At 30.0% G+C, this 57,671-nt stretch carries 51 protein-coding genes, 1 pseudogene and 2 other annotated features (1 of these 54 running past the window's edge); of the genes and pseudogenes, 13 read left to right on the top strand and 39 right to left on the bottom strand.

Annotated elements, in window-relative coordinates:
- The 5 genes from WY13_RS10005 to WY13_RS09985 form a co-directional block, all read right to left on the bottom strand.
- Positions 1–612, bottom strand: partial view of a cyanophycinase gene (locus WY13_RS10005; RefSeq protein ID WP_063555534.1) — the 5' portion only. The gene continues 195 nt to the left of window position 1, outside the view; only the first 612 of its 807 coding nucleotides appear in the window; its start codon is at positions 610–612; its stop codon lies off the left edge, out of view.
- Positions 613–1,069: 457 nt separating this feature from the next.
- Positions 1,070–2,623, bottom strand: a complete 1,554-nt coding sequence (locus WY13_RS10000) for a DUF3794 and LysM peptidoglycan-binding domain-containing protein (protein WP_063555533.1) — start codon at positions 2,621–2,623, stop codon at positions 1,070–1,072.
- A gap of 394 nt (positions 2,624–3,017) precedes the next feature.
- The gene (locus WY13_RS09995) at positions 3,018–3,254 is read right to left on the bottom strand and encodes a Veg family protein (RefSeq protein ID WP_029170030.1); all 237 of its coding nucleotides are present in this window, start codon (positions 3,252–3,254) and stop codon (positions 3,018–3,020) included.
- Between the two features lie 208 nt (positions 3,255–3,462).
- Positions 3,463–4,332 (bottom strand): sporulation peptidase YabG, encoded by an 870-nt coding sequence (gene yabG / locus WY13_RS09990; protein WP_063555532.1) that lies wholly within the window; start codon positions 4,330–4,332, stop codon positions 3,463–3,465.
- Positions 4,333–4,464: 132 nt separating this feature from the next.
- On the bottom strand, positions 4,465–5,466 hold the full coding sequence (locus tag WY13_RS09985) for a CotS family spore coat protein (RefSeq protein WP_063555531.1): 1,002 nt from the start codon (positions 5,464–5,466) through the stop codon (positions 4,465–4,467).
- A 113-nt stretch (positions 5,467–5,579) separates the two neighbouring features.
- On the opposite strand from WY13_RS09985, the gene WY13_RS09980 reads away from it, so the two are divergent.
- Complete coding sequence (locus tag WY13_RS09980) at positions 5,580–6,704, top strand: glycosyltransferase family 4 protein (protein WP_063555530.1); 1,125 nt, start codon at positions 5,580–5,582, stop codon at positions 6,702–6,704.
- A 109-nt stretch (positions 6,705–6,813) separates the two neighbouring features.
- Here WY13_RS09980 and WY13_RS09975 read toward each other — a convergent pair whose 3' ends face one another.
- The 4 genes from WY13_RS09975 to WY13_RS09960 are packed head-to-tail and all read right to left on the bottom strand — an operon-like array spanning position 6,814 to position 9,902.
- Positions 6,814–7,836, bottom strand: coding sequence for a CotS family spore coat protein (locus WY13_RS09975; RefSeq protein ID WP_063555529.1), 1,023 nt, complete (start codon positions 7,834–7,836; stop codon positions 6,814–6,816).
- A 20-nt stretch (positions 7,837–7,856) separates the two neighbouring features.
- Entirely contained in the window at positions 7,857–8,624 is a 768-nt protein-coding gene (locus WY13_RS09970; protein ID WP_063555528.1) for a hypothetical protein, read from the bottom strand.
- Positions 8,625–8,661: 37 nt separating this feature from the next.
- On the bottom strand, positions 8,662–8,871 hold the full coding sequence (locus tag WY13_RS09965) for a hypothetical protein (protein ID WP_063555527.1): 210 nt from the start codon (positions 8,869–8,871) through the stop codon (positions 8,662–8,664).
- Between the two features lie 23 nt (positions 8,872–8,894).
- Positions 8,895–9,902, bottom strand: coding sequence for a CotS family spore coat protein (locus WY13_RS09960; protein WP_063555526.1), 1,008 nt, complete (start codon positions 9,900–9,902; stop codon positions 8,895–8,897).
- A gap of 187 nt (positions 9,903–10,089) precedes the next feature.
- On the opposite strand from WY13_RS09960, the gene WY13_RS09955 reads away from it, so the two are divergent.
- A complete protein-coding gene (locus WY13_RS09955) occupies positions 10,090–11,208 on the top strand; it encodes a glycosyltransferase family 4 protein (protein WP_063555525.1) in 1,119 nt (372 codons plus the stop codon).
- Between the two features lie 148 nt (positions 11,209–11,356).
- On the opposite strand, the gene WY13_RS09950 is transcribed toward WY13_RS09955, so the two are convergent.
- From WY13_RS09950 to larC, 3 genes are all read right to left on the bottom strand, one after another.
- Complete coding sequence (locus WY13_RS09950; RefSeq protein ID WP_063555524.1) at positions 11,357–12,622, bottom strand: ABC transporter substrate-binding protein; 1,266 nt, start codon at positions 12,620–12,622, stop codon at positions 11,357–11,359.
- Between the two features lie 139 nt (positions 12,623–12,761).
- Positions 12,762–14,144, bottom strand: coding sequence for a radical SAM protein (locus tag WY13_RS09945; RefSeq protein WP_063555523.1), 1,383 nt, complete (start codon positions 14,142–14,144; stop codon positions 12,762–12,764).
- A gap of 314 nt (positions 14,145–14,458) precedes the next feature.
- On the bottom strand, positions 14,459–15,736 hold the full coding sequence (gene larC / locus WY13_RS09940) for a nickel pincer cofactor biosynthesis protein LarC (RefSeq protein ID WP_063555522.1): 1,278 nt from the start codon (positions 15,734–15,736) through the stop codon (positions 14,459–14,461).
- Between the two features lie 111 nt (positions 15,737–15,847).
- Between larC and WY13_RS09935 the strand changes: the two genes are divergently transcribed.
- Positions 15,848–16,462, top strand: coding sequence for a DNA-3-methyladenine glycosylase (locus WY13_RS09935; protein WP_063555521.1), 615 nt, complete (start codon positions 15,848–15,850; stop codon positions 16,460–16,462).
- Between the two features lie 21 nt (positions 16,463–16,483).
- A complete protein-coding gene (locus WY13_RS09930; protein ID WP_063555520.1) occupies positions 16,484–16,735 on the top strand; it encodes a GIY-YIG nuclease family protein in 252 nt (83 codons plus the stop codon).
- A gap of 73 nt (positions 16,736–16,808) precedes the next feature.
- On the opposite strand, the gene WY13_RS09925 is transcribed toward WY13_RS09930, so the two are convergent.
- The 6 genes from WY13_RS09925 to WY13_RS09900 form a co-directional block, all read right to left on the bottom strand.
- Positions 16,809–17,876, bottom strand: a complete 1,068-nt coding sequence (locus WY13_RS09925) for a mannose-1-phosphate guanylyltransferase (RefSeq protein ID WP_063555519.1) — start codon at positions 17,874–17,876, stop codon at positions 16,809–16,811.
- 138 nt (positions 17,877–18,014) lie between these two features.
- Positions 18,015–22,100: an AAA domain-containing protein gene (locus WY13_RS09920; protein ID WP_063555518.1), complete on the bottom strand. Its 4,086-nt coding sequence runs from the start codon at positions 22,098–22,100 to the stop codon at positions 18,015–18,017.
- A gap of 220 nt (positions 22,101–22,320) precedes the next feature.
- Positions 22,321–22,929 (bottom strand): DedA family protein, encoded by a 609-nt coding sequence (locus tag WY13_RS09915; protein WP_063555517.1) that lies wholly within the window; start codon positions 22,927–22,929, stop codon positions 22,321–22,323.
- A 285-nt stretch (positions 22,930–23,214) separates the two neighbouring features.
- On the bottom strand, positions 23,215–24,213 hold the full coding sequence (locus WY13_RS09910; RefSeq protein ID WP_063555516.1) for a LacI family DNA-binding transcriptional regulator: 999 nt from the start codon (positions 24,211–24,213) through the stop codon (positions 23,215–23,217).
- Positions 24,214–24,370: 157 nt separating this feature from the next.
- The gene (gene ileS, locus WY13_RS09905; RefSeq protein ID WP_063555515.1) at positions 24,371–27,478 is read right to left on the bottom strand and encodes an isoleucine--tRNA ligase; all 3,108 of its coding nucleotides are present in this window, start codon (positions 27,476–27,478) and stop codon (positions 24,371–24,373) included.
- 105 nt (positions 27,479–27,583) lie between these two features.
- Positions 27,584–27,818: a binding site (T-box leader), on the bottom strand.
- A gap of 77 nt (positions 27,819–27,895) precedes the next feature.
- Positions 27,896–29,707, bottom strand: a complete 1,812-nt coding sequence (locus tag WY13_RS09900; RefSeq protein ID WP_063555514.1) for an N-acetylmuramoyl-L-alanine amidase — start codon at positions 29,705–29,707, stop codon at positions 27,896–27,898.
- Between the two features lie 153 nt (positions 29,708–29,860).
- Between WY13_RS09900 and WY13_RS09895 the strand changes: the two genes are divergently transcribed.
- Positions 29,861–30,493, top strand: coding sequence for an MBL fold metallo-hydrolase (locus tag WY13_RS09895; RefSeq protein ID WP_063555513.1), 633 nt, complete (start codon positions 29,861–29,863; stop codon positions 30,491–30,493).
- Positions 30,494–30,868: 375 nt separating this feature from the next.
- Here WY13_RS09895 and WY13_RS09890 read toward each other — a convergent pair whose 3' ends face one another.
- From WY13_RS09890 to WY13_RS09880, 3 genes are read right to left on the bottom strand one after another with little or no spacing between them, the layout of a single operon-like run.
- Positions 30,869–31,234 carry an ArsR/SmtB family transcription factor gene (locus WY13_RS09890; protein ID WP_063555512.1) on the bottom strand — a complete coding sequence of 122 codons (366 nt, stop codon included), beginning with the start codon at positions 31,232–31,234 and terminating at the stop codon, positions 30,869–30,871.
- Positions 31,235–31,284: 50 nt separating this feature from the next.
- Entirely contained in the window at positions 31,285–31,794 is a 510-nt protein-coding gene (gene nrdG, locus WY13_RS09885; protein WP_063555511.1) for an anaerobic ribonucleoside-triphosphate reductase activating protein, read from the bottom strand.
- Between the two features lie 46 nt (positions 31,795–31,840).
- A complete protein-coding gene (locus WY13_RS09880) occupies positions 31,841–33,946 on the bottom strand; it encodes an anaerobic ribonucleoside triphosphate reductase (RefSeq protein WP_063555510.1) in 2,106 nt (701 codons plus the stop codon).
- A 235-nt stretch (positions 33,947–34,181) separates the two neighbouring features.
- On the opposite strand from WY13_RS09880, the gene WY13_RS09875 reads away from it, so the two are divergent.
- Positions 34,182–34,367, top strand: a complete 186-nt coding sequence (locus WY13_RS09875; protein WP_063555509.1) for a hypothetical protein — start codon at positions 34,182–34,184, stop codon at positions 34,365–34,367.
- A 101-nt stretch (positions 34,368–34,468) separates the two neighbouring features.
- Here WY13_RS09875 and WY13_RS09870 read toward each other — a convergent pair whose 3' ends face one another.
- The 13 genes and pseudogenes from WY13_RS09870 to WY13_RS09810 form a co-directional block, all read right to left on the bottom strand.
- Positions 34,469–34,657 carry a ferredoxin gene (locus WY13_RS09870; RefSeq protein ID WP_063555508.1) on the bottom strand — a complete coding sequence of 63 codons (189 nt, stop codon included), beginning with the start codon at positions 34,655–34,657 and terminating at the stop codon, positions 34,469–34,471.
- A 106-nt stretch (positions 34,658–34,763) separates the two neighbouring features.
- Positions 34,764–35,612, bottom strand: coding sequence for an Mrp/NBP35 family ATP-binding protein (locus WY13_RS09865; protein WP_063555507.1), 849 nt, complete (start codon positions 35,610–35,612; stop codon positions 34,764–34,766).
- 63 nt (positions 35,613–35,675) lie between these two features.
- Positions 35,676–36,533 carry a hypothetical protein gene (locus tag WY13_RS09860; protein WP_242866457.1) on the bottom strand — a complete coding sequence of 286 codons (858 nt, stop codon included), beginning with the start codon at positions 36,531–36,533 and terminating at the stop codon, positions 35,676–35,678.
- Between the two features lie 180 nt (positions 36,534–36,713).
- Complete coding sequence (locus WY13_RS09855; protein ID WP_242866436.1) at positions 36,714–37,286, bottom strand: hypothetical protein; 573 nt, start codon at positions 37,284–37,286, stop codon at positions 36,714–36,716.
- Positions 37,287–37,313: 27 nt separating this feature from the next.
- Entirely contained in the window at positions 37,314–38,627 is a 1,314-nt protein-coding gene (locus tag WY13_RS09850; RefSeq protein WP_063555504.1) for a hypothetical protein, read from the bottom strand.
- 98 nt (positions 38,628–38,725) lie between these two features.
- On the bottom strand, positions 38,726–39,568 hold the full coding sequence (gene rsmA, locus WY13_RS09845; protein ID WP_063555503.1) for a 16S rRNA (adenine(1518)-N(6)/adenine(1519)-N(6))-dimethyltransferase RsmA: 843 nt from the start codon (positions 39,566–39,568) through the stop codon (positions 38,726–38,728).
- The gene (gene rnmV, locus WY13_RS09840) at positions 39,561–40,124 is read right to left on the bottom strand and encodes a ribonuclease M5 (RefSeq protein ID WP_063555502.1); all 564 of its coding nucleotides are present in this window, start codon (positions 40,122–40,124) and stop codon (positions 39,561–39,563) included. The genes rsmA and rnmV overlap by 8 nt, the downstream gene beginning before the upstream one ends.
- 108 nt (positions 40,125–40,232) lie before the next feature.
- Positions 40,233–41,273, bottom strand: coding sequence for a 3D domain-containing protein (locus tag WY13_RS09835; RefSeq protein WP_063555501.1), 1,041 nt, complete (start codon positions 41,271–41,273; stop codon positions 40,233–40,235).
- A gap of 325 nt (positions 41,274–41,598) precedes the next feature.
- On the bottom strand, positions 41,599–42,375 hold the full coding sequence (locus WY13_RS09830; RefSeq protein WP_013236864.1) for a TatD family hydrolase: 777 nt from the start codon (positions 42,373–42,375) through the stop codon (positions 41,599–41,601).
- A 344-nt stretch (positions 42,376–42,719) separates the two neighbouring features.
- A pseudogene (gene metG / locus WY13_RS09825) lies at positions 42,720–44,657 on the bottom strand (methionine--tRNA ligase); the annotation flags it as partial.
- 85 nt (positions 44,658–44,742) lie between these two features.
- Positions 44,743–44,981: a binding site (T-box leader), on the bottom strand.
- 22 nt (positions 44,982–45,003) lie between these two features.
- Positions 45,004–45,582, bottom strand: coding sequence for a uracil-DNA glycosylase (locus WY13_RS09820; RefSeq protein WP_063555499.1), 579 nt, complete (start codon positions 45,580–45,582; stop codon positions 45,004–45,006).
- A gap of 93 nt (positions 45,583–45,675) precedes the next feature.
- Positions 45,676–46,194, bottom strand: a complete 519-nt coding sequence (locus WY13_RS09815; protein WP_063555498.1) for a spore maturation protein — start codon at positions 46,192–46,194, stop codon at positions 45,676–45,678.
- A 26-nt stretch (positions 46,195–46,220) separates the two neighbouring features.
- Positions 46,221–46,796: a nucleoside recognition domain-containing protein gene (locus WY13_RS09810; protein ID WP_063555497.1), complete on the bottom strand. Its 576-nt coding sequence runs from the start codon at positions 46,794–46,796 to the stop codon at positions 46,221–46,223.
- Between the two features lie 180 nt (positions 46,797–46,976).
- Between WY13_RS09810 and WY13_RS09805 the strand changes: the two genes are divergently transcribed.
- Both WY13_RS09805 and WY13_RS09800 read left to right on the top strand, forming a co-directional pair.
- On the top strand, positions 46,977–47,219 hold the full coding sequence (locus WY13_RS09805; protein WP_063555496.1) for a hypothetical protein: 243 nt from the start codon (positions 46,977–46,979) through the stop codon (positions 47,217–47,219).
- A 12-nt stretch (positions 47,220–47,231) separates the two neighbouring features.
- Positions 47,232–47,417, top strand: a complete 186-nt coding sequence (locus WY13_RS09800; protein WP_063555495.1) for a hypothetical protein — start codon at positions 47,232–47,234, stop codon at positions 47,415–47,417.
- A gap of 54 nt (positions 47,418–47,471) precedes the next feature.
- Here the strand turns inward: WY13_RS09800 and WY13_RS09795 are convergent, their stop codons facing one another.
- From WY13_RS09795 to WY13_RS09785, 3 genes are all read right to left on the bottom strand, one after another.
- Complete coding sequence (locus WY13_RS09795; protein ID WP_063555494.1) at positions 47,472–48,968, bottom strand: glucosaminidase domain-containing protein; 1,497 nt, start codon at positions 48,966–48,968, stop codon at positions 47,472–47,474.
- Between the two features lie 70 nt (positions 48,969–49,038).
- A complete protein-coding gene (locus tag WY13_RS09790; RefSeq protein WP_063555493.1) occupies positions 49,039–49,941 on the bottom strand; it encodes a polysaccharide deacetylase family protein in 903 nt (300 codons plus the stop codon).
- A gap of 170 nt (positions 49,942–50,111) precedes the next feature.
- Positions 50,112–51,065 (bottom strand): polysaccharide deacetylase family protein, encoded by a 954-nt coding sequence (locus tag WY13_RS09785; RefSeq protein WP_063555492.1) that lies wholly within the window; start codon positions 51,063–51,065, stop codon positions 50,112–50,114.
- A gap of 910 nt (positions 51,066–51,975) precedes the next feature.
- Between WY13_RS09785 and WY13_RS20980 the strand changes: the two genes are divergently transcribed.
- Both WY13_RS20980 and ispF read left to right on the top strand, forming a co-directional pair.
- A complete protein-coding gene (locus tag WY13_RS20980; protein WP_156499015.1) occupies positions 51,976–52,152 on the top strand; it encodes a hypothetical protein in 177 nt (58 codons plus the stop codon).
- A gap of 69 nt (positions 52,153–52,221) precedes the next feature.
- On the top strand, positions 52,222–52,701 hold the full coding sequence (gene ispF, locus WY13_RS09780) for a 2-C-methyl-D-erythritol 2,4-cyclodiphosphate synthase (protein WP_063555491.1): 480 nt from the start codon (positions 52,222–52,224) through the stop codon (positions 52,699–52,701).
- An 89-nt stretch (positions 52,702–52,790) separates the two neighbouring features.
- Here ispF and WY13_RS09775 read toward each other — a convergent pair whose 3' ends face one another.
- Complete coding sequence (locus WY13_RS09775; RefSeq protein ID WP_063555490.1) at positions 52,791–53,384, bottom strand: DUF1836 domain-containing protein; 594 nt, start codon at positions 53,382–53,384, stop codon at positions 52,791–52,793.
- 315 nt (positions 53,385–53,699) lie between these two features.
- On the opposite strand from WY13_RS09775, the gene WY13_RS09770 reads away from it, so the two are divergent.
- From WY13_RS09770 to WY13_RS09760, 3 genes are read left to right on the top strand one after another with little or no spacing between them, the layout of a single operon-like run.
- Positions 53,700–54,290: a hypothetical protein gene (locus tag WY13_RS09770; RefSeq protein WP_063555489.1), complete on the top strand. Its 591-nt coding sequence runs from the start codon at positions 53,700–53,702 to the stop codon at positions 54,288–54,290.
- Positions 54,291–54,305: 15 nt separating this feature from the next.
- Positions 54,306–54,956 (top strand): PspA/IM30 family protein, encoded by a 651-nt coding sequence (locus WY13_RS09765; RefSeq protein WP_063555488.1) that lies wholly within the window; start codon positions 54,306–54,308, stop codon positions 54,954–54,956.
- An 8-nt stretch (positions 54,957–54,964) separates the two neighbouring features.
- Positions 54,965–55,618 (top strand): hypothetical protein, encoded by a 654-nt coding sequence (locus tag WY13_RS09760; RefSeq protein WP_063555487.1) that lies wholly within the window; start codon positions 54,965–54,967, stop codon positions 55,616–55,618.
- Between the two features lie 199 nt (positions 55,619–55,817).
- On the opposite strand, the gene WY13_RS09755 is transcribed toward WY13_RS09760, so the two are convergent.
- Positions 55,818–57,209, bottom strand: a complete 1,392-nt coding sequence (locus tag WY13_RS09755) for an HDIG domain-containing metalloprotein (RefSeq protein WP_063555486.1) — start codon at positions 57,207–57,209, stop codon at positions 55,818–55,820.
- Between the last annotated feature and the right edge of the window lie 462 nt (positions 57,210–57,671).

Here is a 57,671-nt window from a genome sequence, read left to right as displayed (position 1 = left end):
AATAGCTGTGTCCTCATCAATTCCTATGCCTAAACTTTGAGGATTTTCTGCTATTCCTACAAGCAATCTCCCTATCCTGCCTCTCTGTGCAAAATGTTGGTCTATGATAACCCCCTTTATAAATCCAAGTCCTGGGGCCATTTTTAGAGTACACTTTTTAGGTGACTCCTCATCAGGACCTGTTACTATCATAGTATCACTCATAACAGAAGCACCTGCAGAAGTTCCCACAAAAGTACATCCGTTTTTATATAGCTCTTGGATTTTAGAATACAGTGGTGTTCCTCCTATTAAACTGGTTATTCTAAGCTGGTCACCTCCAGTAAAAAATATCATAGAAGCATCTTCTATTACAGTTATATTGCTTATATTAAATGCATCCTTTCTATCTTTAATATTTAATATTCTTATATTCTTTATACCTAATTCTTCGAATATTTTCTGGTACTCGTATCCTAATTCCTCTGGAATTTCAGAAGCAATAGTTGCAATTACAAGTATATCTTTACTTTTTTCCAACATTCCAGAAACTTCTTTTAATATTTTTTTATCACCTTTTTTATCCTCTGCCCCTCCTATTATTATCAACTTTTCCTCTACTTTTTCTTTCAAACTTATACACCTTCTCCTGTGGATATTTTATATCTTTTCCATATTTTTAATTATTATGCGTAAGACAAAAAACTTCAGTACTTTACTACTGAAGCATGTATATTAAAACATTTATTTTTAGCCCAACTTTGACACATACGAAACTTTGACTTAATACAAAAATAATGCGAAGCAACTTTTTTTGAGAGGACAGAGGCCAATAAAGGAGGATTTTTCTCCGCTACACTACGAAAAATTTTTAATTTAAAAGAAACTCACATTTTTTATTTCTAAGAAGTACTTTTTGAGCAAATAATTATCTGAAAATCACAGATTTTAGAGCCTGTTTAAGCGATGTTTTACATTAGCAGAACAAGCTTAAAAATAAATTAGTTTTCTGACGTAAGGAGGAAAACTCACCTTCATTGTCCTCTGTCAATTATCAACTCGAAAAACTTTGCTTCGCAAAGTTTTTAAATTATATAACAGCTCTTCCTGGTATAATAAGCTTTTCTCCAGATTTTATAACATCGGGATCTTCTATGCTGTTTAGTTTAACTAAGTTTTCCACTGTAGTATAATACTTTTTAGCTATCTTCCACAGGGTGTCCCCTTGCTGGACTACATATATTGTTAGGCTGGATTTTTTATCCGGGAACTCTCCTTCTAGGGTATCTATATTTACTAAAAATTCCTTATGCGTAATATAGTTTACCCGAGCATAAACCTCTATAACTGCTTTTATCGCTATGGTGTCTACCTCTATTTCTCCCTCTATACTTTCCAAAGATACCTTTGCTATACACTGCATATCAATTTTACTTTCAGGTATATCCACACTGCAGCTAAAAGGTATTTCCTCATTAGATTTTTCTATTTGATTTTCTGAATTCTTATATAGTATCTTGGCATTTAAAACTCCTTCTACAATAACCTTATCTTCTACTATTTTCTTATCAGTTATGCAAACATCTCCATAACTCATAATTACTTCTGTAGGTTTAATTCCTTCATTTATTTCTATATTGGATTTAACCATACTTTGAGTAGTATTTTGTCCATGCATAACATTCAATTCGTAATCTTCTTTTTCCATTTGCATAAGGGAAGATGGAGAATATGCATCTTCTATTATATCCATGTCTTCTTTATACATAACCTTAGTATTGGATTTAACAAGTACTTCTATCTCAACTATTCTGTTTTCCCCTAAATCATCTTCTCGCATAGTATGTTCTACTTCATCAATGTTAAAATCAGTATGGCTTTCCATAGAAGGATTAACTCCCTGCATTGGAAGTTCCTTATTTACAAACACATCTTTTTCTATGCATACAATATCTCTTGTATCCTTTCCTCTATAGAGCATTCTAATAAGTACATAAGCTTCTACAGATATTTTATCTTCTAACACCTTTATATCTTTTTTATGAATATTTATATTATATTCTAGTACACTTCCAACCTGCGGTTTGTCCACAGATATCTGAATTTCAGTTTTAGCAACTAAATCTCCTGAAACTGTACCCACTATTTTATCTACAGTAGCAGGATTTTTTAACATCTGTATATCCTCAGATCCAGTTACATCTTTTATAACCTCAAATTCATATTTTTTATACACTTCTGCCTTTAATTTTATAATTCCCTCAATAACTATTTTTCTCTCATTTGCTATAGTACAATTCATATGTTCCACATAACAATCTGAATCACATAACATCATATGTTCTGTGCCGGGTACCTCCACATAATTGGAAAATGATCCTGTATAATTGACACTGTAAATGCCCATGTTTTCACTTTCTTCTGCTAAATAAAGCAAAGTATATTCTATTTTACCTTCTACAAATACTTTATCCTGCATCACTTCTTTATTAGTTATACTTGGCTTTGCATTAAGAATTAAAATTTCTTTAACATCTGGGTTTGTATCAGGTATTACATATTCTGCTTTTATAACAGTATCCGAAAAATTTTCGGCTAGCAACTGTTCACATTCTATATTTTCTTTAATAAAATCTATGCTCATATTTATTACCTCCTCCATAAAAACCTACTATTTATTTATATAAATTTGAGATAAAAAATATGCTACTATTGTAAAGATTTTTATGCTGTCTATTAATATTGACATTTAAAGAATTTTGACGTAATATTAAATTGGTTGTTAACCATATAACCTCTCATAAATTCTCAATACCCTTTTATACCATAGTTGAAAGATGGAATTAGCCATCTTTCTTCTTACCCTATAGAATTAAAAATAGTATATAGAATGATAATTATTTAAAATTATTATTCTATATACTATCCTTAATTCTACTAATTACCACTTAGAAAAGAGCAAAGGCAGTGGTTCCTGTAATTTGATTTGATTAATATTGCAAAAATAAATCGGTTATTTAATACCAATTTACGCCGTTTTATACTGGGAAAACTAACTGAACTGTCTTAGTTAAAACATCTGAATAGCTATATGTCACTTTCCTTTGGGTGTCACTTTCTAATCTAATCACAAATATACTAGGATAAGCTTTTTCTATCGTTCCCTTATTAACAAAAACTTTTCTCCTACCTCCATTTGCTTTTAGAGTTACCTTATCTCCCACATGATTTTCAATATTTTTTCTTATAGAAGCTAATACATTAGATCCTTCCATCATTCCAAACACCCTCTTTCAACATTTTATATTATACTCCCTATACGCTATTATGTCAATTAAACTTTTTAGTATATCAGTTAATAAATCGCTTTGTCAATATTAATTTTTTGTAAACAGGACCAGGATAGTTCTATTTATAGCATTTTACATTGCTATTTCTTTAAGTCACTCATATATACAATAATATTTACTATTTTTATGATTTTTATACATAGAGTGATTTTGGAAATCCTTCTCTATACTTTCCTCTTGTTTGTAATCCTCCAATGCCATTAGTTCTTGTTATAGTATTTTCTAATGCCTCTTGAATGGATACAACTTTTTCTATATTGGTATACGCTATTTTTTCGCACAAAAATACTGGGTCCAAACAATGAATAAGTACTCTACTAGGTGAGCTTGCAAAATTGGCTCCTGAATCTAAAATTTTCTCGTAGCAGGACTGGCATGCCCCTGCAAATATTACTAAATCATCATAGTTAGATTTGTAATTTCTGAGCTCAGATACTGTTTTTACAAAATACTTGGAATTTTTGTAGTTGTTTAAATCTGTATAGTCCTTAGTACCTTTAACTATAGCATCATGTCCTGTAATCACAACTATATCAGGCTTAATTTCCTTTGCTAACTCCACTACCTGACTAGGTTGATCTTTCTCCGGTATATTTTTTCCAACTACATCTAATAAAAGCTGCTTATATACTTTAAGACATACATCTAAATATTCCGAATCTCCATCTATATGAAGTATCTTTCCTGGTCTTCCAAAAGTCAATTCTTTACCTGATTTATGGGATAAAAATTTTGTTATATTATATTCTTGCCTGAATCCTCCCCTGCTTGCTAAAATATCTTTAATAGATCTATTAACTTGTCTACTAAATATCTTTTCACTTTCTGTAAGAGAATCTTCAGATACAGGTTCTAAATCATCTTCAGCTGAATCTGCAATTATTCTCAAATTTATTCCCTTTAGAATATATAGTTTTCCTTCTGCTTCTTCCCTCACATCTATTATTTTAAAAGTTATATCTCTATCGTAAGATTTCCTTACCACTACATCTCCTATTTCCATATTTTCATACATCCCCATATAAAAAGTCATGGTATATATTATGAATACAATGCCTTTTAAGTGCAAAAAATAAGGACTATACCGGATTTAATTTAAAATTCCAGGTATAGCTCCTAACCTTCTTTGATAATTTTACTTCTGGTTATATATTTTTTTAAATTTCTCAATAAAATCAATATATTTACCCTGCTCAGAAATTAATTCCTGAAGTTTATTATTATACGTATTTAAAGGCCAATTGACTTCGTTATAGTAGTATCTATTAGCCAATCTCCAAAATCGTTGAGGAAATAGCAAAAAAGCAAATATTACCCTGTATTCTTCTTCTTTAATAGGGCTAACTTCATTATATGAATTAATTATAAGCTCTGCATTAGCTACATCCCAATTAGATCTTTTTAGAACCTTACCCATAAAAGATGAAATATCATAAGCTCTAACTTCCCTTTTACAATAGTCGAAGTCTATTACATTTACTTTATTATTATTGTCAATTACTATATTGTGATAGGTAAAATCGTGATGACAAAAACTTTCTTCATTTTCTGTAATATTACATAACTCATCATATCTAGAATCATTCAATACCTCTATGGCCTTTCTTCCAAAATCTTTATAAAACTGAACTTCCTTAGTATAATTTAAGTCAAAATCTCCCTTGTTGCTTTTTTTTCTACCCATATCTCTCATTTTATCAAGAGCTTTAACTCTTTTTTCCATAAGGTGATGCCACCTACCAAGATCTGTCTTCAACTTGCTGTTTTCCGGCGGCTCATATCCTTTGGAAGCCGCATGTAAATTTGCCAGGCACTTAGAGGCATTTATGACATCATCTCTATTTTTAAAATCACATTCCCTGCCGCTAATCCATTCGGAAAGAGTATATATATCTTCATTTACAAGTGCATATGGATTTCCATCTACATTATTGCAATACTTATCTACATATGGGAACCCATTTTTTATAAGATGTTCCTTTGCTCCATAAACAAACAGAAGTTTTTGAGTCCCATAGTTTACCTTTTTTAAGCACTTCATTCCTTGGTCTGTTTTTAGAAGATATACTCCTTTGCTTGGTTTTATATTTTCAATTTTTACATCAAATTGTCTTTCTATTTCAAATTCTCGCATCATGTTAATCACCCCTATATATTTATATGAGGTCCTAAATTAATTTAGAAGAATATTAACATTTTCAGCTTTATTTTAATATAATGAAATATACTAATTTAGAGAGGAATAACTTTATGAAAATAGGCATTGATGGACGTGCCGCAAAATGGTATAGAGGTACTGGTATCGGTACTTATACTTACCAACTACTAAATTGTTTAAATAACATTGATAGTATAAATAATTATTTACTTTTCATGCCGGAGGGATTTAAAGACAATATAAATTTTAAAAAAAATTTTAGACTAGACACGCTCCCTCAAGACAATAATCACAACTTTTGGCAAGAAGTCAATGTACCGAATACAATAAAAGATACTAATATACAATTGTATCATGTTCCTCAAAATGGAGTTGGACTTCCCATTCATAAAAATTGTAAATTTGTGATAACACTTCACGATGTAATTCCCTATAGAATGCCTTCAACCGTAAGTGATAGATATCTCAAGGTTTTTTCAGATTATATACCTAAAGCAATCCCCCAATGTGATGGGATTATTACGGTTTCAAATTTTTCTAAAAAAGACATCATGAAGGCCTTTGATTTTCCAGAGGACAAAATATATGTTACCCCTCTAGCCAGTGAAGAGATATATAAACCTCTTGATAAAAGAATAAGCAAATATGTTGCTAAAAGATATTACTCTATAAGAGGAGATTATATACTATACGTAGGTGGATTTAGTCCAAGGAAAAATATACTTGGGCTTATAGAAAGCTTCAGTAAATTAGTGTCTTCATATAAAAGTCCCTTAAACTTGGTTATCGCCGGTAACAAAGGAATATCCTACAGCATATATAAAAATCGTGCTGAAGAATTAAATGTATCGGACAAAGTTATATTCCCAGGTTTTATATCTATGGATCATCTTCCATATATATACAATGGGGCTGAATTATTTGTATATCCTTCTTTTTACGAAGGATTTGGTCTTCCTCCAATAGAGGCTATGGCCTGTGGAATACCTGTAATAGTATCAAATACAACTTCCCTTCCTGAAGTAGTTGAAAATGGTGCTCTTCTCGTAGACCCTACAGACCAAACTAATTTATATGAATCCATGTTAACCGTGCTTTCAGATAATGACCTTAGAAATAAATTAATATCCTCAGGTATAAAAAGAGCTTCTGAACTAAGTTGGGGGAAAACTACCCAAAATACCTTGGATGCATATAACAGAATTCTAAGAAAATAACCAATTCAAAATTGTAAGAAACCGCATATATCTTTGAAATACGTAGATTCTAAGGATATATGCGGTTTCTTACATACTTTATTTATTTTTTTCTAAATATATTATTCACCTAATGTAGGATTTTATCTCTAAATTCCTGTAAAAATTCTTTTCTATCTTCTTTATATCTAGTTTTTCTCTTCAATCTATCTAAAAATACTTCTTCTTCCCACTCCTTACGCTTACTATAATAATCTCTTGCTATAGTGTAAAAATCATTCGGGAAATCTAGCATAGCATATAATACTTCAAGCTCCCTACGACTTAAAGTATTTTTATTGCAATAACTATTTATTATAGAATTAGTTTTATCTATATCAAAGGCAAAATTTTTAATAACTTTGTTTATAAAGTTACAAAGATCATGAATTTTAAGGTCTATGATAGCATAATCAAAATCTATAAAATACGCTTGATTTTCATTTATTAATATATTATGGTACGCTAAATCATGATGGCATACTACTACTTTATCCTCTTCACTACACAATTTATAATAATAAGATTGTTGAAGTAATATTATGCTCTTTTCTATTTCCTCTATATAGTAATTCCAATTTTTTATAAATATTTCGTCAAACTCTGTCTTTTTCTCATGAATATTTGCTATATTTCTAAAAAAATCCATTTCTTGAATTCTTCTCTTAAAAGTATCAATCAATTTTCCATTATTCCTCTTGTTATATATACCTGTTTTAAATCCTTCAGAAGCAAGATGAAATTCGCCTAAGCCTTCTGCTGCAATTTTCAGCTCTATAGGATTGCTAAAGTTACATTCTGTTCCATTTACTGTATCCATTATACAGTACATATCTCCATCCCAAATAGTATATATTTCTCCTGCTTTATTCTTCACAAAATTTATTATTCTAGGAAATTTTGTTCTCACATAATTTAAAACATTATATATAAACTTCAGCTCATCTAAAGTATAATCTACTTTTTTTAAAATTTTTTCTCCTTTGTCTGTAGAAATCATATATACACTTCTAACCGGTACAACATCATATACTTTTAAATCAAATCTATCAAAAAGCTTTGTACACAAATCATACTTGGTTAAATATTTTTTTTCACCATATCTGTCTACCAATTCTGCCTCCCCCTTACCATCTAAAATTTAATTAGACTCTCTCCATCTTCACTCATGGCTTTATTTAGTTTAAGTACATATTCTTCTTCTGTCCAATTTTTTGTACCATATATATATTTGCTGCAGCATTTCATAACCTCATTAGGATAAGAAATCATTGACAAAATAAACTGCACACTACTACTTTTTAAATGTTCGTACTTACAAAATTCCATTATAATTTCATAAAAATCTGCATTTATACCTTTCCTTTTTATTCTGTTTAAAAAATATACTGCATCCATCTCTACCATGTTATAACAGCATCCTTCTATATCTATAACCTCTATATTCCTTTTTTTTCTGAGATTGTTAAAATATGTGTTTGTGAGGCACATTTCCACCCTTTTCATGCTTCTAATTATTAAATCCGTATAACCGTTCTTATCCAGGTTATGCATACAGCTTTCTGCTCTTATTAAATACTTTTTTCCTATTTGATTTAGTTTTTCCTGAAATATAGTCTTGTTTTGTAACTTCCCTACTCTATCTAAATATTTTTTCAATTTCTTCGTATAAACCTTGTACTGTTCTACTTCTTTTCCTATATTGTTATATAGTCGTTTATTCATAATACCACTGTATTTTAAAGTTCTTCTATGAAATTCACTAATTATAAACAGTTGTTCTTTTATGTTATCTAAAGATATATTCTTGTACTTTATTGTATTATCAAATTCTTTTACTTTAAATATTTTTTTCGATTCTAAATAATTAACAAAGCATGATTCAACATCCTCAAAGTACACTTTCAAACCACCTCTTTGTTTTGCCTGTGAGACTGCCCTATCTATGCATTTTTTTCATTTCCTTTAACATCTTTTTCCTCTTTTTTTCTAATTTCATAACTTCCTTTTTTCTTTTGTTCATTTTTTCTAGCTGCTTTACAGTCTTCTTTAAACTATCCACTTTACTTTCATAATATCCTAAATCCTTATTTTCGAATTCATCTATATTTTTATTATAAAACTTCTTATGAGACTTCTTATGTGACATTAGATGTTCCTCCTTTTAAAATCTTAATTATATTTGCTCTTCTTAAACTCATCTATGAATCCCAGTCTTTCTCTTGTGTCACCTAAAATTCTCTTTAACTTTTTTATAAACGCCTCATCTCCCCAAGGCTGTTTTTCCCAATAATACTGTATTCCGAGCTGCCAATACCCTTGAGGAAACTCCATAAAAGCTGACATAATAGGTATATCCTCTGTTTTTACAACATTTATAGCATTATACGCATCAATTATAAAAGACGCATTATTCATATCCCATTTGCCGTTTTTCATCCTTCTTATAAGCAAACTAGCCAAATCATGAAGATGGGTATCTAATATACAGTAATCAAAATCTATAATATTTATTTCTCCTTCAGTATCTATTAAAATATTATGATTAGCATAATCATGATGACAAAACCCATTATTCAAGATTTCTTGTTTCATTTCATCTAAATACCTGGTTTTTTTTAAATCTTCTATAGATTTTTCTGCAATACTTAGTTCCTTTTCCATAGAATTCAGATACAATATGTCAAATTCTTCCTTATGATCTTTTTTTAATATTCTTTTTTTAAAATCTACTATTTCACTTTCTCTAGTTTTAAAAGTATCTATCCACTTAAACCATCCTATCCTAGGATTCATATTTTTTAGCACCTTAAAATTACAACTTTTTTTATGAAGTTCTGCTAACTTAGAAGTTGCAACTAAAACATCCAACGGATTTTCAAAATTACACTGTCTAGAGTCAACCCATTTACATAAATAGGCATGACCACTTTCTATTTCTATATAATCTTTTCCCTGCTTAGTTTTAATTATTTCAGGTATGCTTTTAAAGTTTTTATTTTGGAGATGCTTTATGGCAGAAATTATAAATAAGAAATGTCCAAAATCGTAATTTATTACCTTTAAGCAATACTTATTGTATTTTGTATTAACCTTATATATACTTTTAACTTTTTCTATAAATTCAATATGGAGATCATAAGCATCTTCAACATATTTTTTTACTTCTAATATATCCAAAAGCCTTTTCCTCCAAAAATTACTATATATGTAGTATATGAATAAAGATATCCGTGTGTGCTAAATTAAAATAGCCACTTAATTATTCATCTGCAATTTGTATTCACCTTTTTATATTAGTATTAATATTATATAATATAACATTTTAACTATTTTAGAATTACTAGACTGTGGAGGTATAAAATCAATGAAAATTGCCATTGACGGAAGAGGAATCAATTGGTATAAAGGTACCGGTATAGGCACTTATACAGCTAAAATCCTAAAATATATGCTTAAAAAGCATACAGAGAATTTTTATAATATATACTGGTCCGGGAGCAATTACGAAAAATTTTTATATGAAAATACTAAAATATTGATGAGCTCTAAAAAACACCATAGATTCTTTGAAGAATATTATTTTCCAGAAAATTTAAAAAAAGAAGCTGTAGATATATACCACATTCCCCAAAACGGTATTGGCATATCAAAAAATATAACCTGCAAAAAGGTAGTTACCATTCACGATTTAATACCATATATACTTCCTGAGACTGTAGGTAGAGGATATTTATCAAAATTTTTAAAAGAGCTTCCTAATATTGTTGAACTGGCAGATGGAATAATAACTGTATCCAATTGTTCAAAAAAAGATATTCTGAAATTCTTTCCTATAGATGAAAATAAAATATTCGTAACTCCTTTAGCTGCAGATAAAAAATATAAACCTTTAGAAAAAGATAAATGCCAATACAACATAAAAGATAAATATAACATAAAAAATTCTTTTATTCTCTATATAGGTGGTTTTAGCTCTAGAAAAAACGTATCTTCACTAATTACTGCCTTTTCTAAAATTCATAAAAACTTGGATAAGAATTATGATTTAGTTATTATAGGTTCCAGTAAAGATGAATTATATAAATTGAGAAACTTGAGTACAGATTTGAATATAGATAATAACATTAAGTTTACAGGATTTGTAGAAGAAAATATGCTTCCTATTTTTTATAATGCCTGTGATGTATTTATATATCCATCTTTATATGAAGGTTTTGGACTACCTCCTCTAGAAGCAATGAGCTGTGGTACCCCTGTAATAACCTCACGTATTTCATCTATTCCTGAAATAGTAGAAGATGGTGGTATACTTATAGATCCATTTGACTTAAAAAGCCTTATGTATTCCATGGAAGCATTACTTAATGATGAAAATATAAGAAATGAGCTGAGTATAAAAGCCTTAAAGCAATCTTCGAAATACTCTTGGGAAAAATCTTCTGAAAAAACTATTGAAGTTTATAAAAAAATTTTAGATATGTAAATATTTCCAAATATTCTAATAAAATAAAACCTTCTAACTACTGACGCTCCTAGTTAAAAGGTTTTATTTATGTTAAAAAATCCCTATGATTAATCCCCTATATTCATATTATACATCATTTTGTTAATTTTGTAAACGTTTCATATAATTATTTTAAAATTGTTTCCACACCTTCTATTATAGATTTATAATTTTCACTTTTAATGTTTGTTTGATTTAAAACTCCTTTTATTTTTTCTCTTATATCAGGAAAATTTTTTGTATAATTTATATTAAATGATCCTTGTTCTACACTTCCAAAAAGATTCCATATTGTACTATCAAAATACGTTATGTTTTTATTTAAATCTACAAAATTATAAGCATCTGTGCTAACTGGAAATCTGCCATACTTATTTAATAAATCCATTTGAAGCTTTCCATCTGTAAGTGCAAATTTTACAAACTCCTCTGATAAATTTGATTCAGAAGTATTTTCATTTATAACTAAATTAGTTCCACCTAAAGACACATCCCTATTACCTCCATCTTCAAAGGCAGGTAATTTCATTACACCCCACTTACCTTTAGACTGTGGAAACTTGTTCATTAAAGTTACAGCATAAGTAGGATCTGCAATAAAAGATACTATCTTGTTTAGCTGTGCCTTGTTTATAATTTCGTCTTTAGAAGAAAGTTCTTGTATAAGCCCTTCTCCATAAAGGATCTTTGATATTTCAATAACTCTAGCCCACTTTTGCGATTTAAAATCTGATTTCCCAGATTGGTTAAAATAAGATGTTCCCAATTGATTTGAGAGTAGTAGATAAATATCATTATTATCTTCTGAAGAATTTGCAATAAATATCTTTCCTGTATCTTTACTTATTTTTCTTCCTACTTCTATATAATCGCTCCAGCTTTTAATCGTATTTACATCTATTCCTTCTTTATCAAATATATCTTTTCTATATAGCAAGGCTTTAGGGTAAGTGTCCCAAGGTAAAGCATAAATTTTTCCTTTTATAGTATCGTTATAAATCTTATTGGTTAATAATTTATCTTTATATTCCTTTACCGAACCTGTCATCTCTAAAAATTTTTCTGAATTTTTAGTTATAATGTGCCTTATACTGCTATCATTTATTGTAGTTATGTCTGCTTCATACTGCGGTCCATTAAATATAGCTTCAACATTGTTATCTGTATCCTTTACTGTACTAACATTTATATTAACTTTCTTATGTAATTTTTCAAATGCCTCTGCTGCAAATTCAAATTGAGGTCCATGTTCTACATCCGTAACAATTTTAATATTTCCTTTAAGAACCCTTTCATTATTTTGGCTATTCTGTTTTTTACTACAAGAAACTACCATTAAACATAACGTTACTAACATTACTAAAATTAATGTTATTCTTATATATCTCTTCATAAATATTCTCCTATTGATTTCAATCTAATATGTATATTCTATAATAATACCAATTATCTTTCAACTTCAGTAATTAATCACAAATTTCTGATTAAAGTAAAATATCCAGAGAATAAATCTCTCTGGATATTTTAAAGGTTTAACCCTTAGACATTTTATAATTTCCTTCAGAATTAAAATCTTTTTCCCAAGCCTTTTCTGCATAAGGCTTGTATTCCTTTGATACTTTATCAAGTTGTTTTTGGAATTCTAGATCTTCAAGCATCATTCTTGCACCTTCATCTGTAGGCCTCGCACCTGTCTTTTTAGCAATTTCTCTAATTTCATTGGTATTGTCAATCATCATGCAAGGCAATAGCAAATTCTTATTATATGGTTGTCTATTTCTTAATTCCTTAAAAAAATCTGACTTAAATACATCTACCAGTTTTTTACCTTTTAAATTATCCGCTGCAAAATGAGCAAATATACAAGGTTCCACTTCTTCCTTAGAATTTATATGACAATAGTATTTTCCTGCAATACATCCACCAACATAAGGTGCATCATTAAAAAAGTCAATGGTAAAATACGGTTTTGTATTTCTTATCTCTCTTATTTTTTCTCCTAATCGTATTCTCTGCTCTGGAGTAAGCATTACATTTACATCAGGTTCTTTACCTACTGGCATAAATAAGAAATACCATCCCATTTTTGCTCCTTTTTCAATAAGCATGTCTATAAACTCACTTGACGTAACTGTATCTATGTTATATCTACTGGTTGCAGTGGATACTCCAAATAAAACTCCTCGTTCCTTCAAAAGATCCATTGCCTGCATAACTTTTTTAAATATACCTTTTCCTCTTCTTTTGTCCGTCTCTTCTTCAAATCCCTCCACAGAAAACATAGGAATTACATTTCCTAGCTGTTTTATCTTATCTGCCAATTTCTCATCAAAAAGAGTACCATTTGAAAATGGTGTAAACATACAATCATTATATTTCTTGTATATATCTAGCATATAATCATTTATAAAAGGTTCTCCCCCGAGAATTATAAAATAATAAATTCCAAGTTTTCTAGCTTCACCAATAATTCTATCTACTTCCTCTTTAGGAATATCATCCTCTTTACTATAACTTGAAGCATAACATCCTGTACACTTTAAATTGCATCTCATAGATGGACTCATCAATATTGTAAATGGTGTCTTTATACCTGTATCTTGAAAAAACTGCTCTCTTTTTGGCATTCCATACCAAACTGCATTTGAGAAAAAATTAGTGAAGAATTTATTCATACACTTTTTATTAGAATTTTTAATAATGTCTATAACAAGTTTATGAATCGCTTGATTAGTTTCGTATAATTCCTGAACTCTTTCTACTCTAGCTAAATTCTCTTCGTCTTTTTTTACTGTTTTCTTAATCAAAGCAAACAGCTTATCAAGGCTTTCTTCTGGGTCTTTATTCAGCAATTCTACACCGGCTTTAGCTAATGCATTCTTAGTTGCCTTTTCCAATATTCCAGTTACCTTCATCTGCCATTCCTCCTGATAAATAATAATATAAAAAATAAGTCTTTAAAAAATAGCCATCTCCTCCTCATTTATGCGAAAATACACAATAATACGAAAAAATGAATTTCTATTAAACAATATGAATTATTTAAGTCGCATACCATAATTATACCTTTTAGCAGTTATTTGTCAATAAAATAACATTAGATGCATTTATTAGCATAACAACATTTAATAAAATTAATATAATCTAAAATAATATTATATTAATTTTATATGCAAATATTCAATAATTCCTGCTTAATATTGTACAATTCATTTTATCCTGAACTTTTTCATTTAAATGTTTTAGATATAACCTCCCTATATATTTCATCTATACTTATTTTATTTTTTAAAGCAAGTTTCTTACAATCCTCATATTCAATTTTGCTTTTTATTTTTTTGCCTTTATAATAAGCATTTTTTACATTTACTTGACCATACTTTGTAACTACCTTTGTAAAATCTCTATATAACATATTCCTTTCTATTTTATATTTTCTAAATCCCAAAGTAGTAGTTTCTGTTAAAATAACGTCTCTAATCTCTTCTTCTGCTTCATCCTTATAAAGCACACTCAATTTTACTGCCGGCCTTCCCTTCTTCATTATTATGGGAGTCAAGTACGCATCTAAAGCTCCTATTTGTAACAATTTATCTATTATATATTGATATTTTTCAGGATTCATATCATCTATGTTGCATTCTATAACCTGCGCTTCTTCTCTAATACATCCTAATTCATCTTTAAAGCTAGATTTATCCATGTTTCTTCTATCTAATATATATTCAGTTTTCTCATCTTTATTCCAATAACAATCCTTATGGCTATTCTTTTCATAAGATATAGGTTCTCCTATAAAAACTCTCAAAACATTTGGAATATCATCGTTATCCTTAGTCCCTATTCCATATCCTATTTTTGTTACTTTAAAATCCTTATCCGAAGTAAAATTTGAGCACATATAAGATAAAATAGCTGCACCTGTTGGTGTAGTGGCTTCAAAATTTACTTTAGATTCTATAGGAACATTTTTTAATATCTCTGCTGTAGCAGGTGCTGGCACAGGTAATATACCATGAGCACATTTTACAAACCCACTACCAACTTCCACCTTGGAAGCTTCCACTTTATCCACATTCAAATAATCAAAACATATAGCAGCTCCGACAATGTCTACTATAGAATCCACTGCCCCAACTTCATGAAAGTGAACTTCATTTATAGGTTTACTGTGCACCTTTGCTTCAGCTTGCGCTACTTCTTTAAAAATTCCCTTACTTATTTCCTTAACTTTAGAACTTAAACTGCTTGAACTTATCATGTTTTCTATATATTCTAAATTTCTATGATGATGTTCACACACAGAATTATTTTTCAAAATTACATCTACTTTAGTTCCTGATATACCATTTTTTACATCCTTTTTAATATTAATCTCATAACCATCCACATTAAGCTTTGATAATTCAAAAGTTAAATAGTCCTTATCTACTCCAGCATCTATTAAAGCCCCTAAATTCATGTCCCCACTTATTCCAGAAAAGCAATCATAATAAAGTATTTTCATAATTTTAATCTCCCACTCCATAAAGATTTTCTAGTTTAAAATCCCTATAACATAATTATTAGTCTTATATGATATAATAATATCATATAAGACTAAGGGAGGCTGCATAATTTGTCTAAGAAATTAGATAGAGATTTTTACGGAAGAGATACTTTATCCGTAGCAAAAAATCTCTTAGGTAAAGTACTAGTTCATGAAATAAACGGTAAAAAATTGTCTGGAAAAATAGTAGAAACAGAAGCTTATAAAGGAATTATAGATAAAGCTGCTCATGCTTATGGAAACAGACGTACTAAACGAACAGAAGCACTGTATGGGCCCTGTGGTTTTTCCTATGTATTTATGATATATGGAATGTACTATTGCTTCAATGTAGTAACTGAAAGTGAAGGTATCCCTGAAGGAGTCCTTATAAGAGCCCTAGAACCTCTCACTTGTCTAGAAGATATGTCCTTGAACAGATATGAAAAAGAATACAACCTATTAAATAAACGTCAAATTAAGAATTTAACCAATGGCCCTGGGAAACTATGCAAGGCGCTTCTCATAGACAAAAGTCAGAATAGAAAAGATCTTTGTAAAGGTGATTTGTATATCGAAGGAAATGATATTGAGAATATCAGCATAAAAAAGTCTAAACGTATAGGTGTAGATTATGCAGAAGAAGCTGCAGATTACCACTGGCGATTTTATATAGAAGATAATAATTATGTGTCTGTAAAATAAGCTTATGAAAGAGATTAAAAAATGAATTATGTATATATATTAAAATGCAGTGATGGAACATTTTATACAGGTTACACTAACGATTTAGAAAAAAGAATATCAGTTCATAACAAGGGAAAAGGTGCAAAATATACTAGGGGAAGACTTCCTGTAAAATTGATTTACTTTGAGGAATATGACTCAAAAAATGAAGCTTTACATAGGGAATTTGCCATAAAGAAAATGACCCGTCAAAATAAATTGAATTTAATAAAAAACTGCCAGCAACTTTGATATTTGTACAAACTTACTGACATTATCTTTTAAATGCAAACTACCTTCATATCTTAAATCTATAGATTTTTTATTAAATGTATTTTTTTAAGTTACTTTTATTTTTTAAGACATCTACTAGATATTTTACCTCCTGATCTCTATTTTTGTCCATAATCAAAAGAACATCTTCAGAATCTATCACTATCAAATCCTTAACCCCAAATACTATTATAAGTTTATCACCTCCAAATACAGTACAACTTTCACTGGACTCTATTACAGTATTTCCCTTTACATTATTACCCTTTACATCCTTAAGAAACCTTCCTAACGCAGTAAAAGTACCTATGTCATCCCATAAAAATTCACATTTAATGACATAAGCTTTTCTTGTTTTTTGCATTATCCCAAAATCTACAGATATTCCATCTATACGTTTATATTGTTCCTGTATTACCTTTGCCTCCTGTTTAGTATCCAGGCTTTTATATATAAGAGCCATACTCTTATACATTTTAGGAAGGTACTTCTGCATTTCTCTTAAAAAAACATCCACCCTCCACACAAACATACCACTGTTCCATAAATAGGTTCCTTTTAATATTAAATCTTTTGCAACTTCTATATTAGGCTTTTCTAAAAATCTTTCTACTTTAAAAGCATTAACTCCTATATTTATTTTTTCGCCCATTTCAATATAGCCATATCCTGTTTCAGGTCTTATGGGTTTAACTCCAATGGTTACAAGTCCTTTTTTCTTTTCTGCAATTTCCACCGCTTTATTTATGGTATCTATAAATAATTTTTCACTTTCTATATAATGATCTGAAGGCAAAATTATCATGGTAGCTAAAGGATCCTTTTTTAACAATTTCACCGCCGAAAATCCTATACAGGTGGCTGTTTCTTTATTTTCTGGTTCTGCAAATATATTATTTCTACTTATATCCGGAAGTTCTGCTTGAACTCTGTCTATATATTCTTCATTGGTAACCACATATATATTATTTGTATTAACTAAAGGCTTGATCCTATCTACAGTATTTCTTAAAAAACTTTTATTATTTACAATTTTTAAAAATTGTTTTGGATTTTTAGCTCTAGACAATGGAAATAATCTTGTTCCTTTACCTCCTGCAAGAATTAGTGCATACAACAATAAATTCACTCCAAATAATACTTGCTATATTTTATACTATGTATAATTTATTGTAATTGTGAAATACTGTTTAAAATATTATTATCATTGCAAGACTAAAGGTATAGTGCCCTAAAAACATTTTTAAGGCACTATATTTTATACAGCTTGAAGATTTTTATTCTGAACTTCTTCTAACTTGTACTGTTCAATACCTATATTATTTAGTTTATTCCAAAGTCTTTCCATAACCCTTTCAGGATTATAATAAAATTCTCCTTCTCTTATCTTATAAAATATCCAACCCAATCTTTCTAAGTCTAATTGCGTTTCCATAATTTCCTTAGAGCTGTAATTTTTCTGAGACAACTCACTATCACATATAATTGCAACCCTATTCCTTACGTCCTCCACAACAAAATCTATTTTGTACTTACCTATTTTTACCTCAGGCACAATTTTATATCCCTTGTTCTTTATAATGCCATACACATCTTTTTGAAATCTAGATTGAAATACATATTCCATACTTTTATTTTTAACATTATATTTATTATAATTTAGGAAGTAATTTAAAAGAGAATAACGCATACATTCCTCATTTAAATCTTCTAAATCTATTGAATGAAATAGCCACATCTGATTTCTAGCTCTACTTGCAGCTACATTAAATCTCCTCATGTCATTTTCTTTAGTAAGTGGAGCAAATTTTACATCCTTTGAAATAACCATAGATAAAAACATTATATCCCGTTCGTCACCTTGGAAAGAGTAAGCATCTCCACATATAAGCTTTCTATTTATCATCTCTTCTACACCTATTTTTTCTCTAAGCATATTTTCTATAAGATGACCTTGAGGTTCCCCAAGTAAAGATATAACACCCATAGACATATTAGAATATCTTTTATCCCTGCAGCAGGAAACAACCTTGTCTACCAAGCATTCAGCTTCCTTAACATTTATAGGCTTAGATGAATCTCTAACCCCTCCATTTACTTTAACAGCGTTTATCGCTGGATAAAATTTTTCATATATTTTAGGATATCTAAGAGGTACTATTTCACCTGAGTAGCTTAAATCATTACTGAAATTTATTATTTCCGGTACGCATCTGAAATGTTCCTTCAACATTAATCTGCTTGGAAATACCCTAAGTGCTGTATCATACAAACTAACTTGGAGATCAAACCATTCTTTTTGAGGTATATTTTCCAAATACTTATCTATTAAATCATGCACTACATTCTGATCAATACCTATAGTTTCTGGACTTATTTGTTTGTCATCCCCTACTATAACCGCTCTCTTAGCCCTCATAAGTGCGCACAATGAGAATATATCGCTCTGACTACTCTCATCAAATATTATTACATCGAACATATTTTTAGATAACTTTATGTTTTCAATAACCCTATTTAAAGGCATAATCCATACAGGTATAACTTTTTTACATTTTTCCATTTCTTTTTGAGCTATCTTCCTATACTGAGGCACCATTTTACCTCTACCTTTGCCAATTCTTTTTACTGCCTGAGCCCAAGAAAATAAACTTCTCTTTTCACTTTCCTTAGTTTTAATTATCTGATTATACCAGGTCTTCTTTGATACTATATCTTTTATAAGCACCTTCTCTCTATTTTTTTCATTTTCTATAAGGTCACCTATGTTTTCATCATTGAAATCATACGTGCTCTGCAATAAACTATTCCATTTAGCCCATTTCCATGCTTGTCCCCAACTGTTGAACTTTTCCTTATCATAAGTCCAGTTATCCAATATATTTATACAAGTTTTAGGACATACTTTTTTCATTTTTCCTATTAACTCGTCTATTTTAAGTGATTTATTTTTTACACACTTAATTTCTTCAAATTCACTTAATATCTTCTTAACTTCATCTATATTCAAATTGTCCACAGCTTTATAGAGATCTCTCAACTTTTCCGTAGTTTTTATCAACTTTTTCAATATCTCTATATAGGCTTTGTCTTCATTATATTTATTCATATTCTTTATAAAATTTACGCATTTAATTAAATAATCATAGGTCTCTTTCTTATGCCAATCAATATTTTGCGGAACTGATATTTTCCCAAGAGCCCTTAAAATCTCCCTTTTATACTCCATATCCCAATTTATTATAACATCCAAGTAATCTAAATTTTGTTCAATCGCAATAAACTCACTTTCCCTTAAATTAGAGTTTATTGTCTCTCCACCGTAATCTTCCATTACATTGTTCCACATAGTCTTTAATGCGGTAAAAATCCTCTCTTGTTGGGTATATAGTTTAACTATTAAGGCTTGATCTGTATTTTTTAATAAGGCTCCATTTACCTTACAATATTCCAGTATATATTTACATTCAGGATGAAAAATCATAAATATTTTTCCTACTTTTCCTTTTTCATTAAATGCATCAAATAAAATATCAAAGTCCTCTATAAACTTATTTTTACTTACATTTTCAGGAATTTCTATTTTGCAATTTCTAATCTGATTGTTAATCTTACTCAAGCTCAACATGTATTCGCTGCTTTTACACAACAAGTCTCTAAATGTTTGCTTTGATATCTTACTATTGTGATAATCTTGAAATACATTCCACCATATATTTTTTTCTTGGAGCTTGGTAATTTTACTTTTACATATATTTGCAAGTTCTAAAACTTTTTCATAGTTGCATTTATTATCGTTAGGTATATGCCACCCTTCTACAGTTTTAATATAATTTTCATATTGGCCATTTAATCTTTTATACTCTGAAATTTTATTACATATTTCATTGAAGTCAGGTAACTTATTTATTATGTTTTTCATGCTATCAAACTTACACTTTTTATCCTTATCTAAATCCCCTAACAGATATATTAACAGGCTGAATTCCTTATCTGATAGTGGCATTACTTCATCAATTTTTATCCTATCTTTCATCCAACAATATTTATCTTTATTGTCTTTGACCCACTTTGCTATATATACAATGTCATACTCCTTTCCCTCATAATTTATATTTCTCTTTTCCCTCTCTCGAATCTTTTTTAATTTTTCATACAGAAGCTCCTCATTTCTCCTGCAGCAACTTAATTCTTTTTCCAAACTTTTGACTTCTCCATCCATAATTTCAGGATCCATAGAGAGGTTGTCCGTTATCTTTCTTACAGCTTTGTTAAGGTCATTTAAAGAATTGATATCGTTTCCCAAAACGCTTATACATAAGGGCCTTATTTCTTCAGGTATTTTTTCTGTCAATACTTTAAGTGCCCTACTTGTCTGACTAGTTACAAGTATCCTTTTACCATTTGCCAGTAATTGGCATATTAAATTCACTATAGTATGGCTTTTTCCTGTTCCTGGTGGTCCTTGGACAACTACTCCATAATTTTCACATATTTTCTTTACTATGCTTTTTTGTTCTGAATTTGCAGGAAGAGGGAATAACAAATTGTCCGACACATCCTTCCATTCGCTTTTATCAGTTCCACTGTAATCTGACACATCTTCATCCACCAAAGCTTTAATAGTCTCAGGTATCTCATATCCATTATCTATTTCATCAATTATATTGGCTATTTCAACCTGCCATAACTTCATACTATTCTTTCTTACCAATATAACGGAGGAATTGTAAATCACAGGGAACTGCTCGAAATCAATTTTCTTTTTTGAAAACTTACTCTGACTCAACTTACCCTTAACGTCTATGTGGGAAATTAGATTTAAAAATACTGATTTAATTTTTTCTATATTTCTTGGATCTAAATTCAAACGACTTACTTCATCTGCAAGAGAAATAATATCAGACATATTACATTCTTTCAGGCCTTCAAAAAGTGAAGTCTCTAGCCTAGTCTTACCTGAAGGTATTAATATAAATGAACCCTTTGCCTTATTAAATTCTATCTTCATTCTAGTAGTCAAAACAGGGTGAAGTATTTTTTCCTTATCTATATTCCATACAATTAAACCATGTCCAAAAACTATTTCAAAATTCTCTCCATTTTTTTCATTTTCCTGGTATAGATTAAAAAACTCCTGATACAGCTTTCCACACTTTTTGTTCACCTCAATCCAATTTTCACTGGTAACAGTTTTTCCAACAATACATCCAGCCATATGGGAAAATTCTTCTTCCCAGTACAACTTATCATAATCATAAACATTTCTTACGGATTTTTCATTTAGTTTTTTTAATCTTAGCAAATAAGAAAATATCTCTTTTATCTTTTCCCTGTATTCCATAATCCCCCTCCTAATAGTGGTTAACTAATTAATCTATTTACTTTTATGTTAAATTATACCATCATAGGGGAAATACTTCAAAAAAATCGTTAAACAAAATTCAAATATATGTGACGGCATTTTTTTCAATGATTTTATGTACCTCATGAAATACAAATTTCAGCCAAAAAAATTCAGTGAAATATATTTTCACTGAATTTTTTTATTTCTTAAATTACATCTAAGAGTTTTTCCTATTTATTTTTTTATACACTAACTTATACAATATAAATAAAACTATGAAAATAACTAATGCTATATCTGCAAAATGAAACCATTGTCTTATAATCGTCCATTTTTCTCCCATTTTATAACCTGCATATCCTAAAATAATACTCCATATAGAAGATCCAAGTAAAGTGTAAATTATAAATTTTTTAATTTCCATTTTACTTATCCCTGCAGGAAGAGAAATAAAAGTTCTAATTATAGGTAATAGTCGAGAAAAAAACACTATTTTTTCTCCATATTTGCTAAAATAATAATCACTTTTTTCAATATGGGATCTAGATAATCTAAGTTTTTCCGCATATTTTTCAACTAAAGGTCTTCCACCTATTTTTCCAATATAATATGCAGCTAAAGAACCTACTGTACCTCCTAATGTACCAACTATTATAACAAGAGGTAAACTTAGTCTTCCTGTATAACTTAGGTATCCTCCAAATGGCAGTATAGCTTCACTTGGAATAGGTATGCAGGCGCTCTCAAGAGCCATAGCTGCAAATGTGCCCATATATCCCGTTTTATCTAAGACAAAAATAACTATTTCAATTATTTTTTCTACCATTACGTTTTCCTTTCCATATAATATATATTTTTGATTATAATTATATATTATCGTTTAATACTTTTGTATTAACTTTTTATAAACAGAGTTCTAAGCATCAGATGAAGTTTTAACTCCACATGATGCTTAGAAATCGTTATCCAGGGACGTACTCACTCTAATACTTCCACTTGGAGAAAAGCAGATATCCCAAATCTTTGATTTGGTGATAGTCGCTTTCGCTGTGTGCGTGGGAGTTCTAGAGTGAGTAGTCATCGGATAAATAAATTTTTGTCCTAAATAAAATTACTTTTTGCAGGAATCCCTCTCAATCAATTTATGTGACAATACATAGTTCTTTTTTTCAAGTTCTTGCTTATTTATTAATTTTATGAGCATCCTCATTCCAACAGATCCCATATCATAAGTAGGTTGTGCTACAGTTGTTAGCTTAGGATAAAATATGGAGGCAGAATATATATTACCAAATCCCATTACATCCACATCTTCAGGTACCCTAATATTATTATCCCTAAGTGCATTTATAGCCCCCATAGCCACCTCATCACTGGTACAAAATACTGAATCCACTTTAGTTTTACTGAGTATTTCACTCATTCCTTTATAACCATCTTTTGCTTTAACATTTCCAAAATAGACCTTACTTTTGTCCAATTCCAGATTATTTTCCTCAAGAGCCTTTCTGTATCCCTTGTACCTTACAGCACTAGCATTTGCCATATCTGGATTTTCACCTATGTAAGCTATATTCTTATTCCCACTTTTTATTAAATAAGTTACACCTTCATATGCAGCTCTTTCATTGTCAATAGTTACGCTAGGTATACTTTCTTTTTCATTTGTAGTTTCTACTAAAACCATTGGAAGTTGAAGTTGTTTTATGAGATCCAATATTCTTGGTTCTAAAGAATTACTCATATATAAAACTCCATCTACCATCTTCTCTTTCAAAACCTTTAAATATTCCATTTCTTTTTCTATATCTAAATCAGTATTGCATAACATTATATTATAATCATATATATTTGCTACATCTTCAGCTCCTCTTACAATTTCAGGATAAAACTGATTAGATATATCAGGAATTATTATCCCTATAGTTCTTGTTCTTTGAGTTTTAAGACTTCTTGCTACTATATTGGGCCTATAACCTAGTTTTCCAATAGCTTCTAAAACCTTTTTCTTGGTTTCTTCATTTACAACGTCTACATCATTAAGTACTCTAGATACTGTAGCTATTGAAACTCCTGCCTCTCTAGCAACGTCTTTAATTGATGCTGCCACCTTATCACCTACCAATTACTTTTTTAATAATTATACTTATAAAACTAACTTATTACAAGCTAATTTACAATATTTCATATACCCAATTAAAACTAATCACTAATTTTAAAATAAACATCTATTTAAAATTAGTGATTAGCTTATTTTACTAATTGCTTTATTTATTTACTACCTCCATTGAAATATCTAGTTTTTCTCCATTAATGTTACAATTATTATATTCTCTATTGGCATTATAAATAACATCCACAGAAAGAGTTTCCTTTTTTATTCTTTCATCAAATTTTTTCACCACAGCTTCAAGTTTTTCATTACCTGAAATATATAGATTTATCTTATCTGCAACTTCAAAACCACTTTCTTTTCTCATATTTTGAACTTTACTTAAAATTTCCCTCAAATTTCCTTCTTCTCTAAGTTCTTCTGTAATTGTGGTTTCTAAAACAATTCCAGTACTTCCTTCTCCTGCAAAGGCAAATCCCTCTAAGCCTTCCATTGTGATAAGTAAATTATCTGAATTTAACTCTATTTCTGATTCTGATATATTTATTTTTACAGTTTCCTTGTCATTTATCTTTTGTGCCAATTCCATTTGATTCATGGATGATATTTCATTCTTTATTTTTGGTATTAATTTACCATACTTTTTGCCTAGTACAGGTAAATTTGGTTTTATACTAAAGTTAACATACTTTGATAAATCTGCATTGAAAATTATATTTTTAATATTTAATTCATCTCTTATTATATCTCCATAATATTCAGGAAGAGTATTTACACTTATAAGCATTTCCGAAAGAGGCTGCCTATTTTTTATATTAGCACTATTTCTAGCACTTCTTCCAAGTTTAACTATCTTATAAGCTTCTTCCATATCCTCTTCAAGCTTAGCATCTACTGCATTTGAATCGTACTCCGGCCACTTACATAAATGTAAGCTCTCTACTGCATCCTTATCAAGATTTACTACAAGATTTTGATAAATTTCTTCTGTCATGAAAGGTACAAATGGTGCAGCTATCAGACATAAAGTATTTAGTACTTTATATAGCGTTAAATATGCTCCTATTTTATCATCTGTTAATTTTTGACTCCAGAATCTTGACCTATTTCTTCTTACATACCAATTTGAAAGTTCATCTACAAAGTTCCCTATATTCTGAGCAGCTTGAGTAATTCTATAATTATCTAAATGATCTTCAGTTTGCTTTATAAGTGAATTTAACTTGGAGATTATCCACTTATCCATTACATTCTCACTTACAAAATCTTTATATTCCATAGGATTAAAGTTATCCAAATCTGCATAAAGTACATAAAAAGAATATACATTCCATAGTGTGCCTAAAAATTTTCTCTGACTATCCTGTACTGCTTCTTCATAAAATCTAGATGGAAGCCATGGTGCACTTTCAGTATAGAAATACCATCTAGCTGCATCTGCTCCTTCATTTTCCAAAACAGTAGAAGGACTTAAAACATTTCCTTTATGCTTTGACATTTTTAATCCGTGTTTATCTAAAACGTGTCCTAGAACCACACAGTTTTCAAATGGGCTTCTATCAAACAATACAGTTGATATAGCCATAAGAGTGTAAAACCATCCTCTAGTTTGATCTACTGCCTCAGATATAAATTGTGCAGGGAAATTTTTCTCAAAAACTTCTTTATTCTCAAAAGGATAATGATGCTGTGCAAAAGGCATTGAGCCTGAATCAAACCAGCAATCAATTACTTCTGATACTCTCTTCATTTCTTTTCCACAATGAGGACACTTTAATTTAACTCTATCTATATAAGGTTTATGAAGTTCTATATCATCTGGTACATTTACTCCTTTTTCCTTCAATTCTTCAATACTTCCTATGCACTCTCTATGACCACATTCACATTCCCATATTGGAAGAGGTGTGCCCCAATATCTTTCTCTGCTAAGTCCCCAATCTATTACTCCTTCAACAAAGTTTCCAAATCTACCAGTTCTTATATTATCAGGATACCAGTTTGTATCGTTCGTATTTTTAACTAGTTTATCTCTCATTTGGGACATTCTTATAAACCAAGTATCTCTTGGATAGTATAAAAGTGGAGTATCACATCTCCAGCAGAATGGATAGGAGTGAGTAAATTTTTCTGCCTTATAAAGTATTCCTTTTTCTTTTAAATATTCTATTATTTTAGGATCAGCATCTTTTACGAAAAGACCTTTCCATGGAGTAACTTCTTCTTTATATCTTCCTTGAGTATCTACAGAATTTGTCATAGGAATATTGTACTTTTTCCCTGTAATACTATCATCTTCACCAAAAGCAGGAGCTGTATGAACTATTCCAGTACCTTCTGTTAAGGTTACATAATCTGCATGAACAACATAATGTGCTTTCCCTTCAAAAGATGCAAAATTGAAGATTGGTTCATAATCAAGTCCAACTAATTCTTCTCCCTTGAACTTTCTTAAGACTTCATATTCTCCCTCTAACTTTTCTAACATAGCTTCTGCCAATATTAAATGTTGTTCTTGATTAAGAACTTCTACATAGTCATAGCTTTTATTTACAGCTAATGCCATATTATTAGGAAGTGTCCAAGGTGTAGTTGTCCATGCTATCATGTATTTATCTTGGTCCTTAATTTTAAATTTAACGTATACTGATGTCTCTTTTACATCTTTATATCCTTGAGAAACCTCATGTGAAGAAAGTGCAGTTCCACATCTAGGACAATATGGCACTATTTTATGACCTTTATATAAGAGATCTTTTTCCCATATTTTTTTGAGTGCCCACCATTCTGATTCTATATAATCATTGTGATATGTTACATATGGATTATCCATGTCTACCCAAAATCCTAACCTGTCAGACATCTCTTTCCATTGGCTTACATAAGTAAATACGCTATTCTTACATTTTTTTATAAAATCTTCTACACCATATTTTTCAATTTGAGGTTTCCCGGAAATTCCAAGACTCTTTTCAACTTCTAGTTCAACAGGAAGTCCGTGTGTATCCCAACCTGCTTTCCTCAACACTTTATATCCCCTCATAACCTTATATCTTGGTATGAGATCTTTCATAACTCTAGTTAGAACGTGTCCTATATGAGGTTTACCATTTGCAGTTGGAGGTCCATCGTAAAAAGTAAAGTATTCACCATCCTCATTTTCTTTAAAACTTTTTTCAACTACTTTTTTATCTTGCCATAATTTTAAAACATCCTTTTCCATCTGTACAAAATTTTTATCACTATCAATTTTTTTATACATGGATTTAACCCCTTTCTATTCTCATTGTTAAGTTTTTACTATTTTTCAATGTTTATACACCATATAATTTTTAACCTAAAAATACACAATAAAAAAACTTCATCCAAATAGGACGAAGTTTAACTCGCTGTACCACCTATGGGTAATAAATTTAAGTACTACCATACTATATCCTGTAACGTAGAATTACGTAAGAATTTACTAAAGTGATTGTAAAAATACTGTTCAATTCTTCAACTCCCAGGTGATTTTCTTTAAGCTTTTCTATGGGCTTTCAGCACTCCCCCACTCTCTGTAAATAAAAACAAACTTAAATACTTTTCCTGTTCAATGTTTTTCAATTACTACCTGTATAATTTCCTTTTATTATATTATATGAATTTTCTATTGTCAATTTTTTTAGACAATTTTTTTGTATTATATTCCTAAAACCTGTAATATAGCACTTGCTATAGCTTGTGCAGCTTTACTTCTACCCTCATCAGTTCCTAATATTCCTGCATCATTTTTATTAGTAAGGAATCCCAATTCTGTTAAAACCGTTGGTGCAGTAGTATGTTTTGCTATATAAAGCCAGCTTCCATCTTTAAGTCCCCTACTATAAGTTCCAAGTGCACTAGACAAACTTTTTTGTATTGCCTCTGCCATTTTTTCTCCCTTTACACTTCCTGTATAATACAATGTTTCAGTTCCTTCTGCAGCTGGATCATCAAAAGCATTGGTATGAATTGAAATCATATAGGCTGCACCAGCATTGTTCGCAGTGTCGCATCTTCTTTGAAGACTTTCCGTAACAGTTAAAGGAGTCGTTTTTCGTTCATCTGTAGTTCTAGTATAAATTACTTTTATTCCCTTAGACTCCAGTATTTTTCCAACTTTTAAGCCAACACTTAAAGTTACATCATCCTCTTGAAATCCATTTCCATTTGATCCTATATCACTTCCTATTCCATGTCCAGGATCTATAACTATTATAGGTGCACCTTCTGATGGTGTTACTGGTGTTGGATCTATTTGTTTTGCTTTCACAGTTAAAGTAAATGTTACAGTTTTACTGTATCCCACTGCAGTTCCCTTATATGTAAATATACCTGCTTTAGAGGTGTCAACAGTGTTTGGATTCCATACAATATTTACTTTTTTACTAGTTCCATCACTCATAGTAGCTTGTACACTAGTTGGCAGAGAATACTTACTTCCTACAATTATACTATCCGATAAGTTAGATATTGAACTTACGTTTATTGTATTTTCTTCCTGAAGAGATGGTAAAGATTTTAAAATTCCATTTGCAATAGCTGATGCACTTTTATTTTGGAAATCTTCACTTCCAATTAATTGGCTTTCTTTAGGATTAGTCATGAATCCAAGTTCAACCATAACTGCTGGTGCCGTGGTTCCCATCAGTATTTTATGCTGGGTCGTCCCTTCTTTAATTCCTCTGTTAGATAATCCTGTATAACTTATTAAGTCATTTTGAATATTATTTGCTGTATTTTTAGCAGAATCATTTGAAGTTCTATAATAGGTTTCTATTCCGTTCACCAAGGCACTTCCCGTATAACAATTGACATGCAAACTGACAAATAAATTTGATTTTGCGTTATTTGCTATGTCAAAACGAGCCTGTAAATTCGTACTATCATTCCAGGTTACATTATCATCTTTCCTAGTATAAATCACGTTTACTCCATTTTGCTCTAATACTTTTCCAGTCTTTAGTGCCACAGACAAATCTACATCTTTTTCTTTCAATCCTGCTTCACTTACATTTCCTGCATCAGTTCCTCCATGACCAGCATCAATTGTAACAGTATATTTGTTATTAGAACTTGGATTAGATTTTACTCCAAATTGCACCTTAGCCTCACTAGACATATTTTTTCCATTTAAAGCTTTTACTCCACTTTTTACAGTTAAATTATAAGTTTTACCATATGAATACTGGCTTTTAGGGGTAACTACTATACCCATCCCATCCTTTTCAACCTGAAGAGATATAGGGATAGTATTTCCTGTACTACCTGTTACTACTATATTTGAATCATTTATTGTACTTTGGTCTAATTTCATGTTGAACTTTATATTCCAGGATTTATTGGTTTCCACATCATTTCCTATAGTAATTCCGTTGTAATTAATTGCATGTACAGTATTTCCTTTTGCAAATACAATTAACACACATATAAAGCTTAATAATATCATCATATAAACTCTTGTAATCTTCAAATAATGACCCCCGTTCAGCAGAATAATTGCCTTAGTATAACATATACTAGTATAATTATAGTATAAAAAATAAGAATTTTGTACTTAAAAATTGTTATATCAACATATTAATTTAAAATAATTAAAACATATTTTACAAAGGGGTGACATTCTATGAAAATAAGATGGCTTGGTCATTCAAGTTTTTTATTTGAAGACTCAAAAGGTAGAAAACTTTTAACAGATCCTTTTGATGAAACTGTAGGATATACAGTTTTTGAAGGAGATGTTGATGTAGTTACAATAAGTCATAATCATTTTGATCACTGTTATACAGAAAAGATAAACTACAAACATATTATAAATAAAATAGGTTCTTTTAACTTATGCGATATACCTATCTATGGTATACCTTCTTATCACGATAAAGTTAAAGGTGCAAAACGAGGTGAAAATATAATATTTATCATTGAAATGGATGATTATAGGATATGTCATCTCGGAGACGTTGGATATGTATTATCTCCAGAAGAGATAAAAAGTTTAGGTTCTATAGATGTGCTTTTGATTCCCATCGGAGGAAATTTCACTATAGATGGAAAAGAGGCTGCTGAGCTTGCAAAATCCATCAATAGCCATATAGTAATTCCAATGCATTATAAAACTTCTCAGTTAACTTTTGAATTAGATGGATTAGAAAAATTTCTTAAATATATGAAAAATACAGAAAGAATTGAAAGCAATACATTAATTCTAGATCACAAACCTGAAGACTTTAATCTAGTTAAAATTCTTAACTTTAAGTAACTTATTAATATAAATTAACCTTTTGTTTGTACAGGACCTCTACGTGAAAAATTGACATATACACAGGGGCTTACTTATAAAGTTCTTAAATTTGTGTCTTTATTATACGAATCCATAACTAAAAAAATAAACTTATACGCAGAAATATTTTTACAATAAACAAGCACATCTAAATATTTTGTGTATAAGTCTTGTTAGAAAATTTATGAAAAAGCTTAGGACTTTTGAATTGTTTGAGGTACGAGTTTTCAAAAGTCCTTAGGTTTTTATAAATTTTCTATCTAGACTTATCAAAATATTTAGCCGTGCTTGTGGTTGTAAAAATATGCGGAGTATAAGTTTATTTTTTGTTTTGAAGCACTATATAACTACACTCTAATTATGTTCTACATGTTCTAATCCTGCATTAAGCAACTTATTTATATGCTCATCATCTAGGGAATAATACACTGACTTTCCCTCTCTTCTAAACTTAACTAGCCTTGCAGTCTTTAAAATCCTAAGCTGATGAGATATTGCGGACTGACTCATTTGAAGTATTTCTGTAATATCACAAACACATAATTCCTTTTTAAATAATGCATATATAATCTTAATTCTTGTATAATCCCCCAGCACTTTAAAAAGTGCTGATAAATCCATAAAAGTCTTTTCATCCAACATACTTTTTCTGACACATTCTATGCAATCCTTATGAATTTCAGTGCAAGAGCAAACTTCAATTTCCGAATTGTTATTCATATTATCAACTCCTCGTCATGAAGTATTATAATATATTTAGCTAAAGTTTTTCAACTAAAAATCAATACTACTATATCATTGGAATCTAAACTCTTCTTTACATCAATAATTCTTTGATTACTGGATCCTTTAAATTTTAATTTTGTATCTTTATTGTTCTCTTCAAATTTTCCATCCACTAGCACATCTACATTATTTAAAAGACATTTCCTTGCCGTATCTGAGCCATTAACTATAGATTCAAAAGTGTACCCTGTATAACACCATATATTTAAATTTAATTCTTTAATTTTAGCAGCCATGTATGCAAATTCTTCAGGTTGTTCAAATGGGTCACCACCTGAAAATGTAACTCCACTTACCATAGGATTATCTTTAATATCGCAAACCAGTTTATCTATATCTTTTAGCTGACCGCCTTTAAAGTCATGGGTAGATGGGTTAAAACATCCTTTACAGTTATGTCTACATCCCTGAGCAAAAAATACCCGTCTCATTCCAGGGCCATTAACTAGGCTCTCATAAGCAATACCTGCCAATCTAATTTTTTTGCCCCCCATTGATTTTTCCTCCTTTTTATACATTGGATTAGTTAACTACTAGGCTTTAACAATATACATGTTTATTGCTTCCCTGGGATATTCTATCTCTTCTTTCTGCTGTCTTACCTTCTCCAAATCTTTCATCCAAAGATAAATATCCTGTAACCCTTGATATACCTTGTATATTGTTGCCTCCACATTTAGGGCAGACATCTTCCCCATGCATATAAGTTCCGCATTCCTTACAATACCTTATGTGAAAGTTTATCCCTATATAACTTATATTCGTATTATCATAAGCATAGTCAATTATACTTTTAACAACCTCTTCTGATGGATAATCATCAACTTCTATATAACTTATGTGACCTCCATTACAAAGTTTGTGATAAGGAGCCTCTATATCAATTTTGTCTTTTATAGATATTGGATATCCTACAGGTATATGGTAAGAATTAGTATAATACTCTTTGTCTGTAACTCCAGGTATTTCTCCAAATATTTTCTTATCATGTACTATAAACTTTCCACTTAATCCTTCGGCTGGTGTAGCATAGCAGCTCCAATTTAAATGTGTTTCCTCTATAAGCTTATCTGTATAATTCCTTATATATGTAATTATCTTTATCCCAAGTTCTCTTGAACTCTCATCCTCACCATGGTGTCTCCCAGTTAATGCAATTAATGTTTCAGCAAGTCCTATAAACCCAATAGCCCAAGTACCCTGTTTCAATATTGGTTCTATCGAATCTTCTGACTTTAAGTTCTCCGCACCTTTCATAAGTTTCTGACCTGCTACAAAAGGTAAATCTTTAACTCTGAGTCTCTTTAAAATGCCATATCTGTGCATTAAAGATTCCTTTGCTAACTCTAATTTTCCTTGTAATAATTCAAAGAATTTATTTGTATTTCCCTTAGATAAAATTCCAAGCCTAGGTAAATTAATAGTAACAGGAGCTATATTACCTCTACCCTTCACCCCTGGATCTCCATTTACATTTGAGCAGACATAAGTACGGCATCCCATAGTTGCAGGTATTACACCTTTATCATAATATGCTTTATTAAAATCAGCATCTAAATTCATAAAAGTAGGATTCATTCTCTTTGAAGCTACCCTGCATGCAATTTTAAATAAATAATAATAAGGATCTTCTTGATTTTTATTTACGCCTTTTTTAACCCTAAATATTATATTAGGAAATATAGGTTGTTCTCCTCTTCCAAGTCCTTTTTCATATTCCGTCAAAAATACCTCACATACAAGAGCTGCATCCTTTGAGGTTGGTATACCTATGTTTAGTGAACTAAAAGGTACCTGTGATCCTGCCCTAGAATGCATGGTATTAAGATTATAGATTATTCCCTGCATAGCCTGCTCTATACTTCTTCTTAATTTCTTTTCAGAAATATCCTTTATTTTTTCCTCTTCTACTCTCATTTCCTTGAGGTTCTTTAATATTTCCCTTCTTGTAGGTTCAACAAAAATAGCCATATCATTATCGAAATCCGGGTGAGACTGTCCACCAAACATATCATTTTGTGCTGACTGCAGTAATATACAAGAAAGTTCTGCAGCAGATTCTATTCTCTTAGGAGTTCTTATGTTTCCATATCCTGTATTAAATCCATCTAAAAGCATTTCCTTTGTTGGTATATGAAGGCAATTTACAGTTAAGTTATAAGAATCTAAGTCATGATAATATATATCACCATTTTCATGAGCCTTAGCTAAATGTTTAGGCATAGTAGCTAAATTATGCCACTTGTTAGACTCACTGGCAATCCTCAAGAGCTTGGCACTAAAGTTATTTCCAACATTTGCATTATCTCTGTCTGTTTGAACTCCTATTTTATCAATAGCCTTCATAAGATCAGACTTTATTTCCCTTATATCATTTCGTTCTCTTCTATAATTTGAATAAGCTAATCCAATTTTAACATAGCCTTTCTTCATAAGTACTTCTTCAACTATATTCTGTATATCTTCTACATTTACTTCCTTAAGATTAAGATTTTCTATATTTTCTGTGACCTTCTGAGTTAAATCAATAAATTCACTTTCTTTTAAATCAAAACCTATTTCATCACAAGATCCTTTTATGGCATTGGTTATCTTAATGGAATCAAAGGGAACCTTTCTACCATCTCTTTTCACAACATGTAGCATACGCTTTCCTCCCAACTACTATATATTGTATAAACGACTTGATTATTATACCTTGCCATATATAAAAAAGCAATTTATAAATTGAGCTTTATTTTTACTTTAAACCTATAAAAACCTATAAAGCACACTTTTTAATTGAAATGCATCAAATACCTATAAGATAAAATTTCTAGGAATAATATTTAAAAATATAGATAAAAATAACACATATAATCTTATCTTTAGGAGGACTTTCATGATCGGCAAAATAATTGATATGAATATTACAGACGCACTTGTAAGTTTTCAAGATGGTACTACTGCTAGCGTAGGGACTACTCATTTACCACCCGATTCTAGAATAGGTGATAGGATAAACATTCATCCCATATCTGAAGTTACATTAAATGACAAGTATAACCAGCATCCAGTTTTGTTTTAATCCTAATTGATATGCTGTATGAAAAACTGTGGTACATTTTTATCACAAATAGTTTTTGAAAGTTTAGGGGATTATGTAATTTTTTACATAATCCCCTTTTCCTAGCTTACCTTAATAGCGCAAACAGGACAACTGTCCTCTGCGTCTTTCGCAGCGTCCTCTGCTTCTCCTGGAACATTATCTTCAATTGCCTTAGCTTTTTCGTCATCATCCATCTGAAAAACCTCTGGACATATACTAGGACATAACCCACATCCTATGCAAGTGTCTTTATCAACTACAGCTTTCATACTATTCTCCTGTTATTAATAACAAGTTTTCACTCCTCGCTATATAATTAGTTACTTTAAAGTACACCTTATATTATCCCAAAAATAATGCTTATTATAATAATTTCTATTTTAATTTTTTTATAAAGTTATTAAGTAAATCATTATATTCCAATGAATTTGATATGTATTCTTCTGCCTTTTTAGCTTCCATATTTTTTACCAGATCAGAATTTATTGGCATTTCAGCAAGAAGTTCTAATCCAAGGTAATCAGCTTGTTCTTTCGCTGAATTTTCACTAAATAGCCTTACTTTTTCACCACATTTTCCACATTTAACATAGGACATATTCTCTACTACACCTAATATATTTACCTTTAGGTCTTCTGCCATTATAACAACCTTTTTTACTATCATAGATACCATGTCCTGAGGAGTAGATACTATTATAACACCTTCCATTGGAATTTCCTGCATCACAGTAAGAGCTACATCTCCAGTACCTGGAGGCATATCTATAAGCAAATAATCTAATTCTCCCCAACTTGTATCTGAATACATCTGTTTTAACACTCCTGTTATCATAGGTGCCCTCCATATAACAGGTTGTTCTTCCTCTTCTGTTAAAAGATTTAATGATATAACTTTTATTCCTGAAGAAGATTCTACTGGAGAAAACTTTATTTCTTCACTTTCCCCCACTTGTAGTATATCAGCCCTTTTATCGTTTATTCCAAAAAATCTAGGCATAGATGGACCTGTTATATCTCCATCAAGTACTCCCACCTTATATCCAGAGTTTCTTAATTTTGATGCTAATATTCCCGTAACTGTAGACTTACCTACTCCACCTTTTCCACTCATAATACCTATTATATGCTTTATGTCTCCATACTTAGGCAATATGTATTTACATCCACCTTTATCATCTTTACTGCACTGTGATTTACTTGAACAACCATCGCAATTACTCAAATCATTTTTCCTCCTTTTATATAGTTAATCCACATTAAATTTTAAGCAACATTTCCTATATTTTTAAAAACCATTAGGCTTATTTTCCGATATGCTCTTGTTCCATCCGCCACTACTGTATGTATCCTGTACATAATAAACCTTCTCACTTTGATTTTGTCTATCAAAAAATGTAACAGTCATTTTATACAATGTGGATTTATAACCTTCTGTTTTTATTGTTACCCACACATCATAATTATCTTCATCATTATTTCCAATGTTTGCATTTTTAAATTTACTAGTAAGATCTGATTTAAATTCTTCCTGTTCAGTAGAAAGTATAAATCTTTGGGCATCTATGTCATCTTTTAAATTTATTCCTATTTTCTTAGTTTTATCTTTTTCACTAAAATATTTATTTAATGTATCCATTATGGACCCATAGTACACTGATTTAAAGTCACTTGGCGGCATCCTTGTATTCCAAAAATTATTTATCATATCGTTGTCTATTCTATTTGATACTATATATGCCTGACCTTTGCTATAGAGATTCCCTAAATCTTTCTTATCAAGTCCCGCTATATAACTAAACTTGTGAACTTTATTGTTTCCTTCATCTATTTCAAATACATAATCAGGATCCAACGATGATTTTTTTGATACTTTTTTAGCAGAAGATAGTATATCGTACAAATTTTTAATGGTACTTTGATCAGTAACTACAAATTTAAATCCCTGATCCCTTGTATTTTGAATAATTACCTGTTTAACTTTTCCCTGCTGTTTCATATATTCAAAATCCGAATTTTTTAAACCTGCCTTAACTTTTAATTGATCCAATTTACTACATCCACACAATAAGGTCACAGGTATTAAAATGCAGGATATTATAAATATATTTAATCTTTTTTTGATAGTCTTATCCAATTTTTTCACCCACTGCAGAATTTTCAAGAATTCAATATGCAAAAATTATATTTACAAATACATTCTAGTCTTCAGCGAGGGATTCTCACCCCTTTCTATCTTAATGAAATCTATGATTATTATACCATAATTAGTATAAAAAAATCCCCTTTCATATAATAAACCTGAAGGGGATAAACCTTATATTTTCTAATTATATTCTAAAGTTTTAACAATAACCTCAAATATAGTAGGCATGTTTTCTTTGAAATTTGATTCTTTTACAAAAAAAGAAAATCTGCAAAATTGTTTTCCTTCTTCTGTAAAGTATTCTATACACTTATAACTATCTCCGATTTCCTTTGTAATTGTATACTTAAGTAAATATCCTTTCCTACCATTCATATAAATTTGTTTTATAGAATAGTCTTTGTACAAATTTTGTTTTTGGGATATACTCTTACTATTTTGTAAAAATAATTTTAAGTCACCTTTTAAATTCCATACTTCAACAAAACCATTTATCGCATTGTCATCACTCTTAAAATCACTATGATATAATATTTCATCCCCAAATGTGTCCTGATTTCTACAGGTCCACCGTGATGGCAGTTTATACAGCAGCCTGCCTTCTAGACCTTTATATTGAGTAAGAGATTCCATATTATTTTGAATAAGAGCTGTAAACTTTAGTCTCATATCAAAATTTTTTTCAAGTCCTAAAAGCACTATCATAAGTCCTATTATAATTATAGTAACCCCAATTTTTTTTTTATTTATCACTATTAATCTCATAATAAGTGACCAATATTACTTTCTAACAGGTATTACTATAGTATTTGCTCTAAAGTCATAAAACATAAGCCAATGGCCCATCGTATCTTTATCCTTTAGGGGTATCCATGTAACAAATCCAGATTTTCCTCCATAAGGTTGATCCTTTCTGCTTTTAGTTCCTGGAATTCCATATATCAAATATTTTACCCTGTCATTTTTATCACATTTATAACCTGCTAAATAATAATTATATTTTTTTATATATGGATAATATCCTACCATAGGATAATATATATAAGAATATTTATTATAATCAGTGGTATTATACATATCATCCATAGAACTTATAGGTACCTTACTCCATACACACCTTTTTAATTCCTTATTGATATCTTTTATTTCCTTAAAGCCACTCATAAGTTGTGTAAAAAACTTTCCTTCTGGACCTTTAGGATAACTTCTAGGTACATTATCTTTTTCACATTCTCTCTGACATCTATTTAAGTTTAATTTTTTATGGCATCTTAATCGGGATTCATCCACATATATTGAGCTATCATTATTTCTTTTTTCTTTAGAATTTATGTTTTTGTCTTCATTTTTTCCTGTATTATTAGATTTTGAGTTATCTTCGATAATCTCTTCTTCCATCACTTCAGCATCTACTTGAACTTCTTTATTTTCTTCTTCACTTTCCAATTTATTAACTTTCTCAGATTCCTCTTGCTCTTCTTTTTCTTCTTCTTGTTCTTCTCTATAAGAATCTTTTTCTTCTATTTCTATATTTTCTTTAACTTCTTCTTCGTCTTCTTTGGCTTTCTCTATAATATCCTCATACTGATCAAATACACTCTTTGCTTCAGTTTTTTCTGGTTTTTCTACTTCACTTACTTCGGTTTCTTCTAAATCTTTGCTTTTATTTTGAGATACCGGAAATGCTTTCCACTCAGGTATTTCCGTACTTGCAAACCCGCTCATTACAGATATTATGTTATCATCCACCATTCTCACTATGGCAGCTCCTGACACCTTATCCATAGCTATGCCACTTCCTGCTACATCATTTGCAGCATATTCATAACATATATCTGCTCTTCCATAATCATCTATGTTCATTTCACCAATTTTGATTATATTTTTTATATCTTTTTTATTACATATTAGCATCATGTAATAGGGTGTTTTTTCTTTTTTTAAATTTTGTACATAATAAGATATTTTACACTTATCATTTTTCATCTCCAACTTTGCATATCCTGAAGCAATTTTGTCAGAAGCTAAAGAGTATCCTTTTTCATCTTCTTGTAATATTATAAAATATCTACTATAACTCTTTTTTTGTGCCAACTTCTATACCTCCATATATTATATTCATTATAATATATGAGATAACTTTCAAAAAGTGAACAAATAGTTTTAACTTATCTTTAAAAACATGTCGCATTTTAATGTATACATATGTCATATATACAATCAGATAATCTTCCAAACTCTTCTATAGATAGGGTTTCACCCCTTCTCTTTTCATCAATTTCAGCTTTTTTAAAAGCAGCTTCCATATCTTCTTTAGGAACTTTTAAAGTCTTTACAGCATTCCAGAGGGTTTTTCTCCTCATATTAAATGAACATCTTACTACTTTAAAAAATAATTTTTCGTCTTTCACCTTAACTCTAGGTTCATCAAGTTTGGTTAGCTTTATAACTATAGATTCTACTTTCGGCCTTGGAATAAATGATAGAGGACTTACTTTTCTTATTACTTCAACATCACAATAATATTGCACAAGAATCGAAAGTGCTCCATATTGTTTGCAATCAGGTTCTGATGCAATTCTCTCTCCTACTTCTTTTTGTATCATTATAGTAAGAGTCTTAAAATTGTAGTTTTCATTCAACAATCGTGAAATAATAGGAGTTGTAACATAGTAGGGTAAATTCGCAACAATTTTCACATTTTTTTCATCATCTATTATCTCATTAAAATCTATTTTAAGTGCATCTTTATGTATCAACTGAAAATTTTTAAAGTCTTTTAGTTCTTCTTTTAAAATTGGAATTAAATCCGAATCCAATTCAATAGCACATACTTTACCTGCCTTTTTCAAAAGTTCTCTTGTTAAAGTTCCTACACCAGGTCCTATTTCTATAATAAGATCCTCCTTATTTATGTCAGCACTATTTACTATGTCATCCAATACTGTGTTATCTATTAAAAAATTTTGTCCCAAGCTTTTTGAAAATTTAAATCCATATTTTTTTACTATATCTGCAGTAGATAAATCATTCATTGTGTTTCTCCTTATCTATTATATTATTTACTTTACTTATAGCCTCTTTAAATTCCTCTTTTGTTATTCCATAATCATTTAGTCTATTTAGAAACTGAGAAGTATTACAATATCCTACTCCAAGTTCCTTTCCCATCATATCCCTCTTTGCCTTGGAATTTGATTTTCCTGTCAATCCAAAGAACACCATATCGCTTATTTCAAATTCCTCTCTTTTTTCCTTTACCTCATATTTGGCATTTTTCAAAGCCTTTATTATAGTTTCTGGGGAAGCATTTTCAACCCCAATATCTCCATTTTTTATACCATCTTTCTGAGATATATAAGCATGCTTTATTCCCTTTACCCTTTTAGATATAATCTGCCTTATTTTATTTCCTGCAAAATCCGGATCCGTAAATACTATAACGCCCTGTCTTTTTTGAGCTTCTTTTATTTTATCTATAATTTTTTTATTTATTCCAAAACCCCCTACAGCTATAAGCTGAGCATCAACCGCCCTTTTAACTGCAGTTATATCATCTCTTCCTTCAACCACTATTACTTCCTTAATCATAAATGTCCTCCTATTTTATTAAATCTATTATTATAGATAATAGATTTCCTATACTTATACTCGAAAATATTTTCATAAAATTGAAAGAAAAAATAGGAGCATATGCTCCTACCTAATTACATAAACATTAACCCATCTTACACCCCAGTTGTCTACTTCTGAGCTAGAATCAAAAAATAAATCTAATCTATTTCCCTTGATAGCTCCACCTGTATCTTCTGCTATAGCATAGCCATAACCTTCTATATAAAGCTTCGTACCAAGTGGTATTACTCTAGGATCAACTGCTACTGAACTATAATCTCCATTATTTCTCCTGGCTACAGTGCCAGATGCAGTTATACCAAATGCTGGATCTCCAGGACTCTTACCTGTACTGGCATAATCTGCAGTATATGCAGTTGCCCTCATTTGCAGTGATTCAACATAGTTAAGATTAGTTCCTCTAGACGGAGTATAATTAGTCAATGTTCCTATGGCTATGACTTTTTGTACTGGCTGCTTTTTTATGATTTCACTAATTACTTTTTTCGAAACCTCTTTACCATTTTGGTATACAACCCTAGTCACAGTCTCCTTCTCTCCATTTTGTCCTTCTTGCACAACCTTTTTAGTTCCATTTTCAACCTGCTCGTCACTTTTCAAAATTGTGTCATAGTTTATAGGTCTGTCCTCTTTTATGTCTTTTGTTTTAACCCTAGTCACTACTACATTCATTCCTTTTTTCAACTCATGTTTCCTGGATGGATATACTATATCAAGTTTTGAAATTCCTATCTTTTCTGCCTTTAACATATCTTCAACATTATTCTCGGCAGACTCTAAATTCAACTTTTTATTGTCAGCTTCTACTTTAACTTTTACTACTCTTTTGATTTTCAATGTGGTGTTATTCTCCACCCTGCTGTCTAGACTAGGCTTCACTTTATCCTTAGGCCCTATACTAATTCCACTATTATCGAGAACTTTTCTATAAGTACTACAAAACGTAGTAATCCTTTTACTACTTCCATCTACTGAAACAACTATCGTCTTTCTTGTACTAAATACTACTCCGATTAAAACAGATAAAATTACAACTGCAATAATTTCTACTCTAAGGCCAATTGGAAAATATTTTTTCAAGTAAGTCTTGAACTTTTCCACCATAAAAATACCTCCTCTGGGCGAGAGCGACATACTCCATTATAAATGGAACCCAAAATCATGTCAAATATCACTCTGCATTAAGACTGTTATAAAATGTTAAATGCAGCCTTGTGCATAAAACTATAAATAAAATAATTATTTATGATTCCGATATTATACTTCATGAGTAAATAACTCGCATTAAATCTACTAATTAGAGTTCCCTACTCAACTTACAGTCTATGCTATTTTTTGGTGGTTTAAAGTGCCTATTATATAAACTATGCTGTTAAATGTTTTTTTATTACTAAAAATAGATTTAATAAAACCTCTCTTTAATTTTACACTATTTTACCATATTAAGCAACTGTTTCATGTTAAAAATTGTTAATTGGCTTATTTTACTATCCTCTACGCCTTTGATTTCAGCTATCTTAGCTATAATAAATTTTATATATTCAGATCTATTCCTCTTTCCTCTAAAAGGAACTGGAGCCATATAGGGACAGTCTGTCTCAACTAAAATTCTATCAAAGGGTACTTCCCTTGCAACTTCAACAGCTTTCTTTGCGTTTTTGAAAGTTACTACCCCTGTAAATCCTATGTAATATCCTAATTTTAAAAATTCCCTTGCAATTTCAACACTTCCAGAAAAGCAATGTATTTCTCCAATAACATTCTTAAACTGTTTTACTATATTTAAAGTATCTTCATGAGCTTCCCTATCGTGTATAATTACTGGTAATTTTAATTCATCCGCTAATTTCATCTGCTTTATAAATACAGCTTTTTGTACTTCTTTCGGAGGATTTTCTTTGTAATAATAGTCAAGCCCTATCTCCCCAATTGCCTTTACTTTTTTATTTTTAGCTAAAATTTTTAATTCTTCTAATATATCATCAGTAAATATGTCAGAATATTCAGGATGCACTCCTACTGCTGCATAAAACATATCATGTTTATCCGCTAATTTAACAGATGCTCTAGCTCCTTCAATAGAAGAACCACAATTTAATACTCCAACTATATTGTTTTTCTTCAACTCTTCTATTACTTTGTCCCTATCTTCGTCAAATTCTTCATCATCATAATGCGCATGGGCATCAAATATATTTAGTTCCATATAACTTCTCCTAACTTAATTTTAAATTCTTTCACAGTTTAAAAATAATGCGAAGCAAAGCTTCGCAAGTTAAGAATTAATAATGAAAAATTAATAGTGAAGGATGATTTTTAGCTGTCGCAAAAAATCTTTAAATTTATATAAGTCAGCGCTTAGTAATGTTTTGCTTTAGCAAAACGAGTCTTCAAAAATTTAATTAAAGATTTTTTGTAGTGTAACGAAAAAAATCCACATTAACTATTAATTCTTCATTCTTAACTATTAATTAAAAAAGTTGCTTTGCAATTTTTTTATATTAAATCAAAATTTCTTATGTGCCAGAGTTGAATTGCATAAAATTCACATTACCTTACTGTGCTTCCACTTGGGATTTCATCAGAAAGTGATAGTATGGATAATTTACTATCATCATCTGAAGCTGCAGATAATATCATTCCTTCTGAAATTTCGCCTTTTAATTTTACAGGTTTTAAATTTGCTACAAATACTACATATTTGCCTACAAGTTCTTCTGGCTTATAATACTTTGCAATTCCTGAAACTACCTGCCTCTGTTCCTTTCCCATTTGAAGTTGAAATTTAAGTAGTTTATTGGATCCTTTTATGTTTTCACATTTTAAAACTTTAGCAACTCTTAAATCTATTTTATCAAAATCATCTATAGTTATTTGTTTTTTTAAAGATTTTTCATTGGAACCCTGTGCTGCTTTTTTTTCTTCTTTTAGTTTATTTAATTCCTCTATTTTTTTATCTACATCTATTCTAGGAAATAATAATTCTCCCTTGCTTATCTTTGTTCCAGCTTTAGTTCCATTAAAAGAGGCTATACTATCCCAAGAAACAACGTTTGTATTAAGTTGTTTATACATTTTAGTGCTTGTTTCAGGTAAATATGGAGAAACACATACAGATATTATTCTAAGTGACTCTAAAAGATTGTAAAGCACTGTTCCAAGCCTATCTTTTTTAGCCTCATCTTTAGCTAATATCCATGGTGTAGTTTCATCTATATATTTGTTTGATCTAGTTATAAGATTCCATATACTATCTAAAGCTTCTGGTATTCTTAAATTATCCATATTCTTTTCTATACTTACAGGAGTTTCCAAAGCCAACTTTATAAGTTCATCGTCAATTTGCTCTTTTCTTACTGGCGCAGGTACTATTCCATCAAAATATTTTTCAACCATAGCACAAGTTCTAGATAATAAATTTCCCAAATCATTAGCTAAATCTGCATTAATTCTTTTTATAAATATTTCATTGTTAAATAATCCATCTGAACCAAATGGTATTTCCCTTAATAGATAATATCTAACAGCATCTGCACCAAAATTATCTACCAAAACTACAGGATCTACTACATTTCCCTTTGACTTTGACATTTTTCCACCATCTACCAGAAGCCATCCGTGTCCGAATACCTTTTTAGGAACAGGAAGTCCTAATGCCATAAGCATTATAGGCCAATAAATCGTATGAAATCTCAGTATATCTTTACCAACTAGATGCACATCTGCTGGCCAATACTTATTGTACAATTCTTCATTTTCACTTCCATATCCAAGTGCTGTTATATAATTTGCAAGCGCATCTATCCAAACATATATCACGTGTTTTTCATCAAAAGTTACAGGTATTCCCCAATTGAAAGATGTCCTAGAAACACACAAGTCTTGAAGACCAGGCCTTAAAAAATTATTTAACATCTCATTTTTTCTAGATTCAGGCTGTATAAAATCAGGATGATCCTCAATATACTTTATAAGTTTAGGAGCATATTTGGACATTTTAAAGAAATATGCTTCTTCCTTAGTTTTTTCTACTGGCCTTCCACAATCAGGGCACTTACCGTCTACTGCTTGGGTTTCTGTCCAAAATGATTCACAAGGTGTACAATATAACCCTTCATAACTTCCCTTATATATATCACCTTGGTCATACAATTTCTTAAATATTTTTTGAACTGCCTTAACATGGTAGTCCTCTGTAGTTCGTATAAACTTGTCATAGCTTATATTCATCATATCCCACAGCTTTTTAATTCCAGCAACTATTTCGTCTACATATTCTATAGGAGTAACGCCCTTTGCTTCAGCTAATCTCTGAATCTTCTGTCCATGTTCATCTGTTCCTGTCAAAAGCATAACATCATAACCTGTAAGCCTTTTAAATCTTGCAAGAGCATCTGCTGCTACAGTAGTATAGGTGTTTCCTATATGAAGATTTGCAGATGGATAATAAATTGGCGTAGTAATATAATAAGTTTTCTTGGTCATGTTTTTCTCTCCCTTTTTCTTCTAGTTTTATTGTATTTCTAATTATTTTTTCATATAAAAAAGCCTCTATGTGGAAAAATCTTTTCCACATAGAGGCGTAAATTACGCTTTACCACTCTACTTTACTTTTACTTCACAATAAAAGCATCATTAAGTAACTATTAATTACCTTGTAATGTAACGGTTACTACCGTACCACTCTACTATTATTTCAAGTGATATACTCTAGAGCCATGTTCATAAACTTTATTGCATTCGGCTCTCACCAAAATCTGCCGACTCTCTTTGTGCAAACTAATTTACTACTCTTTCCTTCACAGTATTTAACAATATAATATGTCATATAATTTTATGTGTCAACATTTTTTGTTTGAAAAATCTCTTCATTTTTCTCTTTTATACTTTTTAAATCTTCCCAAAATGCAGCTTTTTTATTCGCATCTCTCAAAACTGCTGAAGGATGAAAAGTTGCAGTCATATAAAAGCCTTTTCTTTCAATCCACTTTCCCCTATCTCTTGTAATTCTCCAGTCCTTTCCCAATATACATCCCATGGCAGTTGCACCAAGACAAACTATTATTTTGGGCTTTACAAGTGCTACTTGATTTCTCAAATAAGGAATACAAGCTTTTTCTTCTTCTTCATAAGGTGTCCTATTGTTCTTGGGTCTGCACTTGCAAATATTACATATGTAATAATCTCTTTCTCTATGTAGATCCAGAGCAAGAAGAGCTTTCGTCAAAAGCTGACCTGCCCTACCTACAAAAGGTATTCCCGTTCTATCCTCATCTGCTCCTGGCGCTTCTCCTATAAACATGATATGTGCCTTAGGATTTCCATCTCCAAAAACCATATTAGTTCTGTTATCTCCTAAACTACATTTGCGACAATTTAAACATTCTTCATAGAGCTCTTTCCACCTTAACAACTTAACTCACATCCCGAATAATTATGAATTATACTATATATTATACAACTAATTATTATAAGGTAAAATATAAAATTTCATACCAATTTTCAATTAAAACATAATTCTAGTTACTATAACTGCTGTGATTATTGCAGTTATATCTGCCATTACTGCTGCCCAAAGGGTATGCCTTATTTTTTTTATACCAACCGCTCCAAAATAAATTGTAAGAGTATAAAATATGGTTTCCGTAGAACCCATAATTATAGAAGAAATTCTACCTATGTAACTATCTGGTCCAAATTTACTTAAAGTTTCAGCAAATATTCCAAGAGCTCCACTGCCTGATAATGGCTTTACAAGCACAAGAGGTACTACTTCAGGAGGAAGTCCTATAAATTTCACTACAGGCTTTACAAATTCTATAAAGTAATCTAAAGCTTTAGATTCCCTAAAAACCCCTACTGCTATTATCATGGCTAATAGGTACGGAAATATCTTAATACATATATCTATCCCTTCCTTGGCTCCTTCTACAAAACATTCATATACTCTAACTTTTTTCATTTGACCATAGGTAACCATAAATATAATAATTATTGGTATTATAGCTTTTATTATGTACTTCACACTACTCTACTCCTTTTAAAATAAAGTTAAAAATATCTCTGGAGAATTTTACAACATACTACTCCTACTATTGCAGATATAGTAGTTGTAATTATAGCTGGTATTATTGTTTCTGCAGGATTTTTAGATCCCATTGCCGCCCTTATGGATATAACCGTAGTTGGAACGAACTGTATGCAAGCTGCATTTAAAACTAAAAAAAGTGCCATATCATCACTTGCTTCTTCTTTCTTTTTATTGAGATTACTAAGCTCATACATAGCTTTTATTCCAAAAGGAGTGGCTGCATTAGATAATCCCATCATATTAGCAGTTAAGTTCATAACTATTGGCCCTATAGCTCTTTCATCTTTAGATGCATCCTTAAACAAAATTTTCAAAATGGGTCTCATTAAACTTGCTATTTTATTCATAAGCCCACTTTTCTCTGCTATTTTCATTACTCCGCACCAGAGACACATTATTCCCAAAAGACTTATCATAAGTTTTACTGAAGCATCTGAAGAAGCTATAATGGACTTGGACACTGCCTCTCCCCTTCCAGATAATATTCCAAACCCTATTCCAAAAGCTAAAATAAAAAACCATATAATGTTTATCACAATATAACCACTCCCCCTATAATCCAAAATATACAAATATTTATCATATAACTAATATATGATAATAAGAATATAAAATTACCTATAAGCAGATGGATTTTATAGAGATGAAATCATTGAAAATCCCTTTTAATAGTGTTACCATTTATGTTGTGATAATTTTTAAATTGGAGGTTAATAATGACCATTAGAGATATAATGAAATATATAGAAAGTGAATATCTAGTTATAAATGATACTCCCTGTGAAATATGTGGAGGAGAATATTTAGCTGAAAATTCAAATGTATCCATAGTTGATGGTATCCCCTACGATGTTTGTAATTGTGTATGTTCAGAATGCGGCCATGAAAAAACTTTTCAATTTTGTGCACCATTTGTAGAAGATGAAGATTTATCAAAAATAAAAAATATATTAAATTAAGGAGAATTATTAATGAAAGAAAACACTTTAAATTTGGCTCAACGAGATATCGACGAAGCTCTGTCAGTTATTGAAAGTTTGGAAAAGGCCATAGTAAGCGACAACTCACAGAATCAGGTATTGAAAGACAAATTTCATCTTCTTTACGACAAAGTAAACGAATTGGAAAATATACTAAAAAGTGAAGGAATCATTTAAATAAAAAACACTATCTAATCATCATTGATTTTGATAGTGTTTTTACTATATTTATTACTTATATTTAGGTATTTCAAATTCTAATGTTAAATTAGAACCTGCTGTTATATCCTGCATTTCCTTTATTATATCTGGTATTTGTTTATATGCCCAAGATATATCTGTAGCATACTCATGCTGTCCGGGACTTCCAGGATCCCACCTCATTTTATAAAGAGTGTTTTGATTTGTTGATGGATTGTTTATATACCACTTTCCTATCCACTGTGCTCCACCTGAAATAGCACTCTCTACAGTAGTCCATCCATTCTCATATGCAGTTTTAGTTCCATTTAAAACAGCATTATCGTCTGTAGCATTTATTCCGAAGAAATTATATACAGGTACTCCATAAATATAATTTCCATTACTATCCGTTGCTCCACCATTTGCAAGCTTAGAAGTACCATTTCCTGTTTCAAGCATAGCATGTGAAACTAAATAAGCTACACTTATATTATTATTTTTAGCTGCATCTAAAAATGCTTGTCCTTTCCCATCAAAAATTCCTTTTCCTTTTAGAAAATTATTTAGACTATCTACTGTAACTCCATCAGAATATGTAAGCTTTAAAAATTGATATTTACCATAACTGTCAAGAAAATTATTTGGATCAGCATAATATTTTATCTGGTTTTTAGTTGCAGCATTATCCATTACATTGGCTGCTACAAATACAGGTGTACTATCTGAATTTAACTGCGTATTTACCATATCATCTAAAGATATATCATAGTTTGCATATTCATTTGACCCAGTATCTATACTATCCACACATCTAAAGTAATCTACAAAATAATTATCATACTCTGTATTTCCATCTTTATGAGCTCCAGTAGCTCCTGTCCTTTTCACATAAATTACTGCTTTATATTTTTGACCGTTAGTACCTGCACTCAACGTTTTCAAAGATGTTATTTTTCCACTATCCTCGCTAGTATATCCATTTGTAAGTTCAGTGTAATTTCCATCTTTATCGTTTTGTCCATTTACAAAAATTCTATATTGTACATCTGATGAACTATCACATTGTATAAAAAAGCCTTGTTTCTCGGATGACAAAAGCGATGCATATTCAAATTTATTGGAAGTTATTTTAGGAAGATCTGTATAACTTGTCCCATCTGAATATTTATTACTTGTAGTAAACTGCATGCTTAAAGGGTTGGACAAATTTTTCCCTGAAACTGATTTTAATCCTTCCCCTATAACAAGATTATATTTTTCACTTGGATCATATCCTGATACTTTAGGACTTACCAGTATAGTACTTGGATCATTTCCCAAAGTTACTGCCACAGGAACCTGAGCATTATTCTCATCAGTAACTTGTATGTTAGTACTATTTACAGTACTTGGCTCCAAATTGCTGCTGAATTTAACAGTCCACTCTTTATTGGTATCAATGTTTATCCTAGGAGATCCCAGCGAAGAATCTGCAGATACCTTAAATTGAAAAGCCACTAGTGCAAAAGCTGCTGTTATTATAAGTGTCTTTACATTCTTATTCAATTTTTACCCCCCAAAATATCTTAATTATAATCATTCTATTACTTGAACATATTACCCTAGATAAAAGTCTTTACTTATTGGTATTTTCGTAATTACTATTTGTAAGTCGTCTTTTAAATTCATTCATTCCATATCTTTCACTTACATATACTCTACGCAAAGTATATATTCCTTGGTCTTTATTAGCCCACCCCCCTACTGTAGTAAAAGCCATGCTGTATCCTTCTGCCTTTAAAGCTTTTATAGCATTTTCATTCCATTTGCCATAAGGATATGCAATATATTTTATTTTTTTATTAAGAAGTTTTTCTAAGAATTCCTTTGAATCCTTTAAAGTCTGTATTTGTTTGTCATAAGTTAACCTATCCAGCTTATCATGATTTACTGTGTGGCTTTCAATATCCATGCCATAACTATCCATCTGCTTTAACTCACTGGAAGTTAAAAAATCTTTCTCATTATTTATACTACTTGTAATCATAAACACGGTAGCCTTAAATCCAAACTCCTTTAAAATAGGAAAAGCATTTTCATAGTTATCCTTATATCCATCATCAAAAGTTATTACTACCGATTTATTAGGCACTGGTTTATTATAGACCAAAAAATTATAAAATTCATTTAAAGTAAGGGTAGTATATCCATTGTCTTTTAAATACTTCATCTGTTCTCTAAATTTTTCCTTTGGCACCCTTAATTCATTTCCCTTTTCATAATCTATGGAATGATAATATAAAATAGGAATAGATTGAGAGTTATATTTTAAATTTTTCCCTGTGAATTCTCTATCCTTAACACGTGACATTTTTATATTTGTTTGATTTTTTTTATCAGACTTTACATTTGATTTATTATCGACTTTTTTTTGGTCATTTGAAGATACATTTTTAGTTTTGTAAACACTATGTGCACCAATTATGAAGAAAATCAATAAAACTAGAGCAATTAAAGCCTTTATATTTTTATTTTTCATATTATCGCTTCTTTCCAACCTAACCTGGATAATGCCCGAACTTTTCTCATTAGCTATGTAGATTACAAATTTTCTAGTAAATAAAGTAGATTTTTTCCTGAATTTATTATATCAAACAATCATATACATAAAAAGTTTAATTTCAAAAGTCTATAAGTTGATTTTTTGCTTTAAGCTATTGTTTTAAATTCATACCCCTGGCCTTTTAGATATTCTATAATTTGAGGTAATGCTCTAGCCGTTTCTTCTTTACCATAAGTATCATGCATAAGTATAACAACTTTTTGTTGTGAACCTACACTTCTTTTTACATGTTCTAAAAGCTGATCTGCATTTTTTCTTCTTCCCTCTGCATCAAAATCATAGGCATTCCAATCTATGCTGTACATATCTTTTTCCTTTAGTCGTGCATTAAATTCATTTAAATCAGGATCATGATAGTATACCCTTGACATATACCCTCCTGGAAGTCTTAGTACTCTAGTATTAAAATCTTGTCCAACAATATTCCTTATAGCTGCATTATCCTGTTCAACTTCTGCCATAACAGTACCTACATCAAGTCTATTTCCAGGATATAGCTTTCTCATGCTGTGTGTATAAGTATGATTTCCAATAGCATGTCCCTCTTTTAATATTTCTTTTACTAGTTCCTTACTTTTTTCATTTTTTTCTACATTTTCTCCTAACAGACAAAAGGTTGCTTTCACATTATGATTTTTCAAAGTATTCAATATTATTGGTGTCACAGTAGTAGAAGGTCCATCATCAAAAGTTAGAAATGCTATCTTCTTTCCATCATTTGGAGCCTTATTGTCCAATATATCTTTTACTTTTTGTGCATCATAAGTATATTTCATTCCATCTTCAGATACATTATGTCTAATATTCTTGTCCTTATCTGAACCTTGTTTATTACTATTTTTCACATTGCTTTTAGATACCTTCTTCTCACTAACTTCACTCCCAGCTTTTTTATCAGCAGATATTACCTTATTAGTTTTTGATTTATTCCCATGAAAATAATTATATCCTCCATAGGACAAACCAAAAACTACAATCAATCCAAGTAACATTAATCCACCCTTTTTAAAAATCTTGCTAAAGTTGTTCCTTGTTGTCATTATATATTATCTCCCATCCACTTTTATTAAATTAAGCTCTGCATAAAAATCCTTTCCCTAACATATTAAAACATGTATCTTCATTTTTGTTAAACAAAATATTAACAAATTGTAAATTATTTTAGTTTTTGTCACATTTATAAGACCCATTGTATGTTTGATTTGAAATAAACAGAGTTCTTGGTATCAGATGGAGTTTTAACTCCATCTGATACTTAGAACTCGTTATCCAGGGACGTAGCTGATCTTTACTCACACTTGAGAAGTGGGAGTATTAGAGCAGGTAGTCATCGGATAAAAACTATATTCAACATTATCCACAACATTATTACATATTTTGTGGATAACATGTTATTTTTAAATAATATAAGTTATCTTTTCCCCCTAACTTTCTGTTTAGGGTAAAATTTAAAATCTAATATAATTATCTTATTGCTTCTATATTAAAAAAATACCTCCGAGTATCAGTCTACAACTAGTAGTATCTAATAATATAATAGATACTACTAGTTGTAGACTTTTACACATTATCCACAGATAATATGTTAATAAGTTGTGTTATTAACATATTAGGTATAAAGTAGCATTTATTTATATTTAATTTTTATACTATTTATCCACATTATCCACACTTTTGTGGACAACATGTGGATAACATACTATTTAGTAACACATTTAACCCTATATCCATATAATATTATTAACCACATAGTCACAAAGCTCATAAAACACAACTAACATTTTCCAATACAAAACAATATACCTTTTTATCTCAAAAATTAAGGGGATTACCTGTCCCCTTAATTTTATAATTGTGGTTCAATTAAATATTTTTTGTAATTTTCTTAACATACTTTTAAATTTATGTTATTATTGTAGTAAGATCTTTTTATGGAAGGTGAGGTTATTTATGAAAGATAACGTTATCAAGGTAGATTTTTCAAAAAATAGGAAAAAAGATCCATTTTCACTTCTATTACTAATAAAGAAAACTTATAAGAAATTCTTTTACTCTATGTTTAAACCCTGTAAAACAAAGGATAAAAATAATAAAAATGTGATTCGGAGTTTTAAAGATATATCTTAAGGTGCCATTAAGTGCACCTTTTTATTATGTGTGTTAAAATATAATAAACAAATCTAGGAGGAATTAAATGTGAAAATCGGGCTTGGTTATGATGTCCATAAATTAGTTTATAATAGACCTCTTATTTTAGGAGGTGTAAATATCCCTTTTGAAAAAGGTCTTATGGGACATTCAGATGCAGATGTACTTCTTCATGCAATAATGGATAGTCTCCTTGGAGCCTTATGTCTAGGTGATATCGGCAAGCATTTCCCTGATAATGATGATAAATATAAGAACATATCTAGTCTTAGATTGCTCTCACATGTATCAGCTTTGATTAAAGAAAAAGGATATACTATAGGAAACATAGATTCTATTATAATAGCCGAAAGGCCTAAACTCTCTCCATACATACAAGATATGAGAGTAAATATAGCTAAAACTCTAAATATAACTACATCTGTAATAAGTGTAAAAGCCACTACAGAGGAAGGTCTTGGCTTTACTGGCAAAGGAGAAGGCATAGCTGCTCAAAGCATCTGTTTGTTAACAGCTGATTCAAAATAAGTTACCTATAAAAATAACTTACCTAAATTTAATCTGATAAATCTAGGTAAGTTGCATAAAGTATCACAATAAACTTATTTTTATCCCTTCTATTTTCCTTCATAGTTATTTACTATATTTTGAACTAGTTTCTTAATTGCACTCGCCTGGCAAATTAAAGATATTACCACAAAAAAGATAACTATCCTATCTTCATCCTCGGATTTTAAATTCATATCCTTTACCATGTCTTGAAATTTTTTTTCATTAAAATGTTCTTTATTCATTAAATCATCAAGGCTATTGTTATGCAAATCTGAAAATATCTTATAGGCATTTTCCCATGATATTATATCATCTTCTCCATCATTTATCTCATTAAAGGCAAGCCTGAAAACCTTCTTTATTTCCTCTGTGGTTAATATAGGTCTCATATAACTTAATAAAATGAGCTGTGTCAAATGAACTTTTGTATATCCCCTCTTTTTCCCATCTTCGGGCTTAGATATGACCTCATTTTTAATATAATTCTGTACTATATTATTTGTGTATTTTTCACCCTGAAACTTATCATTTAGATAGTCTGTAACTTGAGATAAAAATAAATCATATCTAGGCAAGTCTTCATAAGGTACTATAGTATTATCTGATATATTCTTAGCAACTTTATTTATATACTCCATGCCAAATTTGTGTTCTTTCATTATTTACAACCTCCAAAATAACAGTTATTTTAACCTTAAAAACCCATATTAATATTATAGGTTATATATATATTCTTTACAAACTCATTATTTATTAAATTCACGGGAATTTGTTACATTTTCTATATAAATCATGTTAAATCATTTTAAATCGTCTTAAATTGCTTATAACAAGTTAATTCAATACTTGTTATAAGTTATATGATACTGTATAATGCTCTCATACTTAATGTTATAAAAATTTAATAATATTAATATCCACTAGCTATAAATATTATGTTACCATATAAGAAAAGATTATTTTCTTTAAGGGGGGTGGCTAAAGTTAAGTTAAATAAAAAACTTTTTATTATATCATTAGTGATGGCTTTTTTGTTCTTATCGGTAGATTTGTTTACACCACAGGGAAATATCTTAAACATAAATAGTAATACTGTATATGCAAGAAGCTCTGGTGGATTTAAATCAAGTGGATTTTCACACAGCACAAGTAGCTTTTCACATAGTAGTAGTTCCAAATCTTCCGGTGGTAGTTTTAAATCGGGTAGTTTTTCTTCCCCTAACTCTACCTATAAACAAAAAAATAGCAGCAATAGTTCTGGAGGAGATTTTAAGTCGGGCAGTTTTTCTAATACACCTAATTCTTCTTCAAAATCTAGTAATCAAAATACTAACCAAAATAATTCTAGCTCCGGTCAAAATTATAGCAGTGGAAGTCATAGATCCTTTTTTCCTATACCTATACCCATCCCTATACCCTGGGGACACAGCTCAAATTATTATGGATATGGTGGAGGTCATAGTCTTTTAGCAAACTTCTTTTGGGGCTTTGTTAAATTTGTAATATTAATTTTAATATTACTATTTATTATAAAAAAAATAAAAAAACTTAAAAACAGAAAATAATGAGGAGGATTTTTTATGGGAGTATTAAAAAGAGTATCAAATATTTTTAGGGCGAAAGTAAACAATACTTTAGATGATATTGAAAACCCTATTGAATTGCTTGATCAAAAACTAAGGGATATGGATGACAGCCTAAACAAAGCTAAATTATCATCAGCACAAATACTAGGCAACGTTCATGAAATTGAAAAGAAAATGGAAGAATCCAAAAGAATATCTACTGAATTTGATGAAAAAGTAAAACTTGCAATGAGCAAAGGAAATGAAGAATTAGCTAAAAAGGCTCTAGCTAGGAAATTAGAAGCTGATAAAAGTTACAGCTCTTTAGAAGCCAGTTACAAAGATGCTTGCCAAAAAGCTGAAGCAGTTAAAAGTAAGTTAAAAGAACTAGAGGAAGAAATACACAAAACCAGAGTATATAGAGATGAGGCTGCAGCAAGATTTAATAATGCAGAAGCCTCTAAAAAAGTAAATGAAATACTATCTAATGTAGAAACAGGAAGCAATAAAATAAATATTGATGACATCGAAAGAAAAATTCAAAAGAAAGAATCTTTGGCTGAAGGATTGGGAGATTTAAGAGAAGAGGATTCTTTAGAAAAAGAATTTAAAAAATTAGATGAAGTTGACCTTGATAAAGAATTGGAAAAATATAAACAAAATTAGGTGATATCATGAGTAAAGCTGACCAGTTCTTAAAATGTGAAAAAGATAAATATGGCAAAATATTTGTAGCTATAAATTATGCCATAGATAACATTTCTCCTTTTTTAGATAAAGATATTTTAAATAGAAGAAAATATGTATCCAAGGTATTAACCTTAAAAAAATATATAGATTTAATTGAAGCTGCACAAGGTGAACTTGATACAGGAGGCTTTTTAAACAAGCTAAAAAGTGATAAATATATTTCTTTACTGGAAGATTATAAAAATGACAATTTAGAATCTTTATCCCAACTTGAGAAATGCAGCACCTGTCAGTGCCTTAACTGTACTTCAGATTGTAAATTTGACAGTTGTCTTGGATGTAAAAGTGGTTCTAAAATCGTAAATTGTGATAAAAAGAAGATAAACATTACAATGCATGATAGCTTTTCTTTAAATCTTACTAACGACAAAACTGGTGAAAGTGATAAGTATACAGTACTGGCCGTTCTTCAAGATGTAGAATTAGACAAAAAATATATAATAATAGAAAATATACGCTCTAAAGAAAAGTTCATACTATATTATTATCCTGGAATTTCAGAAGACAGTTATGGAGAAATTTCCAATGCAGAAGAATTTGACTTTATAGTCTCAACTTTTCAAAGTATAGAAGAATAAACGAATTTTCAGACACTTGTCCACAGAAATCATGAACTTATCAACATTTTCTGTGGATAAGTTCTACATATTGATATTAATACAACACTTTTAATCAAGTTTCAACTTTTATATATTAGCATAAACAAAATTCTAATTTTTCAATCCATAGTACCATAAGCAAGAACTTATCCACATTGTGGATAAGTTCTTGCTTAATTTAAATATAATTGTTATTCATTTTAACCTTTAAATAATTCAATGCTTCTTCTCTAGTTTGTATTTTTCCTAAATATCTAAATCTTGTTACATCCTCAAGAACATTTTTTACTTCAGGCCCTGATATATTTAAAATCCGAATAACATCATTTCCACTTAAAATTTTATTTTCGCTTATACTACAATATAACTCATACTCTTTTAACATGTCTTCAATAAATATTTTAAATCTAACTTTCTCATTTTCAACATCCAAAAGCATTCTTGTAGCATAATTATCACAATATGCAGCAGTTAGTATTTCTATTATATATCCATCATATTTTGAAAAAAACTTATAAAAATCATTCTTCTTATCTTTAGAATTTTGTTTAAAAATCTTTAGTGGATACATATGACCCTCTACTATATTTTCTATATAACTTTCTGCTTTTTTTGGAAATTTCATATTTCTACAGAAATTCCTAGCTATAGCAGCTCCTTTCATTTCATGTCCCCAAAAACTTACCTTGTCTCCGTCCTTTCTATAAGCCTCATATTTACCTATATCATGTAAAAAACAAGCTAAAGACATATACTCTCTCAACTTAAATTCACCTATTTTATCTTCAAACACATGTAAATTTAATCCCTCAACACTTACCTTACCATTTAAGATATCCTTAAATACACAATAAGTTAAATTCATATGGGTAAATACATCTTCTATATGATATGCACATTTTCCTATAGTTTTTAATTCTTCTATATAAGGTATAATATTTTTTAGTATTCCATAGTTATCTAAAATTTCAAAAGCCTTTCCCTGATTATCCTTTTCTAATATAATCATAAATTCTTTAAATACTCTTTCCATAGGCATATCCATTATCCTGTAACCTAATTTTTCAATGTATTTTTCTGTATCCAAATTAAAATGCATTCCATAAGATATATAAAATCTAATACCTCTAAGTATCCTGACAGGATCATTTTCTAAGCTCGTATCCGTTACACTTTTAATTATTCTATTATCAATAGCTCTTCTTCCATAAAAGGGATCAATAACTTTAACTTTATCTCCACTAAGTTTTATAGCTATAGCATTCATAGTAAAATCTCTATTCTTCAAATCCTCCTCAATCGAGCCCCCCTCCATGAGAGATATATCTATTGAATCATTTCCTAACATACATCTATATATACCTATTTCCTGTTTTATAGGGAAAAATTTATATTGTCTATTTTCGAGTTCCTCCATAAATTTTTCAATATTTCCGTTAAATATGAAATCTATATCCTTTGGTTTAGCTGTTATACTAATTAATCTATCTCTTATATATCCACCGACTAAATAAACTTCTCCTCCTACTTTACTTACTACTTCTCTTGTGCTTTTAATAAAGTCTTTCATATAATCCAAATCAATCACCTACTTACTTATTATTTTATCACATAAAAATACTCTATTTCTATAAATAAAATTTCCTTTTTTTAAAATTATCAACATTATGTGTCTAAATAACAGATATATTTTTAAAAAAATAATTTCAATACAATCTACCCTACTTCTATTTATTAAACTGTACATCTTTTATTTTAATATAAATACTCTCTTATATCCATATAGATTATCAATATTAAATTTCTTATCGAAAATTTCGACTTAAAATATTTAATTATCCATTTAGTTACTATTTTATAAAAAATATTTTTTCAAATTTCCTGGTTTTGTACTTAATTTTAATACTTTAAATGAGCAAAAATACTCACATTATTTTACATTGTCTATGCACACTTATTTTTTGACAGTTTAAGAACTTCTAAAATTGCATCTAAGCTAATCCCTTTTTGAGCTTGGATATGAACCCAAATA

Source organism: Clostridium ljungdahlii (assembly GCF_001636845.1).
Taxonomy (GTDB): domain Bacteria; phylum Bacillota; class Clostridia; order Clostridiales; family Clostridiaceae; genus Clostridium_B; species Clostridium_B ljungdahlii_A.
This window is presented reverse-complemented; position numbering and strand designations above follow the sequence as displayed.

Coding starts and splice junctions, on each gene's coding strand:
- WY13_RS09835 (WP_063555501.1), bottom strand. CDS start 41,273: ATGGTGGAAAAGTTCAAGACTTACTTGAAAAAATATTTTCCAATTGGC.
- larC (WP_063555522.1), bottom strand. CDS start 15,736: ATGAAAATACTTTATTATGATTGCTTTTCTGGAATAAGTGGGGACATG.
- WY13_RS09980 (WP_063555530.1), top strand. CDS start 5,580: ATGAAAATAGGCATTGATGGACGTGCCGCAAAATGGTATAGAGGTACT.
- WY13_RS09880 (WP_063555510.1), bottom strand. CDS start 33,946: ATGCTACATGTTGTGAAAAGAGATGGTAGAAAGGTTCCCTTTGATTCC.
- rsmA (WP_063555503.1), bottom strand. CDS start 39,568: ATGAATGATTTATCTACTGCAGATATAGTAAAAAAATATGGATTTAAA.
- WY13_RS09755 (WP_063555486.1), bottom strand. CDS start 57,209: ATGAAAGACTTTATTAAAAGCACAAGAGAAGTAGTAAGTAAAGTAGGA.
- WY13_RS09985 (WP_063555531.1), bottom strand. CDS start 5,466: ATGATGCGAGAATTTGAAATAGAAAGACAATTTGATGTAAAAATTGAA.
- WY13_RS09830 (WP_013236864.1), bottom strand. CDS start 42,375: ATGGAACTAAATATATTTGATGCCCATGCGCATTATGATGATGAAGAA.
- WY13_RS09870 (WP_063555508.1), bottom strand. CDS start 34,657: ATGAAAGCTGTAGTTGATAAAGACACTTGCATAGGATGTGGGTTATGT.
- ileS (WP_063555515.1), bottom strand. CDS start 27,478: ATGTATAAAAAAATTGATAGTGATAAAAATTTTGTACAGATGGAAAAG.
- WY13_RS09890 (WP_063555512.1), bottom strand. CDS start 31,234: ATGAATAACAATTCGGAAATTGAAGTTTGCTCTTGCACTGAAATTCAT.
- WY13_RS09915 (WP_063555517.1), bottom strand. CDS start 22,929: ATGGTAGAAAAAATAATTGAAATAGTTATTTTTGTCTTAGATAAAACG.
- WY13_RS09995 (WP_029170030.1), bottom strand. CDS start 3,254: ATGGAAGGATCTAATGTATTAGCTTCTATAAGAAAAAATATTGAAAAT.
- WY13_RS20980 (WP_156499015.1), top strand. CDS start 51,976: ATGAAAGATAACGTTATCAAGGTAGATTTTTCAAAAAATAGGAAAAAA.
- WY13_RS09945 (WP_063555523.1), bottom strand. CDS start 14,144: ATGAAGGTAACTGGAATATTGGAAAAGGCAACTAAGAATGCATTAGCT.
- rnmV (WP_063555502.1), bottom strand. CDS start 40,124: ATGATTAAGGAAGTAATAGTGGTTGAAGGAAGAGATGATATAACTGCA.
- WY13_RS09895 (WP_063555513.1), top strand. CDS start 29,861: ATGAAAATAAGATGGCTTGGTCATTCAAGTTTTTTATTTGAAGACTCA.
- WY13_RS09765 (WP_063555488.1), top strand. CDS start 54,306: ATGGGAGTATTAAAAAGAGTATCAAATATTTTTAGGGCGAAAGTAAAC.
- yabG (WP_063555532.1), bottom strand. CDS start 4,332: ATGGAAATAGGAGATGTAGTGGTAAGGAAATCTTACGATAGAGATATA.
- WY13_RS09785 (WP_063555492.1), bottom strand. CDS start 51,065: ATGACAACAAGGAACAACTTTAGCAAGATTTTTAAAAAGGGTGGATTA.
- WY13_RS09875 (WP_063555509.1), top strand. CDS start 34,182: ATGATCGGCAAAATAATTGATATGAATATTACAGACGCACTTGTAAGT.
- WY13_RS09760 (WP_063555487.1), top strand. CDS start 54,965: ATGAGTAAAGCTGACCAGTTCTTAAAATGTGAAAAAGATAAATATGGC.
- WY13_RS09800 (WP_063555495.1), top strand. CDS start 47,232: ATGAAAGAAAACACTTTAAATTTGGCTCAACGAGATATCGACGAAGCT.
- WY13_RS09930 (WP_063555520.1), top strand. CDS start 16,484: ATGAATTATGTATATATATTAAAATGCAGTGATGGAACATTTTATACA.
- WY13_RS09790 (WP_063555493.1), bottom strand. CDS start 49,941: ATGAAAAATAAAAATATAAAGGCTTTAATTGCTCTAGTTTTATTGATT.
- WY13_RS09950 (WP_063555524.1), bottom strand. CDS start 12,622: ATGAAGAGATATATAAGAATAACATTAATTTTAGTAATGTTAGTAACG.
- WY13_RS09965 (WP_063555527.1), bottom strand. CDS start 8,871: ATGTCACATAAGAAGTCTCATAAGAAGTTTTATAATAAAAATATAGAT.
- WY13_RS09920 (WP_063555518.1), bottom strand. CDS start 22,100: ATGGAATACAGGGAAAAGATAAAAGAGATATTTTCTTATTTGCTAAGA.
- nrdG (WP_063555511.1), bottom strand. CDS start 31,794: ATGGGGGGCAAAAAAATTAGATTGGCAGGTATTGCTTATGAGAGCCTA.
- WY13_RS09775 (WP_063555490.1), bottom strand. CDS start 53,384: ATGAAAGAACACAAATTTGGCATGGAGTATATAAATAAAGTTGCTAAG.
- WY13_RS09955 (WP_063555525.1), top strand. CDS start 10,090: ATGAAAATTGCCATTGACGGAAGAGGAATCAATTGGTATAAAGGTACC.
- WY13_RS10000 (WP_063555533.1), bottom strand. CDS start 2,623: ATGAGCATAGATTTTATTAAAGAAAATATAGAATGTGAACAGTTGCTA.
- WY13_RS09805 (WP_063555496.1), top strand. CDS start 46,977: ATGACCATTAGAGATATAATGAAATATATAGAAAGTGAATATCTAGTT.